Consider the following 55,485-nt stretch of genomic DNA (forward strand, 5'->3'; position numbering starts at 1 on the left):
GAATTCCTCGCGGATCTCGGCGATGATGTCGCCCAGCTGCTGCTGGTAGGCGGCGGCGCCCGCCACGCCCGGCTGGATCTGCTCGGCCGCCAGCTTGATCGCGGCCTTGGGATCCTGCGTCTGGCTGATTTCCTTGCCGGTGGCCAGGTTGTCTTCCAGTTGCGATTTGGCGGTTTGCAGGTTGAGGGCAATCACTTGTTCCACACCCTGCACGGTTTTGCTGGTCAGGGTGTTGAACGTTTCTAGTTGAAACTCAAACAGCGCTTTGGTGGCGTTGGCAAATTGCTCGGGATTCGTAAACATACAGTCTCCTCATGAAAAATGTAGGGATGCAGCTTGCAGCGACTCCGGTTCAACCGTGTTCTTATGATTTGATTATCTAGTAACAATTAACTTTTCGCAACGGGCATCGCGGAACGGGCCGTAAGCCTTCTCCCAGCCTGGTCCCAGCGGCGTTTGCGAGCAGATCAGCGCACCGTCGATCTTGCTGCGCCACTTCCACCACGGCGCCGGCTCGGCGGCCAGGCCGGCGCAGCCCAGCATCAGCGCCAGCACCATGAAACGTTTCAGATTATTCATGCCTTACACCAGTTGTTTCGCGCAGACGCGATTGCGGCCGCTGTTTTTCGCAGCGTACAGCAAATCGTCGGCGGCGGCGATCATGTTGAGGTGGGCTTCGTGGGTGGAGCTGGCAAAATCCACGCTGGCCACGCCAAAACTGGCGGTGACTTCGATGCGCTGGCCTTCGTGCTCGACCGGTGTGGCCGCCAGCGTCTGGCGCAGGCGCTCGGCCAGCAGTTCGCCGCCGGCCAGGTCGGTTTCCGGCAAAATCAGCAGGAATTCCTCGCCGCCGTAGCGCACCACGCTGTCGATGCTGTCGCGCGTCATCGATTGCATCAGCGCGGCAAAGCGTTGCAGCACGGCGTCGCCGCCGTAGTGGCCGTAGGTGTCGTTGACGGCCTTGAAGTGGTCGAGGTCGCACATGATGACGGTCAGGCTGAGCCGGTAGCGGCGGGCGCGCGAGATTTCCGTCTCCAGCAGCTGCTCGTGCAGGTAGCGTCGATTGTAGCAGCCGGTCAGCGGGTCGCGGATCGACAGGTTTTTCAGCACCATCTGGGCGCTGTACTCTTCGCGCCACAGGATTTGGTAGCGCCGCGCCCCCACGTAGCCGAACAGATTGGTCAGCGCCAGCAGCGCTGCCATGGTGGCCAGTTCCATCGCCGGCAGGCCGCCCAGCCACCAGGCCAGCAGCATGAACACGACAGTGGCCGAGGCCGCGATCGCGGCCGCGTACATCAGCCGGTTCGGGATGTAGATGTACAGCACGATGATGACGATGGACATGGAGATGGCGTGCAGCGAGAATTCGGTCGGCCGCAGCGCCGCGATCAGCAGGAAGCCGAACGCGCCCGCCACTTCAACGATATTGGCCGCCACGCGCGTGAAGGGGATGGAGTCGGGCCGCCGTTTCAGCAGCGCCAGGCAGGCCAGCACGGTGCCGGCCACCGCCATGCGCGCGCCCATCAGCAGACAGGTTTTCATCTCGTAGCCCACCCACAGCAGGTCGGTGACGGCAAAGCACAGGTAGAACAGGGCGCAGAACAGGAAGGCGACGCGCAGCTGCGACTGTGTCATGGCCAGGTGATGGCGCAGGAACTCGTTTTCGGTCGCGGCGTCACAAAACTCGCAACGCAGCTTGGCGACCTTGATTGTCCTGGGCGAAACGGGATTGGATGGCATGCCGCATCTCTCCGCTGTGGCCGGCTAATTGCCGGTCTGATAGCGGCAATTATACGACTGCAATAATTGCGGAACGGAAAAAAAAATTCACTGATGCTACAGTGGCGCAACCTTGGGCAGGCGCAACATGAAGCTGGTGCCTTGGCCGGGCGTGCTGGCGGCCTCGATCCGCCCGCCCAGCACCCCGGTGACGATGTTGTGTGTAATATACAAACCCAGCCCGGAACCGCCGGCGCCCAGGCGGGTGGTGAAGAACGGGTCGTAAATGCGCGGCAGGTGCTCGGGCGCGATGCCGGCCCCGGTGTCGCTCAGGGTGAGGGCGATTTCGCCGTCGCCGCTGTCGTGGGCGGACAGGGTGACGCTGCCGTGACCGTGCTGGCGGCCGTTAAATCCATGCACCAGGCTGTTTTCGATCAGATTGCTCAGCGCTTGCGCCAGCGGGCCGGGATAGCTGTCCATTTCCAGCCAGTGATCGACGTCCTCGATCAGCTCCAGCCCGCGCTGCCGCAGGTCGGCCTGCACCGACTGCATCAGTTCGGCCACCACATCGCCCAGCATGAAGCGGCTGCGCTGATTGCTGCCGCCATCCACGGCAATGCGCTTGAAACCGGCCACCAGCGCGGCCGCGCGGTTCAGGTTGCGGATGACCACCTCGTCGGCGGCGGCCGCCTGCTCCAGATAGGCTTGCAACGCCGAGCGGCGCAGGCCGTTTTCCAGCTCGCGGCGCAGGGCGGCGGTGCGCTCGCTCATGCTGCCGGCCATCATCAGGCTGTTGCCGATCGGCGTGTTGAGCTCGTGGGCGACGCCGGCCACCAAGGCGCCCAGCGCGGCCAGCTTGTCGCGCCGCACCAGTTCTTCCTGCGTCATGCTGAGGTTGTGCAGCGCGGTGGTGAGCTCCTCGTTGGCATGTTCCGCGTCCTCCTTGGCGCGCTGGAGCTCGGCGGTGCGGGCGGCCACCAGCTCGGCCAGATGCTCGCGGTGACGCTGCAACTCCTCCTCGCGCCGGGTGCGGGCCACCGCGATGCCGGCCAGGTGGGTGGCGACGCGGATCAGGCGCAGCTCTTCCTCGCCGGGCGTGCGTTCCTCGTAGTAGTACATCGCAAACGAGCCGAGCACCATGTCGCGGTCCAGCAGGATGGGCATCGACCAGCAGGCGCGCAGGCCGTAGTGGGCGGCCGTGTTGCGGTAGGGTGCCCACAGCGGGTCGCCGAGGATGTCGCTGACGATCACGGTTTCCTTGCGATACATGGCGGTGCCGCAGGAGCCGGCCGCCGGGCCGATCGGCAGGCCGTTGAGGGCGCTCATGTAGTCGGCCGGCATGCTGGGGCCGGCGGCGCTGTGCACGGTCACGCCGTCCGGGTTGAGCAGCATGACGGTGCAGTGGCCGCCGTCCAGCTGGGCCTCGATCAGGCGCACCAGCTTGTCCAGCGTTTCGTGCAGCGGGGCGCCGCGCGCGATCATCTCCAGCACCGCGTTCTTGCCGTCGCGCAGTTGCGTTGCCAGCTTGCGCGGCGTGACATCGGCCACACGCACATGCATCAGCCGGTGCTCCTGCGTGGACAGCGGCACCATGCGCAATTCGCAGGTCAGCGGCCGGCCGGAGCTGTGACGCATCTCCAGTTCGAACACCTGCACCTCGCCCGACATCACCTGGTCCAGATCCATGGCCAGCACATGTTCGCTGGGCTGGCCATCCGGCTGCGTGGGCGTGCACAGCGACAGCAGGTCGGTCTGTAGCAGTTCCGCCTCGGTCATGCCGAACAGCTGGCGCGTGCGGCGGTTGGCATCGAGGATGCGATTGCTGCCGCGTTGCATCAGCAGGATGGCATCGGGCGACCCGGCCAGCATGGTGTGGTAATTGACCTCCAGCGTTGCCATGGCCGGCACGCCTTCCAGCGCCGGGGCGGGCGAGATGGCTTGCAGGTAGAGCAGGATTTTCTCCGCCATGTCGTCGATGGGGAACTGCATCGGCAGATAGGCGGCGGCCCCGGCCTCATGGGCGCGGCCGCGTTCTTCCTCGCTGGGGTGGGGCGACAGCAGGAACACCGGCAGCGGCCGCGCGCTGGCTTGTCGGAGGCGCGCGCACAGTTCCAGGCTGGCGCTGCCGGCCAAGGCCACGTCCAGCAGCACCAGGGCGATATTGCCGTTGCGGGTGAAAGCCAGCGCCTCGTCGCCGCGGCTGACGGTGTGGACTGCCAGATGATGCGGCGCCAGCATGGGGCGCAGCGTGGCGGCGTCATAGCCGCTGCGGGTGGCTATCAGGATGGTGTGCGGCTGATCGGCGGGGGACGGCGGCATCGTGTCTGGGCAGGTGCGGCTCCGGCAAGGCGGCGTGAGGCCAGTGTATTACAAGATCGGCATGCGCGGCCAGTGTTATGCCGCCTGCTGTGTATGGGCTTGCTGCGCGTCGAGGATCAGCGGGAAATTGTCCTCGATCCAGTCCACCAGCACCTCCAGCCGCTCGGCGGCCTCGCGGCCCAGCGGCGTCAGGCTGTACTCGACGTGCGGCGGCACCACCTGATGCGCCACGCGCAGCACCAGGCCGTCGTGGGCGAGGGCATCCAGCGTTTGCGCCAGCATCTTTTCGCTGACGCCGCCGATGGCGCGCCGCAGCTCGCTGAAGCGGTGGGTGCGTTCCAGCAGCATCACCAGCACCAGCACGCCCCAGCGGCTGGTGATGTGGCCCAGCACGGCGCGCGAAGGGCAGTCGGCCGCCATCACCTGGGCGCGCTGGGGCGCCATCTGATTCATCTGCTGGATGGTCTTGCGCAGGGATTTGCTGGTCATGGCGGGCTCCTGGGGTACTTACTAAAATGTGCGTACTTACAATTCGTAAGTATAGCCTATATCATGGCCTCATCAACTTTTAAACGGAGGATGCCATGATTGTCGTTACCGCTGCAACCGGCCAACTGGGCCGTCTCGTGATTGCCAAACTGCTCAATACCACCCCGGCGGCGCAGATCGTCGCCGCCGTGCGCGACCCGGCCAAGGCGGCAGACCTGGCGGCGCAAGGCGTGCAAGTGCGCCGCGCCGACTATACCGATCCGGCTTCGCTGGATGCGGCGTTTGCGGGCGCCGGCAAAGTGCTGCTGATATCGTCGAACGATCTGGGCAACCGCGTGGCGCAGCACCGCAACGCCATCGATGCGGCCGCCCGCGCGAAAGTCAGTCTGCTGGCGTACACCAGCGTGCTGCACGCCGACCGTTCGACGCTGAGTCTGGCGGCGGAACATCGCGAAACCGAAGACGCCGTGCGCGCATCGGGCGTGCCGTACAGCTTGCTGCGCAATGGCTGGTACGTGGAAAACTACACCGGCAGTCTGGGCGCGGCGGTGGCGCACGGCGCGCTGGCGGGCGGCGCGGGCGAGGGCCGTATCGCGGCGGCGGCGCGGGAGGATTACGCGGAAGCGGCGGCGGCGGTGCTGACGAAGGCGGGCGCGGTGGAACAGGTGTACGAACTGGCGGGCGACACCAGCTTCACGCTGGCGGACCTGGCGGCCGAAGTGTCGCGCCAGACCGGCAAAGCCATCCCGTTCCACAATCTGTCGCAGGAAGAATATCGCGGAATGCTGGTGAACGTCGGCCTGCCAGCGCCGCTGGCCGAGCTGATCGCGGATTCGGACGCCCAGGCCGCCAAAGGCGCGCTGTTTGACGACAGCCGCACCCTGGGCAAACTGATCGGCCGCCCGACCATCTCGCTGGCGGACGCGGTCAAAGCCGCGTTGTAGTCAGAGATCGAGCTGGGCAGGCGTAACGCCCAGCGCCGTGGCGATCTTCTTGAGCGTTGCCAGGCGGAGGCCTTGGCTGGCCTCCTGTTTGGCATAGGAAGGCTGGGTGATGCCCAGCCGCCCGGCAACCTCAGCTTGAGTGAGCTTAAGATGCTCCCGCCACGCACGCACTGCCGTTGCGCCATCCACCATGGCGCTGACGACGGCGTTCGGGATCAAGTCGTGCTCATGCTCGTAAGTTCGGATGTAGTCATCGTATGGGATGACCACAAAACTCGGCTTGCCATCCGCGCCGTTGATCACCTGCACGTTAATAGGTGTTTTCATCGCGCTTTTTCACTTCCTGAATATCTACAATTTTGATCACCGTGGTCCAATCGAACAGCACCCTGTAATCTCCAACGCGTAGCTGGTAGCCATATTGATGGTTTTTCAGCGATTTGACGTTAGTGCAGTTGGGCATCGATTCCAGGGCTGTGGTGGCGTCCACGATCTGACGTTGCGCTCGCGCTTCAAGCTTGAACAGCTGCTTGACGGCCTTGGGTGACCACCTTACTTCGCTTCGTGAGTTCATAATAGCTAAAATATAGCTTTATGCAAGAAGACTTATCTGGAGAGGTAAGGAAAGTTTGCCGCTTTACTCGCTGGAATGCCTTAAGAAAAGGCTAGCGGAAACAAAAAAAGCCGCCGGACATGAAACGCGATCTCGAGAGCGTTCAGCCGGGCGGCTATTTTACGGAATTCTTGGTGCCCACGGAGGGACTCGAACCCCCACACCTTGCGGCACATGGACCTGAACCATGCGCGTCTACCAATTCCGCCACGTGGGCATTTGTAACTTACAACATCAGCGCTTGGTGCCCACGAAGGGACTCGAACCCCTACACCTTGCGGCACATGGACCTGAACCATGCGCGTCTACCAATTCCGCCACGTGGGCGCTGATGCTGTCTCGTTACTCTCCGTTGCGTTGTTCTGCAACAGAAGGCACGCATCTTAAAGGCCGCCCGCCAACTCGTCAATAGTAAATTGCTGCTTTTATGAAATTATTTCCCCGTCATCCCTTGGGCGTTGCCGGAAGTCGCTGTCGAAAATTGTTGTGCCGCGTTGGTTTTTTGTATATAGTTAGCCATATGGATAACTATAGAGTTGCGCTGGACGCGATCTTCCACGCTTTATCAGACCCAACGCGCAGAGCCGTGGTGCATCGGCTGGGCGAGGGGCCGGCGACTGTCGGCGAATTGTCGCAGCCCTTCGATATGGCACTGCCGTCGTTCATGAAGCACATGCGGGTACTGGAAGATGCCGGCCTGGTAAGCAGCAGCAAGAGCGGGCGGGTGCGCACCTGCATGCTCGAACGGGACAAGCTGGCCGCAGCCGAGCGTTGGTTCGAACAGCAGCGGGCACTCTGGAGTAGCCGATACGACAATCTGGATCAACTTTTGGAACAACTGCAAGGAGACGACAATGGTAGCCAAGCTTCAATTTGATTTCGTGGTCGACAAGGAAAAAAGCAGCCTCACGGTGACGCGCGAATTTGCCGGCCCGCGGCAACTGGTCTGGGATTGCCATACGCAGAGCGCGTTGCTCGACCGCTGGTTTGCGCACAAGCCCCTGAGTACCAAAACCAAACAGATGGAATTCAAGGAGGGCGGCTATTGGCACTACGCCATGATCACGCCTGATGGGCAGGAGTATTGGGGGCGCCTCGACTACCTGGCCATCCGCCCGATCGACAGCTATGCGGCGCTGGATGGATTCACCGATGAGACTGGTGTCGTCAATGCCGACCTGCCGCGCTCGCGCTGGGACGTGACCTTTGCGGATCTGAAGGAGCACACGCTGGTCACCACGCTGGTGCAATACAACTCGCCGGAGGATGTGCAAAAAGTCATCGACATGGGCATGAAAGAAGGCATGACCTCCACCCTCGAACGCCTTGACGAGCTGTTGCTGACGCTGCGCTGAGCGTCTCATCCTGGCGCTGAAAAGCAAAAAAGCCGCCGGACATGAGCGCGATCTTGATCGCGTTCAGCCGGGCGGCTATTTTTTTGCGGAATTCCTGGTGCCCACGGAGGGACTCGAACCCCCACACCTTGCGGCACATGGACCTGAACCATGCGCGTCTACCAATTCCGCCACGTGGGCATTTTTACTGCTGCTCTGTTGCATTGTCTGCGTCAGAGGCCAACATTTTACGGGCGCGACTTGTTTTCCGCAAGTTTTTTTCTCCTTGCATCTTGTGTAGCCGTTGCGTAAGCTTAATACTGTCATTTCAACAATCCGGAGATGGAAATGGAAATGATCAGTAACTGGTTCAACAGCGAGGGATTCATGCCTCATGGCCACTGTTTCCTGTGGATTCCTTCCATCCTGTGGACGAGTGTGATTTCCGACGCCCTGATCGCGCTCGCTTATCTGTCCATCCCGATCAGCCTGATTTACTTCATCCGCAAGCGGCGCGACATGCCGTTCGACTGGATGTTCATCGCCTTCGGTGTGTTCATCCTGGCCTGCGGCGCCACCCACATCGCCGATATCTGGGTGGTGTGGAAGCCGGACTACGTGCTGTCCGTGACCCTGAAGGCCATCACCGCCGTCGCCTCGGTGGTGACCGCCATCGCCATGATCCGCCTGGTGCCGATCGCGCTGCGCATCCCCAGTCCGGCGCAACTGGCGGCCGTCAATGCCGAGCTGCAAAGAACGAACGATGAGCTGCGTGCCGCCATGGAGCGCGCCGAAGTGGCCAACCGCGCCAAGAGCGCCTTCCTCGCCTCGATGAGTCACGAGCTGCGCACGCCGCTCAACGCCATCCTCGGCTACACGCAAATTCTCAAGCGCGACAAGACCCTGACCCTGCCGCAGCAGACCGGTATCAGCACCATCCAGCAGGGCGGCCAGCACCTGCTGGCGCTGATCAACGACGTGCTCGACCTGTCGCGGGTGGAAGCGGGCAAGATGGAGTTTCATCCCAAGCCGGTGCGGCTGGGCGAGTTGCTGATGGTGGTGGCCGACATCATGCGCGTGCGGGCCGAGCAGAAGCATCTGCATTTCGAGCTCGAGCTGAACGGCGGCCTGCCGCAGGCCGTCAGCGTCGATGAGACGCGCCTGCGACAAGTACTGCTGAACTTGCTGGGCAACGCCCTCAAGTTCACCGATCGCGGCGCGGTGCGTCTGCGCGTCTCGCCGTTGCCGGCGGCGCCTGGGCAGGGCGCCAATGTGGCGCTGCTGCGCTTCGAGGTCATTGACAACGGCATCGGCATCGCCGCCGATCAGCAGGAAGCCATCTTCCGTCCGTTCGAGCAGGTGGGCGATGTGTCGCGCCGCGCCGGTGGCACCGGCCTGGGCCTGGCGATCAGCCGCCAGCTGGTGCAGCTGATGGGTGGCGCACTGCAAGTGGAAAGCGCGCCGGGCAAGGGCAGCCGTTTCTGGTTCGACGTGCCATTGCCGGTGGCCGATCTGCCGGGCGTGACGGTGGGTGGCGAGCACGTCGCCACCGGCTATGTCGGTCCGCGCAAAACCATCCTGGTGGTGGACGACGTGGCGACCAACCGCGCACTGTTGCGTGATCTGTTGGGCTCGCTGGGCTTCCGCACGCTGGAGGCGGAAAACGGCATGTCGGCGCTGATGCAGACGCAGGCCGTGCGGCCGGACATGGTATTGCTGGATATGGTGATGCCCGGCATGGACGGCATTGAGACCCTGCGCCGGCTGCGTGCCGACACCCGCATTGCCGATACGCCGGTGCTGATTATCTCCGCCAGTTCCACGCCGGAAGAGGAGGAGCGCTCGTTGGAGGTGGGGGCCAAGGCCTTCCTGGCCAAGCCGGTCAACGAGCATGATTTGCTGCGCGAGATCGGCGCGCACTTGAATCTGGAGTGGACAGAATGAAAAAAAGCCATCGGACATGAACGCGATCTTGAGCGCGTTCAGCCGGATGGCTTTTTTTCGCGGAATTCTGTGGTGCCCACGGAGGGACTCGAACCCCCACACCTTGCGGCACATGGACCTGAACCATGCGCGTCTACCAATTCCGCCACGTGGGCACTGATGCTTCTCAACAACTCTGCTATTATATCGACCGGGAGAGTTTTGCGCCAGATGAACTTTGACATTCCTTACTGCACATCAACCCTGTCTTGCAGATCCCGCCGCTTGCGCTGCGAGAGACCAGAATTATAGAGGAATCCTTGGCGATGTCAAATGCCTCCCGTAAAAATTTTCACGCGGCGTCCGCCTCGTGGCGCGAAATGGTCAAGGCTGGCGTTTCCAAGTACACTACGCCTGTCGCCGTGCCATATATATGCTAATCACTGTAAAAATAAGAAAAACTTTTGAACCAATCTACACACACCATTCCCAGCCGTGAGGAAATTCTCGGCATCTTCCGCAGCGCCAAAGGCCCGCTAGACCTGCGCGCCCTGTCGAAATCGCTCAAAGTCGCCACCGACGCCCAGGCCATCCTGTCGCGCCGCCTGAACGCGATGCAGCGTGACGGCCAGATCATTGTCGACGACAGCGGCCACTACACGCTGGCCACGCAGACCGGCTTCATCGCCGGCCGCGTCAGCAGCCACCGCGACGGCTTCGGCTTTGTGATCCCGGACGAGCCGGGCGAAGACCTGTTCCTGCCCGAGAAGGAAATGCAGAAAGTGCTGCATGGCGACCGCGTGCTGGCCAAGATCGTCGGCGTGGACCGCCGCGGCCGTCCGGAAGGCACGATTGTCGAAGTCACGCAGCGCGCCAACACCCACATCATCGGCCGCCTGCTGAACGAAAACGGCGCCTGGATCGTGGCGCCGGAAGACCAGCGCATCTCGCAGGACGTGCTGGTGGAAGGCGCGATCGGCAAGGCCAAGGCCGGCCAGATCGTCAGCGTGGAACTGACCGAACAGCCGATGCGCTTCAAGCAGCCGGTCGGCAAGATCGTTGAAGTGCTGGGCTCGCTCGACGATCCCGGCATGGAAATCGAAATCGCCGTGCGCAAGTTCGGCGTGCCGCACATTTTCTCGGACGCCGCGCTCAGGCAGGCCAACAAACTGCCGGACCACGCGCGCGAAAGCGACTGGGGCGAGCGCGTCGACCTGCGCGACGTGCCGCTGGTCACCATCGACGGCGAAGACGCGCGCGACTTCGACGACGCGGTCTACTGCGAACGGACCAAGATCGGCCGCGCCAACGGCTACCGCCTGATCGTCGCGATCGCCGACGTCAGCCACTACGTCAAGCCGAACGACGCGCTGGACGCCGACGCCCTGCAACGCAGCACCTCGGTCTACTTCCCGCGCCGCGTGATTCCGATGCTGCCGGAGAAGCTGTCCAACGGCCTGTGCTCGCTGAACCCGGCGGTCGACCGCCTGACGCTGGTGTGCGACGCCGTGGTCACCGCCAAGGGCGAGATCAAGGCCTACCAGTTCTATCCGGCCGTGATCCACTCGGCCGCGCGCCTGACCTACACCGAAGTGGCCGACATCCTCGGCAACACCAAGGGGCCGGAGGCGGCGCGCCGTCCCGGCCTGGTGCCGCACCTGCTGAACCTGTACGAGGTGTTCCAGGCGCTGCTGAAAGCGCGCGCCCAGCGTGGCGCCATCGATTTCGAAACCACCGAAACCTACATCGTCTGCAACCCGAACGGCAAGATCGAGAAGATCATCCCGCGCACCCGCAACGATGCGCACCGCCTGATCGAAGAGTGCATGCTGACCGCCAACGTGTGCGCGGCCGATCTGCTGATCCGCCACAAGCATCCGGGCACCTACCGCATCCACGCCACGCCGACCGCTGAAAAGCTCAAGCAGGTGCGCACCTTCCTCAAGCAGGTCAATCTGCATCTGGGCGGCGGCGACAAGCCGGCCGCGGCCGACTACGCCGCGCTGATGAAGGAAATCAAGGAGCGTCCGGACGCCTCGCTGCTGCAAACCATGCTGTTGCGTTCGATGCAGCAGGCGGTGTACTCGCCCGATAACATCGGCCACTTCGGCCTGGCGTACGAGGCGTATGCCCACTTCACCAGCCCGATCCGCCGCTATCCGGACTTGCTGACCCACCGCGCCATCAAGGCCATCCTGCTGGGTAAAAAGTACGAGCCGAAGATCGCCGACAACAGCGTGTTGAACACCAACGTCTCGAACGCCACCCGCAAGCAGCAAGCCAAGGACAAGGCCGAAGGCAAAGAGAAAAAAGCCGCCGACATGACCGTGTGGGACGCGCTGGGCGTGCACTGCTCGGCCAACGAGCGCCGTGCCGACGAAGCCTCGCGCGACGTCGAGAACTGGCTCAAGTGCTACTTCATGCAGGACAAGCTGGGTGAGGAATACACCGGCATCATCACCGGCGTGACCACCTTCGGCATCTTCGTGCAGCTGGATCAGCTGTTCGTCGAAGGCCTGGTGCACATCACCGACCTGGGTCAGGATTACTTCCAGTATGATGACGCCCGCCACGAGCTGAAAGGCGAGCGCACCGGCAAGAAGTTCCAGCTGACCGATCACGTCAGCGTGCAAGTGGTGCGCGTCGACCTGGAATCGCGCAAGATCGATCTGCGGCTGGCCGGCGCCGATGCGCCCGAGCCGCGCGACGGCAAGCCGGACGCGCCATCCAAAACCAGCAAAACCAACATCAAGCCTGGCCCGGCGATCCCGGCCGCCAAGCCGGGCAAGCCGGCGCGCACGCCAGCCGCCGCCGCGCCGAAAAAGCCGGCCGCGGCCCAGCCGAAAGCCGCCGCACGCAAGACCAAGGCCGCACCCGCGGCCAAACCTCGGGCGGCCAAAGCCGCCCCAAAAAGTAAGAAGAAGCGATAAATGAGCAAGAACAAAATGATTTTCGGTTTCCACGCGGTGACCTCGCGCCTGCGTCACGAAGCCGCCACGGTGGAAGAAATTTTCGTCGACGCCACGCGCGACGACCGCCGCATGAAAGACCTGATCGCCAACGCCAAGGCGGCTGGCGTGCGCGTGATGCCGGTCGACTCGGCACGTCTGGACAAGATCGTCGGCACCCGCCGTCACCAGGGCGTGATCGCGTTCGCCTCGCAGCTGGCGCTGGCGCGCAACCTGGATGAACTGCTGGACGCCATCGACGGCCCGCCGCTGCTGCTGGTGTTGGACGGCATCACCGACCCGCACAACCTGGGTGCCTGCCTGCGCGTGGCCGACGGCGTCGGCGCGCACGCGGTGATCGTGCCGAAAGACCGCGCGGTGGGCCTGAACGCCACCGCCGCCAAAGTGGCGTCGGGCGCGGCCGAGACCGTGCCTTACATCACCGTGACCAATCTGGCGCGCACCCTGCGCGAGCTGAAGGAGCGCGACATCTGGCTGATCGGCACCTCGGACGATGGCGAGAAAGGCCTGTACGAAGCCGACTTCACCGGCCCGACCGCGCTGGTCATGGGCTCGGAAGGCGAGGGCATGCGCCGCCTGACGCGCGAAACCTGCGACGTGCTGGTCAACATTCCAATGTTCGGCTCGGTTGAGAGCCTGAACGTGTCCGTCGCATCGGGCGTCTGTCTGTACGAAGCGCGCCGCCAGCGTCTCGCCAAGGAAGCATAAGCGCGAGACGTCCCCACCGGCGGCCGACTTCGAGGGCCGCTGGTTCTCCCTCCCAAGTCAGCCGCTGTTCAGCAATCCCCAGCCGGATACGCTACCATGCAAGTACCGGTTGTCATTCTGGATAAGCCATGTTTCATCGTCTGCGCCAAGACATCAACAGCATCATCGAACGCGATCCCGCCGCCCGCAACGCCTGGGAGGTGTTGACCTGCTATCCCGGCCTGCAAGCCATTGTCATGCACCGCTGGGCGCACTGGTGCTGGACCCACAAGATGAAATGGCTGGGCCGTTTCATCTCTTATCTGGCCCGCATCATTACCGGAATTGAAATCCACCCCGGCGCCACCATCGGCCGCCGCGTGTTCATCGACCATGGCTTCGGCGTGGTGATCGGCGAGACCGCCGAGGTGGGCGACGATTGCACCATCTACCAGGGCGTGACGCTGGGCGGCACCTCGCTGCACACCGGCGCCAAGCGCCATCCGACGCTGGCGCGCGGCGTCATCGTCGGCGCCGGCGCCAAGGTGCTGGGCGGCTTTACGGTCGGCGAGTATGCCAAGGTCGGCTCCAACGCCGTGCTGCTGAAGCCGGTGCCGCCGGGCGCGACGGCGGTCGGCAATCCGGCCCACATCGTGCAGAAGGAATTGAACGCCGTGCCGAATCCGTTTGCCGCCTACGGCGTCACGCCGAACGGCGACGATCCGCTGTCCAAGGCGCTGCGCGGGCTGATCGAAAACGCGGTCAAGCAGGAGGAACGCATCGAGCGGCTGGTGGCAACCATGAAGGCGGCGGGGCTGGAGTGTCAGAGCGTACCCGAGTGTGATAAATTGAATTCCGCCCAACTGAACAAGCTTGTCGAATAAGGACCGCACATGGAAACAGAAGTACTGGACCCGTTTGAAATCCGCGTGCTGGCCGTGCTGGCCGAAAAAGAGGCGCTGACGCCGGATAACTATCCGATGTCGCTGAATGCGCTGGTGAACGGCTGCAACCAGCTGTCCAGCCGCGATCCGGTGATGGCGCTGTCGGAAGACACGGTGGCCGACGTGCTGCAACGGCTGATGCAGCGCAAATATGTGAACGGCATCACCCAGGCCGGCGCGCGCGTGACCAAGTACGAACACCGCATGCGCATCAAATGGTCGCTGGAGCAGGACAAGCTGGCCGTGCTCACCGTGCTGATGCTGCGCGGCCTGCAAACCGCCGGCGAAATCCGTACCCGCACCGGCCGCCTGCACGAATTCAAATCGGTGGGCGACGTCGAACTGGCGCTGCAATTCCTGATCGATAAATATCCGCCGCTGGTGTCGCGCCTGACGCTGGCGCCGGGCACCAAGGAGCCGCGTTACGGCCAACTGCTGGGCGGCGAAGAAGCGCTGGCGCGCGAGGAAACCGCGGCCAGCCTGGGCGGATCGGTGAGCGCCGGCGGGCAGGGTACCCGCATCGGCGCGCTGGAGCAGGAAGTCCAGCAACTGCGGCAGCAAGTGGAAGAACTCACCGCGCAGTTTGCCGAATTCCGCAAGCAGTTCGAGTAAGGCTTACACCTCTTCGCGACGGCGGCGGACGTAGACGGTGATGGCGATCATGGCCACGCCCGCCACGACGCCCGCCCACATGCTGGCGTTGCCCAGCGAGGACCACGATTCGTTGAAGATCACTTCCGGCACGGCCATCCGGTGTGCCGCCGCCTCGGCCATGGCGTTGTGCGGAGGAGCGCTCAGCCACGAGCCAGGCACCACGCTCAGCAACAGGCGACTGGTGACATTGCTGGCAAACCAGCCGGTGTCAAAGCCCAGGTGCAGCGCTTTTTCGGCCCACAGCATCAGCAGCGTGGTGATCACCGGCGTGCCGACCGCCCACAGGAACACCTTGGAGCGCGCCATGCTCGACACCATCAGCAGCCAGCCCACGGTCGGCAGCGCCCACAGCGCGTACACCGGCAGCAAGCCCACCAGCCGCAGCGGCGTCAGATAGAAATCCGGCTGCGCCAGCACCGCGCCAAACATATTCGTGCCATGCATGGCCAGCATCACGCAGGCGGCCAGCAGGATCACCAGGCCCAGCACGATGGCGATACCCATCGCGATCAGCGGCGCCACCACCACCGCCAGCAGCAGCTTGGACATCACCGTGGTGAAGTCCGACACCGGCAGCGATTTCCAGAACAGCAGGCTGCGGTCGCGGCGCTCGTCGTGCAGCGCGTTGAGGCAGTAGAAGAACACCAGCAGGCTCAGCACCATCAGCACCGGCATGCCGGCGCCGACGTAGGCTTGCGCCATCATCTCGGCAATCTGCGCGCGCATCTTGCCCTCGATGGTGACGCTGCCGATGTTATGGCCCTGCACCTCGAAGTTGCCGGACTTGCCGAGGAAGATGCTGGCCAGGGCCAGCACGGCCACCGCGACGGCGATCACCACGGGCGTCCACAGCAGCATGCCCTTGTTTTCCCACATCTCGCGCTTGATCAGCCATTTCATGGTTTTCATGCGTAGCTCCCTTTCATGGTGGCGACGAACAGATCGGCCACGCTGGGCGTGCGCAGTTCGCCAAAATTCGACAGCTGCTGGCGGTGCACGCCGTCAAACAGCATCACGGCCTTGCCGAACACGGTGCGCTGGCTCAGCGGTTGCAGCGCGTTGGCGGCGGCCACGAACTGCGGCTCCACCATCACCTCGGTAAAGCGCTCGCCCACTTCATCCATCGACGCGGCCAGCGAAATCTTGCCGTTCTCGATGAACATCAGGTCGGTGAGGATGTGCTCGACTTCCTCGATCTGATGGGTGGTGATGAGGATGGTCTTGTTCTCGTCGAAGTAGTCTTCCAGCAGGTTCTGGTAGAACTGCTTGCGGTACAGGATGTCCAGCCCGAGCGTGGGTTCGTCCAGCACCAGCAGCTTGGCGTCGATGGCCATCACCAGGGCCAGATGCAACTGCACCACCATGCCCTTGGACATGGCTTTCACCTTCATGTCCGGGGTCAGCTTGGTGTTGGCGATGTACTTCTCGGCCTTGGCGCGGTCGAAGCGCGGGTGCACGCCCTCGACGAAATCGATGGCGTCCTTGACCTTGAGCCAGCGCGGCAGGATGGCGACGTCGGCGATGAAGCAGACCTCGTTCATCAACGCCTCGCGCTGGGTGCGCGGGTCCATCCCCAGCACCGACAACTCGCCCTCGAACTGCGTCAGGCCCAGGATGGCCTTGAGGGTGGTGGTCTTGCCGGAACCGTTGGGGCCGATCAGGCCGACGATGCGGCCTGCCTCGACACTGAAACTGGTCCCATCCAACGCGGTCTGCTTGCCGTAGCGCTTGGCGAGATTGGTGGCGGTGATGATGGCGCTCATGCCGCACCTCCGGGCGCCGCCTTCATCAGGGCTTCCAGATCCAGCCCGAGGCGACGGATGCGTTCCAGCATGGCCGGCCAGTCTTCGCGCAGGAAGCGTTCGCGTTCGGTGGCCAGCAGTTTGTCGCGGGCGCCATCAGTAACGTACATACCTAAACCCCTCCGTTTTTCGACCAGGGTTTCGTCCACCAGTTCCTGGTAGGCACGCGACACCGTGATCGGATTGAGTTGATAATCGGCGGCGATCTGCCGCACCGAGGGCAGGGCATCGCCCGGTTTCAACAGGCCGTCCAGCATCATGCCGACGACCTTGTCTTTCAGCTGCCGATAAATCGGCGCGTTGTCATTCCACATACATAGGTACCCCTTACGTGTGTTGATGAAGTGGTGTTGTAGTGAACTATAACACTAGAAATCAAAAAAACAAGCGATTTAACGCGAGTGTTGCATTTTTTGCAGTTGCAGGGCGTTGAGGATGGCGGCGCCGGAGGCGGTGTTGTCGAAGATGCACCAGCCGGCGTGGTCTCGCAGCCAGTCGGCGACGCTCTGGAGATAGGCTTGGTCGTAGGCGGAGAAGTACATGCGCGGGCTGCCGTGCAGGCGGATGTAGGCCTCGTCCGTGGTGGCGACGTACGGCCCCGGCTGGCCGACCGGCGGATCGGCGATCACGCGGCTGATGCGCTGGCCACGCAGCAGGGCGCTGGCTTCGTCGCCGAACCAGCTGCCGTGGCGGGCTTCGCAGGCCAGCATGCAGTTGAAGCGCTGGCGCAGTTGCCGCATGAAGAGGTCCGCCACGGCGGTGTCCAACCGCAGGCTGGGCGGCAACTGCACCAGCACGCAGCCCAGTTTGCCGCCCAGCGCGCCGGCCTGGGCGGCAAACTGGTCGAGCAGTGCTCCGGCCTCCAGCAGGCGTTGATCGTGGGTGATGGTGCGCGGCAGCTTGACCGCGAAGCGGAAATCGTCCGGCACGCTGTCAGCCCAGCGGGCGTAGGTCTGGGGCTGGTGCGGACGGTAGAACGAGGAGTTGATCTCCACCGCGTTCAGCACGCCGGCGTAGCGCTGCAAATGGCTGCCGGCGCCGGCAAAGGAGGGCGCCGCCTCGCGGCTGATATTCCAACCGGCGCAGCCTATTCTCGTCTCGGTCATATAATGCGCGTGTTTGTGAATTTTTGAAGGAAGTCCCGATGAATCTTAAACGCTATGCCAAATTTGCCGCGCCGCTGTTGATCGCCGGCGCGCTGGCCGCTTGCGCCGGCCTGATCGGCCCGCGTCAGGTGGAGCTGCCGCAGGAGCGCCTGCAAAGCAGCCTGGAGCGCAAATTCCCCATGCACCAGCGCGCGCTGGGCGTGTTTGAAGTCGAACTGAGCCACCCACGGCTGGAAGTGCTGCCGGAGAACGACCGGGTGGCGCTGACCATCGACCTGGGCGTGACGCCGCTGCTGGCGCGCCAGTCGTGGCATGGCAGCATGCTGGTGTCGGGCCGCCTGCGGGTCGATAGCGGGCGCAACGCCGTCTACATCGCCGACGCCCACGTCGACCGCTTCACCGTCGACAACCTGGACGAAGGCAAGCAAAACCAGCTGGCCAGCGTGGCCAACCTGCTCAGCGACAAAGTGATCCGCGATGTGCCGGTGCACACCTTCCGCCCGGAAGAGCTGCGCTACGCCGGCGTCCAGTTCGTCCTGACCGGCATCGACACCCGTCCCGGCGGCCTGGTGGCGAAATTGCAGCCGGCGCAATAAACTTTTCGCGCCGGCTGGCTGCATTTCGCGCCGCGCCGGCGCATTTCGTCGCATGACGATCCGCCGTTCACGCGCAACGGGCATCATGGCTCCATCGAAACCTACTTAACGGAGCCCACCATGATCAGCCAAATCCTCTCGCATACCCCTGTCTACGTCTGGGCCTTGCTGGCCTTCCTGCTGTATCGCGGCTATCTGGCCAGTCAGGATCGCGAGCTGACCCTGCAAAAACTGGCCATCATCCCGGTGGTGATGGTGGTGCTGTCGATTACCAGCATCAACAGCCACGGCGTGCTGGGCGAGGCGGTCTGGGCGGTGTGGGTCGCCGGCGTGGCGGTCGCCGCGGCGCTGGTCTGGGTGCTGAGCAAGGGCGAGATCGCCGTCAACCGCGCCGCCGGCACCGTGCTCCAGCGCGGCAGCTGGGCGCCGCTGATGCTGATGATCGCCATCTTCATCACCAAATACACGGTTGGCGTACTTTCGGTTATCCATCCTGAACTGGTGCACAGCCTGACCGGCTCGCTGGTGGTGACCACCCTGTACGGCCTGTTCAACGGCGTGTTCATCGGCCGCCTGGTCCGCTACGCCGCAGCCTGGCTGCGTCAGCCGGCCGCCGTTGCCGCCTTGTGATGCCCGCCAATAGCTTCTACAATCATGTCATTCTTTTATTGTAGAGGCTGGGTATGTATATTTTTGGTATCGGATTGCATGTGCTGGTGGCGATCTTCTTCGCCATCCATGCCATCCGCAGCGGTAAAGAGCTGTACTGGGTGATGATTCTGTTCTTCTTCCCCGGCCTTGGCAGCGTGGTGTATTTCTTCGCGGTCTACCTGCCCGATTCGAAATTGCAGCACGGCGCCCGCAAGGCGGTGAACGTGGCGGCCAAGACGCTTGATCCGGGCCGCAGCCTGCGCGAAGCGCGCCAGGCCTACGACTTCACGCCGACCGCGCAAAACCAGATGCGCCTGGCCGCCGCCTTGCTGGCCGCCGGCGACGCCGAGGAAGCGGCCACCACCTACGAAGCCTGCCTGAACGGCCCCTTCGCCAACGATCTGGAAATCCGCTACGGCGCCGCGCAGGCGACGCTGGCCAGCGGTCGCGCGGCAGCGGCGCTGGCGCACCTGCAAACCATCCGCGGCACCGACGGCAAATACCGTCCCGAGCAAATCTCGCTGCTGCTGGCGCAAGCCTGGGCCGCCACCGGCCGCCACGACGAGGCGCGCGCCGAGTTCGAATACGCGCTGAACCACTACAACAGCTTCACGGTGCAGGCCGAGTTCGCGATCTGGGCGGCCAGCCAGGGCGACGCCGACAAGGCCCGTCAGCTGCATGCGGAATTGAAGCACACCATGGACCGCTGGGCACGCCACACGCGCGACCTGAACCAGCAACTGGTGCGCCGTTTGAACGCGGCGATGTCGTCGATCAGCCGCTAATTTATTTGCCGGGTTTGCTGTGGCCGGGGTTGTTCATGCCGCCGGTCGCGGCGATGGCCTGGTTCAGCTTGTTCATGGTGGCCGGCGACACGTCGCGGCTGCACACGATGTAACGGCGCACGCCGGGCGGCATGTCCGGCAAGTCATGGCGAAGCAGGGTCTTGCCGGACTGTTCCTTCTGGCGGAAAAACTCCCAATCCTCGCGGTCGACAAACATGTAGGAGGCGCGGCCCACAGTCAGCATGCGCATCATCTGCGTGGTTTCCACCGTGCGGCTCATGACCTTGTTCTTGCTGGCCTTGATCATCGGGTCCAGCAGCGGTCCGTAGGACACGCCTTCAATCACGCCCAGCGTCAGCGTCGGATCGGTCAGCAGCGAGGCCAGCGTGGCATGCGCCTTGACCCGCTCCACCATGCCGGGCGCGATCAGTATCGTGTGCGGCAAGTCTTCGTGGAAGGGCTGGCTGTACTGCGCCACCGCCTCGCGCTCGGGCAGGCGATACCAGCTGATCGAGCAGTAGTTGGTGGCGCCATGCTGGAAGTTGGCCCAGATGCGTTTTTGCGGTTCGCTGATAAAGCGTGCCGGCAGCCCGGCGGTCTCGAACACGGTGCGCGCACGCGCCAGCAGAAAGCCTTTGGGCTCGCCGTTTTCAAGGTAGTGATAGGGCGGCTTGTCGCGCCAGGCGACCGTGATGGGCTCGGCGCCGGCAGCGCTGCCCAGCAGTACGCCGCATAATCCCGCCAGCAGCGCCTGGCGTTTCATGACGCGATGACCGCGCCGTCGAGGCCGTGCCGGGTGATGGCGCCATGCTCGTCGATGGCGATCCAGCCACCGCGCGGCGGTGTCGCTTCCGGTTCCCAGTCCGGCAGCACGTAGCGGCGCTTGCCGTCGACATGATGCAGGGCGGGGCGGTGCGTGTGGCCGTGGATCATGACGTCGGCGCCGGTGTCGTGGAACACGTCGAGGATGGCTTGCGGCGTCACGTCCATGATCTCGTAGGATTTGCCGCTTTGCTCCTTGCGGCTGTCGGCGCGCAGGCCGGCGATGATGGCCTTGCGCTGCGCCAGCGGCATGGCGGTGAATTGCGCCTGCCACGCGGGCTGCCGCACCATGGCGCGGAATTCCATGTACTTGGTGTCTTGCGTGCACTGGGCGTCGCCATGCAGCACCACCACTTTGTGGCCGCCGATCTCGGCCACCCAGGTCTCGGGCAGCAGGATGACGTTGGCCGCTTCGGCAAAGCCGGCGCCGACCAGGAAGTCGCGATTGCCGGCGATCCAGTAGACCGCCACCCCGGCGTCGCTGACGGCGCGCAGCGCCGCCACCACCTGCTGATGGAAAGGATCGGCGATGTCGTCATCGCCGGCCCAGTATTCAAACAGGTCGCCGAGCAGGTACAGTTGCTGCGCGTGCCGCGCGTGCCGTTCCAGGAAGTCGAAGAACGCCTCGCTGGTCGCGGGATGCGCGGGCTGCAAATGCAGATCGGAGATGAACAGCGCGCAGACTGCACTCATGGATCAAGCAGCCAGTTCGATGCTTTCGATGACCACGTCTTCGGCCGGCACGTCAGCGAACATGCCGCTGCGGGTGGTCTTGACCTTCTTGATGGCGTCCACGACGTCGGTGCCGTCCACCACTTTGCCGAACACGGCGTAGCCCCAGCCGTCCTGGCCTGGGTAGTCCAGGAAGGAGTTGTTCTTCACGTTGATGAAGAACTGTGCCGAAGCCGAGTGCGGCGCCGAGGTGCGGGCCATGGCCAGGGTGTAGGTGTCGTTCTTCAGGCCGTTCTTGGCTTCGTTTTCCACGGTGGTGTCGGCTGGCTTCTGCTTCATGCCTGGCTCGAAACCGCCGCCCTGGATCATGAAACCGTCGATCACGCGGTGGAAGATGGTGTTGTTGTAATGACCGGCTTCCATGTAGGCCAGGAAGTTGGCAACGGTTTTAGGCGCTTTTTCCGCGTCCAGTTCGGCGGTCATGGTGCCCAGGTTGGTTTTGATGATTACTTTGGTCATGTTGTTATCCTGAGTTGGTTAAGGAATGCGGCAAGGCCGCTATTTTACTGTTTTGGCTGGATTGGTGTCTTCAAAATCGTCGCCGACTTCACGGTGACCGGAATCACGGGCAGATTCTGGAAGATGCCTTTGTCATCCACCAGCACGCCCTTGATCTTGTCCACCGTCTCGAAACCTTTGACGACCTTGCCGAACACGGTGTAGCCGCCCGAGCCATCCGGGCCTGGATAATCGAGCGGGGTGTTGTCTTCCACGTTGATGAACCATTGCGAGGTGGCCGAGTTCGGATCGCCCATGCGCGCCATGGCCAGCGAGTACTTCACATTGTGCAGCCCGTTGTTGGACTCGATCGGCACCGGCTTGTTGACTGGCTTGCCCTTGAGTTTTTCATCGTAGCCGCCACCCTGGATCATGAAGCCGTCGATCACGCGGTGGAAAATCGTGCCTTTATAGAAACCAGACTTCACATAGGTGAGGAAATTGTCGACGGTTTTCGGTGCTTTGTCGCGATCGAGTTCAACGACGATATCGCCCATGGTGGTCTTGAGTTCAACCTGCGGTGCGGCCGGAGCGGCCAGCGCGGCGGCGGACAGCGTCAGGCCGGCGAGGGCGGTCATCAGTTTTTGATACATCAGTCATCCTCTTGTGAGTGTTGGATAGGCAAAATCCCGTTACAGATGAGGCCTATGCTGTTTTTATCAATGCTATACTTGTTCCATTCTACCCCTTAGAAGGTAGAAACAAGAACATTCCCAAGGTTCCCCCAGACCCACGCTGACGACAGGCGCATCCGCCGCGCCGGGCCATCGTATTGTCTGTGGACCTGAGCAAACGCAAGAGTCCGATGAGCAATTTAAAGATTTACAACACGCTGGCGCGTGACAAGCAAGTATTCGTACCGATCGAACCGGGCAAGGTCCGCATGTATGTGTGCGGCATGACCATCTACGACTACTGCCACATCGGCCACGCCCGCATGATGATGGCGTTCGACGTCATGTACCGCTGGCTGCTGGCTTCCGGCTACGACGTCACCTACGCCCGCAACATCACGGACATCGACGACAAGATCATCAAGCGCGCGGTCGAGAACGGCGAGACCATCTCGCAGCTGACCACCCGCTTCACCCGGTACATGGACGAGGACACTACCGCGCTCGGCATCCTGCCGCCAACGCTGGTGCCGCGCGCCACCGAGTACGTGCCGCAGATGCTGGCGCTGATCGAGAAACTGGAAGCCAGGGACCTGGCCTACCAGGGCGAGGATGGCGACGTCAACTACGCGGTGCGCAATTTCGAAGGTTACGGCAAGCTGTCCGGCAAGTCGCTGGACGACCTGCGCGCCGGCGAGCGGGTGGACGTCAACACCGGCAAGCGCGATCCACTCGACTTCGTGCTGTGGAAGGCCTCGAAAGAGTCCGAGCCGGACGAAGTCAAGTGGGACTCGAAGTGGGGCAAGGGCCGTCCGGGCTGGCACATCGAGTGCTCGGCCATGTGCTCGGCGCTGCTGGGCGAACATTTCGACATCCACGGCGGCGGCGCCGACCTGCAATTCCCGCACCACGAAAACGAGATCGCGCAATCGGAAGGCGCGTTCGGCCACACCATGGTCAACTACTGGGTGCACAACGGCTTCGTGCGGGTGGATAACGAGAAGATGTCCAAATCGCTGGGCAACTTCTTCACCATCCGCGACGTGCTGAAAAAGTACGATGCCGAGGTGGTGCGCTTCTTCATCCTGCGCGCCCACTACCGCAGCCCGCTGAACTACTCGGACGCCCACCTCGACGACGCCCGTGGCGCACTGACCCGCCTGTACACCGCGCTGGACGGCGTGGAGGGCGACGGCCAGCCGCTGGACTGGAAGGAAGAGCATGCGGCGCGCTTCGCCGAAGCCATGGACGACGACTTCAACACGCCGCTGGCGGTAGCCGCGCTGTTTGAACTGGCGACCGAGGTAAACAAGACCAAGGCGCCGGCCGCCGCGCGCCAGTTGAAAGGCCTGGCTGCCGTGATCGGCCTGCTGGACCGCACGCCGCAGCAATTCCTGCAGGCGTCGGTGGGCGGCGAGGGCGGCGACGATGCGGCCATCACGGACGCCATCACGCGCCGTGCCGAGGCCAAGAAAGCCCGCAACTTCGCCGAATCGGACAAGATCCGCGCCGAGCTGCTGGCCCAGGGCGTCATCCTCGAAGACAAGCCTGACGGCACCACCAACTGGCGCCGCGCATAACATGGTGATCGCCAAGGATAACGAGATCGCGGGCGGCGTGCCGTCTTACTGGGAGGAAGCCAAGGCTGAGCTCATGAAGCGGGACCGCATCATGAACAAGCTCATCCCGCAATTTGGCGACCTGCACCTGCGCGGTCACCACGATCCGTTTACCACCTTGGCGCGTTCCATCGTCGGCCAGCAGGTGACCGCCAAGGTTGCCGACGTGGCCTGGAAAAAGCTGCTGGACATCAGCCCCAAGTGCACGCCGGCGCAGATCATCAAGGCCGGCAACGAGCAGCTGGCCGCCTGCGGCCTGTCCAAGCGCAAGACCGAATACATCCTCGACCTGGCCGACCACTTCAAGAACAAGCGCGTCCACACGGCCCAATGGGACCAGATGGACGACGAGGCGGTGATCGCCGAGCTGACGCGGATTCGCGGCATCGGCCGCTGGACCGCCGAGATGTTCCTGATCTTTAACCTGCTGCGCCCCAATGTCCTGCCGTTGGACGACCCCGGCCTGATCCAGGGCATCAGCCAGAATTACTTCTCGGGCGAACCGGTCTCGCGCAGCGATGCGCGCGAGGTGTCGGCCAACTGGGAACCCTACCGCACGGTCGCCACATGGTATTTATGGCGTAGCCTGGACCCAGTTGCTGTAGAATAGATACTCTAATCGCTGTGCGAGGACTTTTTGTGCCCGTCACGAACGGGCATAAGAGCGCCGCAGCTGAGAATAAACACGGAGGTACAATGACCAAAACGACTTTCCTCAATTTTGAGCAACCCATTGCTGAACTCGACGGCAAAATCGAAGAACTACGCTTCGTTCAGGACGATTCCGCTGTCGACATCTCTGAGGAGATCGACCGTCTGGCCAAAAAAAGCCAGCAGCTGACCAAAGACATCTACGCCAAACTGACGCCATGGCAGGTATCGCAAATCGCGCGTCACCCGCAACGTCCATACACCATGGACTATGTGAATGAAATCTTCACCGACTTCCACGAACTGCACGGCGACCGCACCTATGCGGACGACCTGTCGGTGGTGGGCGGCCTGGCCCGCTTCAACGGCCAGGCTTGCATGGTGATCGGCCACCAGAAAGGCCGCGACACCAAAGAACGCGCCATGCGCAACTTCGGCATGCCGAAGCCTGAGGGCTACCGCAAGGCCATGCGCCTGATGAAGCTGGCCGAGAAGTTTGGCATTCCAGTGTTCACCTTTGTGGATACGCCGGGCGCCTTCCCGGGTATCGACGCGGAAGAGCGCGGCCAGTCGGAAGCGATCGGCCACAACCTGTACGTGATGGCGGAACTGAAAGTGCCGCTGATCGCCACCATCATTGGTGAAGGCGGCTCCGGCGGCGCGCTGGCGATCGCCGTGGCCGACCAGGTGCTGATGCTGCAATACGCGACCTACTCGGTGATCTCGCCGGAAGGCTGCGCATCGATCCTGTGGAAAACCTCCGAGCGCGCGGCCGATGCGGCCGAAGCGTTGGGCCTGACCGCGCATCGCCTGAAAGCCATCGGCCTGATCGACAAGATCGTCAGCGAACCGCTGGGTGGCGCGCACCGCGATCCGAAGCAGATGGCCACGTTGCTGAAACGCGCCCTGGCCGACTCGCTGCGCCAGTTCCACGGCATGAAGACCAAAGACCTGCTGGAAGCGCGTCACGAGAAGCTGATGAGTTACGGTAAGTTCAAAGAGACCACGCCGCAGGAATAAAAAATCGGGCACCGGCCTGCGCCGGTACCCAATCAAACCACCGGGAGCCCGCGCACGCGCCGCTCCCGGTTTGCATTTCGGAGCCACCATTGAAGCAGCAAAAGCCAACCATCACGTCCACCTTTGATCACGCCGTCAGCGCCGCCCGTGGCGATGCTGCGCGCATCGCCGTCGCCCTGAGCGGCGGCCTGGACTCCTCGGCCCTGCTGCACCTGGCGCACGCCTACGCGCAGCGCCACGAGCTGACCCTGTGCGCCTTCCACATCCACCATGGCCTCAGCCCCAACGCCGACGCCTGGCTGGCCCACTGCGAACGCGAATGCGCAGCCCTCAACGTCTCCTTCGAAGCCCGCCGCATCCAGCTGCAAGACGCCAAAAAATCCGGCACCGAGGCCGCCGCCCGCAAAGCCCGCTACGCCGCCCTCGGCGCGCTGTGCCGCGAGCATGACGTGCAACTGCTCCTGACTGCCCACCACCTCGACGACCAGGCCGAAACCGTCCTGCTGCAACTGCTGCGCGGCTCCGGCCCGGCCGGCCTGTCCGGCATGGACGCCGCCAACACCGCCGCCAGCCTGCTGCAAAACGACAACCTCGTGATGGCCCGCCCGCTGCTGCAAGCCTCGCGCAAGCAGCTGGAAAGCTACGTCAGCCAGCACCACATCAGCCACGTCCACGACGAATCCAACGACGACCCGCGCTACGCCCGTAACGCCGTGCGCCACACCGTGATGCCGGCGCTGGAGCAGCATTTCCCCGGCTTCCAGGAACGCTTCGCCCGCAGCGCCCAGCACGCCCAATCGGCCACCCGCCTGCTGACCGAACTGGCCGAACAAGACCTGACCGCCACCCAGGATGGCGACCAGCTCGACATCGGCAAACTGCGCACCCTGAGCCAGGACCGCGCCTACAACCTGCTGCGCCATTGGTTCGCCACGCGCGGATACAGCATGCCCAGCACCGCCTGGCTGTCGGAAATGCTCACGCAACTGCTGGAAGCCAAATACGACGCCCAGTTGCTGGTCACCCATCCCGACTGCCACGTGCGCCGCTACCGCGACCGCCTGCACCTGACGCCCAAGCTGGAAGACCTGGAAGGCACGCGCGAAGACCAGTTCGACGACAAGCCCGGCACCGGTTTCACCTGGAACGGCGAGACCGAAATGGCGTTCCCGGCCTACGGCGGCGTGCTGCACTTCGAGCCATCGGAACAGGGCTTCGATCCGGCATGGCTGCGCGCGCAACAACTGCTGATCGAGTTCCGCCGTGGCGGCGAAAAACTCAAGCCGGCGCTCAACCGTTCCACGCGGCTGCTCAAATACCACTATCAGGCCCTCAACATCCCGGCCTGGGAGCGCGGCCGCCTGCCGGTGGTCAAGAACGCCAGCCACCTGCTGTTCGCGGCCGGCATCGGCATGGACTGCCTGCACGTCGGCGCGGGGGCAGGGCGGGTGCGCCTGCGCTGGCAAGCTGTCTAGACATCAGGCGCTTTCTGCCGAATTTTGTATGTAGATATGTCTATTCAGTATGAGTTTATGAGCTTTTTGACTTGTTATTTTGCATTGCGACATGTAGAGTTAAGGGTTCCATTTACCTTTATTTGAGCGGAAAACTCACTGTTATGGCTTTAATCGTGCACAAATATGGCGGTACGTCGATGGGTTCGACGGACCGTATCAAGAACGTCGCGCGGCGTGTCGCCAAGTGGCATGACGCCGGGCACCGCATTGTGGTGGTCCCGTCGGCAATGTCGGGCGAGACCAACCGCCTGATCGCCCTGGCCAAGGAAATTCAAGCCCAGCCAGATCCACGCGAACTGGACATGATCGCCTCGACTGGCGAACAAGTGTCCGTCGGCCTGCTGTCGATGGCGCTGCAAGCGATTGGCAAGAAAGCCGTGGCCTACGCCGGCTGGCAAGTCGCGATTAAAACCGATTCCGCCTACACCAAAGCCCGTATTCAGTCGATCGACAACGAAAAAGTCAACCGCGACCTGGACGATGGCAAAATCGTCATCATCACCGGCTTCCAGGGCGTGGATGACGAAGACAACATCACCACGCTGGGCCGTGGCGGTTCGGACACTTCGGCCGTGGCGATCGCCGCCGCCATGAAGGCCGACGAATGCCTGATCTTCACCGACGTCGACGGCGTCTACACCACCGACCCGCGCGTGGTGTCGGAAGCGCGCCGCCTGAAAGCCATCACCTTTGAAGAAATGCTGGAACTGGCCTCGCTGGGTTCCAAGGTCTTGCAGACCCGTTCGGTGGAATTCGCCGGCAACTACCGCGTGCCGACCCGCGTTCTGTCGTCGCTGACCGACCCGATGCTGGACATCGAAGAAGAAGCCAACTCCGGCACCCTGATCTCGTTTGAGGAAGATACACACATGGAACAAGCAGTCATCTCCGGTATCGCGTTCAACCGCGATGAAGCCAAAATCACCGTGCTGGGCGTGCCGGACCGTCCGGGCGTGGCCTACCACATCCTGGGCCCGGTGGCCGATGCCAACATCGAAGTCGACATGATCATCCAGAACCAGTCGGTGGATGGCAAGACCGACTTCACCTTCACCGTGTCGCGCAACGACTACCAGCGCGCCGTGGACGTGCTGAACAGCACCAAGGAACAACTGGGCGCGGCCAGCATCACCGGCGACGCCAAAGTGTCGAAAATCTCGGTGGTGGGCGTGGGCATGCGTTCGCACGTGGGCGTGGCGTCGCAAATGTTCCGCACCCTGTCGGAAGAGGGCATCAACATCATGATGATCTCGACCTCGGAAATCAAAATTTCCGTGTTGATCGACGAGAAATACATGGAACTGGCCGTACGCGCGCTGCACAAAGCGTTCGAACTGGAAAAGGCGTAAATTTTCCGAAAAAAACCGCCGTGTTGCCTTGACCAAACGGGTCGCGGTCTATACTATGGCGGTCGTCTGCTTCACGGCGGACATAGTTGAGCAATCGACTAGGAGACGTGGCCGAGTGGCCGAAGGCACTTCCCTGCTAAGGAAGCATACGGGCAAAACCTGTATCGTGGGTTCGAATCCCACCGTCTCCGCCAGAACAAAACAAAAAAGCCTCCCCTGCGGGAGGCTTTTTTGTTTCTCCCTGCGGTCGTCGCATTACGCCCCATTGGGGCGTAATGCTTGTTTGTTCGGACGGAAACGGTGGGATTCGAAGGGTTGGGCCGTGCCGGCCCAACCCTCTCCGAATCGCCCAGCCCCGCGCGCCGAGGGCGCGCGACGTCAGCAAACCTCCAGCACATGCAATCCCCCCCCCCAGCGATCACATCCCATAGCCATCAGGCAGGAATATTAACAACCTGAATAAATCATGAACATGATCACTCCAAATTCATTAACATGTTAATCTTTTATCCGAGGGCAACCAAAGCGCGCCCCTGAGACGGCACCGGCGACTCGCCTCGACCGGGTGTCCAAAACTATAAATGGAGAAGACTGGATGAAGAATTCGTGGATGGGCTCGGCACCTTTGCTGATGCTGAACGTGATGTGCGTGACGGCCGCCATGGCCGCCGACCAACCGGCCGCCGCGCCAGGCGAGACGCAGCCGGATCAACCCGCCGCAACGGCCAAGGATCAAGGTATGCAGGAGGTGGTCGTCACCAGCCAGCGGCGCGCCACCAAGGTGCAGGACATTCCCATCGCGGAAACGGTGCTGACGGGCGACCAGTTGCGCGGCAAGGCGGTGGTCAGCATGGCCGACCTGGTGGGTGCTGCACCCGCCACCAGCCGGACCGACACCGGCCTGGTATCGTCCTTCAATATTCGCGGCATTGGCCTGTCGAGCGGCTCGGCGCAGGCCACCAACGGCGTGGCGACCTATATCGACGGCCTGTTCCAGCCGGCCGTGTCCAACTCGGCGAGCTTTTATGACATCGCCAATATCGAGATCCTGCGCGGTCCCCAAGGGACGCTGGTGGGCTCGAATTCGACCGGCGGCGCGGTGCTGATCACCACCGAGAATCCTTCGCTGTCCAAGGTGGAAGGCTATGCGACCGTGGGCGTGGGCAACTACCGCGCCAATAACTTCCAGGGCGCCCTCAATGTGCCGCTGTCGGACACCCTGGCGTTCCGCATCGCCGGCATCCACCAGCAGCACGACAGCTACTACACCGACAACGGCCCTTACCACAACAAGCCTGGCCGGCTGGACGAAAACGGCGGACGCCTGGGCGTGTTGCTCAAGACCGGCCAGTTCCAGGCGTTGCTCAAGATCGACAATCTGGACCGGAAAACCGGCGGCGCGCCCTACAAGCCGCTGCCGGGCAGTTCCAACGACGTTGGCGTGACCGGCGGGATTTTCGATCTGTACTACAACACCCCGAGCAAGTTCGACGAGAAATCCCTGATGACCGGGCTCGAACTGAAATACCAGACCGACAGCGGCATCGTGCTGCGCTCGCTGAGCGGCGTGCAGACCAAGAAAGTGAACGCGCTATGGGACGTCAACCCGTCCGCGGCGCTGGCGCCCAACCTGTGGGACATGCGTGTGCGCAACCGCGAATGGTCGCAGGAATTCAACATCATTTCGCCGGCCACCGGCCGTTTCAACTGGATACTCGGCGCCTACTACCAGCAAAACAAGATCGATGTGACCATCATCCAGCCGCCTATCGTCACGGTCGGCCTTGAGAACAATTTGCGCACCACCGGCGTGTTTGCCCAGACCGGCTACAAGCTGGCCGACGATCTGGAGCTGCAACTCGGCGCGCGCAAATCCGGTTACCGCGGGGTGGGCACGGGCGGCGTGTTCCTGGACGTGCCCGGCGCGCCGCCGGGCGGGATGCAGGTGGCGGATCTGGCGGGGCGCTATTCCGATGGCACGCCGACCGGCAAACTATCGCTGAACTGGAAGGCCACCAAGACCGACCTGCTGTACGCGTTTGTCGCGCGCGGCTACAAGAACGGCAACTACAATTCGGCCACCTCCCAGTTCAAGCCTGAAACGGTGTTGAACTATGAGGCGGGCTGGAAGTCGACCCTGGCCGATGGCGCCGTCAGGACCCAGTTCGATGTTTTCTATAACAACTACAAGAACTTCCAGATCGACATGTTCGATCCGACCAGCGGCCAGACCGGGGTGACGAACCTGCCGCCATCGACCATCAAGGGCGCGGAGGGGCAGATACAGGCCAAGTTGCGCGGCTTCAAAGTCGACGCGGCCTTCGCCTACGTCGCCTCCAAGCTGGCGCCGACCTCGCTGATCGACACGCTGTCGCTGCCCAGCCAGCCGCTGGGGCCGCAATGCGCGCCGGGCGTGCCATCCAACCCGCCGGCATGCTTTGACTTCGTGCCTTATACCTTCACCAGCTCGGGCGGCCCCAACCTGATGTCGCCCAAGCTGACCTACAACTTCGGCGTCGACTACAAGATGGAACTGCCGAACGAGATGAGCCTGACGCCGCGCCTGAATGTGTCGTACGCCAGCGGCAGCTATTTCTTCGCGACCTATCAGCGCAACGCCTACATCCCGAAACATACGACCGTGTCGGCCCTGGTCACCTTGCAGCGTGACGACTGGTCGGCCGACCTGTACGTCAACAACCTGACCAACCAGGCGTTCGTGACCGGACAGGCCTTCAACAACATGATTTACAACGCACCGCGTGAATTCGGTGTCCACCTCACGCGATCGTTCTGATGATCCGCTGACGCAGCGCGCGGCCTGCTCCGGCAGGCCCGCACCCTCTGTTTTTTCCACGCTCCATAGGACGCAACAATGAAACACTTAGTGATGCCCTTGTCTTCCGTCGCATTTGCCATCGCCGGCCTGGTTTCCCCAACGGCCTACGCCGCCTGGGAGATCGATCCCGCCCACACCCACGTCAGCTTCCAGGTGGCCCACCTGGGGCTGACGCAAACGCCCGGCCTGTTCCGCAAAGTGGCGGGGCAGGTGAGCTTCGATGACAAAAACATCGAGGCGTCGAAGGTCACGATCACCATCGACACCGCCTCGATCGACACCGTGCACGAGGCGCGCGACGCCGAGCTGCGTGGCGCCGCCTGGTTCGACGCCGAGAAGAATCCGAAAATCACCTTCGCCTCGACCTCGGTGCGCCGCGTCGACGACAAGAATTTCGTCATCGCCGGCAATCTGACCATCCGTGGCAAGACCCTGCCGGTCAATTTCAACACCGTGCTGACCAATCGCACCACGAATCCTTTCATGAAGGTGCCGCAAATTGGTTTTGTGGGCGGCGCCACCATCAAGCGCAGCGACTTCGGCATGATGCAGTTCGGCGCGATGATCGGCGATGAGGTTGAGCTGAAGATCGCCCTTGAGATGCTCCAGAAACCCTAGGAGCCGGAAGGAGTACAAGCATATGCGGCTTAGCTACGAGAACAAATTGCTCGCCATCCTGTCACTGAGTTTTGGCTTTGTGTTTTTTGACCGCCTGGCGCTGTCGTTCCTGTTTCCATTCGTCTCGGCGGAACTGCACTTGGACAATGCGCACCTGGGCATGCTGTCGTCCTGCCTGGCGCTGACGTGGGCCATTTCCGGCGCCGTGCTGGGCGCCTACTCGGACCGGCTGCCCAGCAAGAAACCGATGCTGGTGTTAGCGGTGCTGGGATTTTCCTTGTGCTCCGCCCTGTCCGGGGCGGTCACCGGCTTTGTCTCGCTGCTGCTTTTCCGCGCGCTGATGGGCATAGCGGAAGGACCCGTGCTGCCGCTGTCGCAGTCGATGATCGCGGCCAGCTCGACGCCGGCCCGTCGCGGCCTGAACATGGGGATCGTCAATGGCGCCGCGCCCGGCTTTCTGGGCGCCGTGCTCGGCCCGCCGGTGATTATCTGGCTCGGCACGCATTATGGATGGCGCCATGCGTTTTATCTGTCCTGCGTTCCCGGCCTGATCATCGCCTGCCTGATCTGGAAATACGTGGAGGCACAGCCGGCGACGGCTCCGCCACGGACCAGGGCGGGCGGGACCCAGCGGGTCGGCATCCGGGATCTCCTCAAAGACCGGAACATTTTTCTTTGCATGCTGATCGCCTGCTTTTACCTGACCTGGTTCGTCATCATCATTTCCTTCACGCCGACCTTCCTCATGCAGGTCAAGAAATATCGTCCTGAAACGATGGGCTATGTCATGAGCTGCCTCGGTTTCGCCTGGGTCCTGTGGGGATTTCTGGTGCCGGCGATTTCCGACCGCATCGGCCGCAAGCCGGCGATGTTCGGGTTTTCGCTGGTGGCCGCTTGCTGCCCGTTGTGCCTGCTCTATGTGGAGAGCGCCGCGACGATGATGCCGGTGGTGTTTCTGACTTACACCGGACTCGGCTGCTTCACCTTGTTCATGGCCATCATTCCGTCCGAGAGCATCGCGGCCGGTTCGATCGCCACCGCACTCGGCTTGATCATGAGCGTGGGCGAGCTGGTGGGGGGCTTCCTGTCGCCGACGATCGCCGGCCTCGCGGCCGATCGTTTCGGGCTGTCCATCGTGATGTGGATCGCGGCCGTCGGCGCCTTCGTGCCGGCCATCCTGGCCCTGTTTTTGAAGGAAACGGCGCCGCTGGTGGTGCAGGCCGGAACACGCGGTGCGGCGCCAGGCGTGCCCGTCGAGGGCTGAGTCAAAACAGGCAATTCAACTGACAAGGAAGACTGATGACAAGCGAGTTCTCGGGCAAAGTGGCATTCATCACCGGCGGCGGCACCGGCATCGGCGCGGCCGTTGCCAGGCAAGTGGTCGAGCGTGGCGGGCGGATCGTGTTGATGGGGCGCCGACGCGCGCCGTTGCAGGAGGTGGCCGGCCCCTTGGGCGGCCTGGTGGTGGAGGGCGACGCCGCCAGCGCCGATGACGTCAAGGCCGCGGTGGCGCAGGCGGCCGCGCATTTCGGCGGCATCGACATCCTGGTCGCGAACGCCGGCGGGCATGGCATCGGCGAGCTGACACAGACCAGCGACCAATCCTGGCGCATGGCAACGCACCTGAATCTGGACACCGCGTTTGTCTGTGCCCGTGAGCTCATGCCGAGCCTCATTGCGCGCAAGGGCAACATCGTGATGTTGTCCTCGCTGGCCGGCCATTTCGCCGGACCGGCGGTGGTCGGCTACGTCACCATGAAGCACGCGCTGATCGGCCTGACGCGCTCGCTGGCCCGCGACTATGGGCGCCACGGCGTGAGAACCAACGCCGTGTGCCCCGGCTGGGTCCGCACCGCCATGGCCGATGAACAGATGCGGATGCTCGCCGATCAGTATGCCATGCCATCGATCGACAGCGCCTACGCGCTGGCGACCCGGAATGTGCCGCTGGGGCGCGCCGCCGAGGCGGAGGAGGTGGCCGACGCCGTGCTGTTCCTGGCGTCCCGCCGTGCCAGCATGATCAACGGCACGTATCTCATGGTGGATGGGGGCGCATCGGCGGTCGACCTCCCCACCATCGCATTTGCGGACCCGTTCCCGCTCCCATAACGACAAGGCAGCCCATGAGCGACGACAAAAAACCGGCGGACTGGAAGACCTACGACGAATTTGCCGCAGGCATTGCCACCAATCGCCTGGCCCCAACCGCCAGCCTGGTCGGCACCACGCAGATGATTCAGTTGGACGCGCGGTCGATCACGCTGGCGTTCGAGGATGCGCACCGGGTGCGTGTCACCGACGCGGCGTCAGGCGATGGGACCGAATGGTGCGAGGTGATCGAAGTGGCGCCGTCGACCTATTTTGTCGACATCACTTTCCAGCACCGACCCTTGCAATCGATGACGGCGATTGTCAACACGCTGTCCCGCCGTGCGCTCGTGATCGAGTGCGAAGTACGTTCCCCCCAAGAGGCCGGGGCCGAGCCGCGCGTGGCCCAAACCTTCCTGGTGGGGCGGCTGGCGGGCGGCGAGGCCAGTGGCCTGGTGCCGCATGAATCGCGCGATCTGATCGGATTGCGCACCTGGCAAACGTACAGCCCCAACCATACATACGAGCACACCTATCTGAGTTCGCAACGGTATTGCTGGCAATGCCTGGTCGGGGTGCAGCGCGGCCATGGGGACGTGGACATGGCCACCTACTACAAATTCGCCGAGGATCAGTACCTGTTTACCTTCCGTGAATTCCTGATTCCGGTGGCGTCCGTGTTCTTTTTTAATTTTGCTTCCGGGCGCTCGACCGGCAAGTTCCTTGGGCTGACCGGCGCCGGCGCCATCGCCAACAGTCCGGCGGGCGCCTTGATGCAAAAGGCCTCCCAGACTCTATACTCTTCACAAATCGAACCTGTTTAGGATTTATATGAGCAGCAACTACGACATCATCGCCGCCCATTACGCGGCCTCCGATCGCCTAGACCTCGCCGGAATGATGGCCAACGTGTCGGCCACCGTCGAATGGACGGAAATGGCGGGTTTCCCCTGCGCCGGGACATGGATCGGCCCGCAGGCCGTGATCGACAATGTATTCAAGGTGCTGGGGACCGCCTGGGAAGACTATCGCTTTGAGCTGGAGCGGCTGGTGGACGGCAACGATGTGATCATCGGCATCGGCGCCTACTCGGGCACCTACCGGGCCACCGGCAAGGCCATGCGGGCCAGGGTCGCGCACGTGTGGCGCCTCGAAGGCGGCAAGGTGGTCAAGTTCGAGCAGTTTACCGACACGCTGCTGGTCGCCAACGCGATGCGTTGACTCGCCATCACAGGACCGGCGACATGGCGACCGCATTTGGCGATGTCAGCATTTCGACCAGCAGCGCCGGTTATCGCGACCGCACCGCTTTCTGGCTCACCAGCGTCGAGCGGCTGCTGATCCGGCTCGAATCCGGCGGCGACGGCGAACAACTCGACGCGACCTTGCAGGGCAGGGACTTCGGCTTGTTCCGCGCGGCGTCGATCGCGGCCAACCGGCATGCGGTCGAGCGCACGGCGGACAGCATCCGTCACGACGGCCGGGACGCCTTGTTCGTCTGCCTGATGCAGAAAGGGCGCGGCTTCACCCATCAGGGCGTCGAATGCGTGATGCACGGACCGGGCGATATCGTCATCTACGATACGACGCGGCCGTACGGGCACGGTTTTCCCGAGGACATGGCCATGACCGTGCTCGCCATCCCGCGCGGTGTCTTCGAACCGGAGCTCGGCCCCTGGCCGCCGGGGAAGCTGCTCAAGATCGACCATGGCGACGGCCCGGCCGGCTGGTGCGCGCAGGCGATCCTGCGAATCTTCGAGAGCGAACAAGTGCCGCGCCCGGAACGCGCGGCGCAAATCCTGACTCTGCTGGGCGCCGCGCTGCGCGTCAGCCGCGATGAATTGCGGGTCAGCCGCTCCACGCTCGGCAGCCTGTGGCGCGCCAAGGAATACATCCGCCAGAACCTGAGCGCCGACGACCTGAGCGCCGAATCGGTCGGCCGGGCGATCGGCCTCTCGGCGCGCCAGCTGTCGCGCATTTTCGAACTCGACGGGACCTCCGTCGCCCGCCATGTCTGGCAGATGCGCCTGGCGCGCTGCCGTGACGACTTGCTCAGCGACCAGTTGCGGCACGTCGCGGTCGGCGACATCGCTTTTCGCTGGGGCTTCAATCATCTGGCCCATTTCAGCCGCAGCTACAAGCGCCGCTTTGGCGAAGCGCCCAGCGTCACGCGCCAGCGCAAGCTTGCCGTGACGCTGTAGCGGGGCCTGTCCGGCCCGGTCAAGCGGGGCGTCCGGCCGGGTCAAGCGCGGTGGCGCGCGGACGCTATCCTGTCCGGACAGAATAGCGAGGCTTGCTCGCAAACCGCTTAACGCTGGGAGACGCAGGTGGAAAATCGATTTGACTACATCATTGTTGGCGCCGGTTCCGCAGGATGCACGCTGGCCCACCGGCTGGTCAAGGCCGGCAAGACCGTGTTGCTGCTGGAGGACGGGCCCAGGGACAACAGTCTGTTTATCCATATGCCAGCCACCTTTGTGCGCGTCATCGGCACCGAGCGCACCGTCATTTACCAGAGCGAGCCGCAAGCGGAGGCGGCCGGCCGCCCGAGCTATATTCCACAAGGCCGCACCCTCGGTGGCGGCAGCTCGGTCAACGCCATGCTGTACATCCGTGGCACGCCGCAGGATTACGATGACTGGGCCAGGCAAGGCTGCACCGGCTGGGAGTGGGGGCGGGTGCTGCCCGCCTTCAAGGCTTCGGAGGGGCATATGCGACTGGCCGGCGCGCTGCATGGCAGCGACGGCCCGCTGAAAGTCAGCGATACGCGCTTCCGTCATCCATTGAGCCTGGGATTCGTCCAGGCCGCGCAGGAAACCGGCATCGCCTACAACGATGACTTCAACGGCGAGCAGCAAGCCGGGATCGGCTTCTATCACACCACCACCTTCAACGGCCAGCGCGGCAGCACCGCCGCCACCTATCTGGCCGCGGTTCGGGAACGTCCGGAACTGACGGTGCGCACCGGCTGCCTGGTCACCCGCGTCCTGTTCGAGGCCAGGCGCGCCACAGGCGTCGAATGGCGCGACGCCAAAGGCGCGATCGCGCGCGCCACCGCCGACGCCGAAGTGATCCTGGCGGCCGGCGCGCTGGCCACGCCCAAGCTGTTGATGTTGTCCGGCATCGGTCCCGGCGGCCATTTGCGGGCGCTGGGGATCGCGCCGCTGGTCGATGCGAAACAGGTCGGACAAAATTTCCAGGACCATCTGGAAGTGTCGCTCTATGGGCGGGCGCGCGGGCCGATCAGCTTGCTGGGCAACGATCGCGGCCTCGCCGCGCTCAAGCATGGATTGCAGTGGACGCTGTTCCGGACCGGCCTGTTGACCTCGAACGTGGTCGAATCCGGCGGCTTCGTCGATACCGGCGCTACCGGCCGTCCCGACATCCAGTTTCACGTGTTGCCCACCCTGATAGGCGATGTCGGGCGCGCGCCGCTGCCCGGCCACGGCATCTCGATCAACCCCTGCATCCTGCGCCCGGCCTCGCGCGGATCGGTGCGCCTGCGCAGCGCCGACCCGGCGGCGCCCATCCTGTTCGACAGCGGCGCCTTGCGTCAGCAGGCCGACGTCGACACCCTGGTGCGCGGCCTCAAGCTGGCGCGCCGGATCATGCGCGCGCCGGCGCTGCGGAAACTGATCAGTGAAGAGTTGCTGCTGGACGCGGCGGCGCCGGACCAGGACGCGATGCTGGAGCGCTATGTGCGCGAGATGGCGAAAACCGTGTACCACCCGGTTGGCACCTGCCGCATGGGGAGCGACGCCGATGCCGTGGTCAATCCCCGGCTACAGGTCAATGGCGTGACCGGCCTGCGCATCTGCGACGCCTCGGTGATGCCCAGCATCGTTTCCGGCAACACCAACGCGCCGGTCGTCATGACCGCGGAACGGTGCGCGGAATTCATTCTGGCGGACCAAAATCCGGCGCCTTGACCAAACGTAGCGCAATCTATACTATGGCGGTCGTCTGCTTCACGGCGGACATAGTTGAGCGATCGACCAGGAGACGTGGCCGAGTGGCCGAAGGCACTTCCCTGCTAAGGAAGCATACGGGCAAAACCTGTATCGTGGGTTCGAATCCCACCGTCTCCGCCAGAAACACCTAAAACCCGTCTTGCGCGGGTTTTTTTATTTCCTTCGCCTTTCTCTACGGCTGATCATGCGCTAAAGTGGCACACGAGCGCCACCCGGGAGGTGAGGTCGGCCATGCCGTCGTTTGGGATGCTCCACTGGATGAGTGCCACCCCAGTTGCCGAGCGGCGCGCGATCGCTGGCGTGCTATCGGATGGAGATGTACTGCTTCGGCTCATTGCAAGAACATCCACGCTATCAAGCAGGGCATGATGCGAGAGCTGCTGACCGGAAGGACATGCTTGGTATGAAAGAGGGCCAGAACATCGAATGGAAGCAGTCCTGGCGGGATGAATACCTGAGATGGATCTGCGGCTTTGCCAATGCCGAGGGTGGCACGCTTTCTATCGGCAAGAACGACCGCGGCGATGTGGTGGGCGTTGCCAACGCGGCCAAGCTGCTCGAAGACATACCAAACAAGGTGCGCGACATTCTGGGCATTGTAGTGGTGGTTAATCTGCATACCCAGGCCGGTCGCGACTGGCTGGAAATCGTGGTCGACGCCTATCCGAGCCCGATCAGCTATAAGGGTGAATACCATCTGCGTAGCGGTAGCACCAAGCAGGAATTGCGCGGCGCCGCGTTGGACCATTTCCTGTTGCGCAAACTGGGCAGGCATTGGGATGGCGTGCCAGTTCCCCATGTGGGGAGTGCTGACCTGGAGCCGCGTGCCATGCTGTCGTTTCGAAAGTTGGCAGTGAAAAGCGGCCGCCTCAGCGCGAATTCTTTGGCCGAGAACGATGCTGCGCTGCTTGACAAGCTGCACCTGACCGAAGGGCAATATCTCAAGCGGGCAGCCACGCTGCTATTTCATGCAGACCCTGAACGATTCACCACCGGTGCTTGCGTGAAGATCGGCTTCTTCCGTACCGACTCCGACTTGCTCTACCACGATGTGATCTCCGGCGATCTGTTCACACAGGCAGAGAAGACGCTGGACCTGCTGCTGACCAAGTACCTGCGTGCAGGAATTTCTTATCACGGCGCGCAGCGGCTGGAGCGCTTGCCTGTGCCCGAGATGGCCTTGCGCGAGGCGGTGATTAATGCCATCGCGCACAAGGACTACGGCGCGGCGGTTCCCACGCAGATCAGCGTGTACGATCACAAGCTGATCATCTGGAACACTGGGCAGTTGCCGCCCGACTGGTCGCTGGCACGTTTGATGGATAAGCATCCGTCGCAGCCAGCTAATCCTGATATCGCTCGCACCTTGTTTTTAGCCGGACTGATCGAATCGTGGGGACGTGGCATCGACCTCATTCGCCGGGCATGTGTAGCCGCTGCTTGTCCCGAACCGAAATTCGCTTGTGACAGCACGGGATTCTGGGTGGAGTTTACGTTCGGGTTAGATGAAGCCGGAGAGACGCCGGTGAAAACGCCGGTGAAAACGCCGGTGAAAACGCCGGCCGCAATTCTCCAATGCCTTGCGGATAACCCCACCATGACGTTGGCCGAAGTCGCAGTCGTGATCGGCAAATCGCTGAGTGCTGTCGAGCGGGCCAGTGCTAAACTCGTCAAGGACGGCAAGCTTAAATATGTGGGGCCTCAAAAAGGCGGACACTGGCAAGTTCTGGCATAAAATCCATGAGTTGTTGTCATGAGCTTACGCTATGCTTGTGTGCTCCCAACAATGATCTTGCAACCTCGATGAAACCGGATACCGTATTTTCCAGTGATGCGCCGGCGAACTGGCTGAGGTGATGGTGCTGAACGGTGCGTGTATCGTGGGTTCGAATCCCACCGTCTCCGCCAGAATATTGTCCAGTGTGTCAAATGGACATCAAGAAACCGCCGCTCCTTTATGGGGCGGCGGTTTTTCTTTGTGCGCCCAGCATGGGCGCACTCCTGTGGGTGAAAGTCCCGCCGCGAGCTGACCACAGCGAGCGAAGTGAAGCGCAACTGCGGAAGAGTAATCGACCGTGGGAAGGAAGCGTGGATCGTAAATCACGAGCCGAGGGACACGAACCGCATAGAAGGCGCTACCGAGCAGGGCGAGCAGGCAAAGAACTGCAAAGCTCTTGTGGTCAAGGCGAAGTGGCGTAGATGCGGCGGTTGTGTGATGAAGGAGTGTGGCCTTACCTGGGGACACCCTGCCTCACGTCTGAAAGGACGGTGGCGCTGCCGTAGCAGGGTCTCAGCAGAGGTCATAGTAGTGGGTGGTAGCGCCGGGAAGGCTCGACCCCGCCGACGAAGGACCGAACGAGTAGGAGTGTTATCCGGTATGTCGATGCAACAGGCAATGCGTCAGATGCCCGCGCAAGCGGGGCGGGAGGCCGTAGGTCAGGGTGAGGCCTTGGCTGCCACTTCCAGCGACGAAGCTTGGTGCCCGCGACATGTGTCAGGAGACACAGGATCAATGCTGCTGCGTGCAGCGTTGAGAAGGGAAAACCTGCAACAAGCGTTCAAACGTGTGCGCGCCAACAAGGGTGCGGCCGGGGTAGATGGTCGGGACATCGACGAGACCTCGCGTCATCTGGCCGTGGCTTGGCCGGGAATACGTGAACAATTATTGGCAGGAACGTACCGGCCCAGCCCGGTACGCAGGGTGACGATTCCCAAGCCGGACGGCGGCGAGCGAGAGCTTGGCATCCCGACGGTGACGGATCGGCTGATCCAGCAGGCGCTACTTCAAGTGCTGCAACCGATACTGGACCCGACTTTCAGTGACCACAGCTACGGCTTCCGTCCGGGCCGGCGAGCGCAGGACGCGGTACTTGCCGCCAGAGCGTACGTCCAGTCGGGATGCAGGGTCGTGGTGGACGTGGACTTGTCGAAGTTCTTCGACCGGGTCAACCATGACATCCTGATCGACCGTCTGCGGCAGCGCATCGACGATGTCGGAGTAATCCGGCTGGTCCGGGCTTATCTGAGCAGTGGCATCATGGACCATGGCGTGGTGCAGTCGCGACAGGCGGGCACGCCGCAAGGCGGTCCGCTGTCGCCGCTGCTTGCCAACGTCCTGCTCGATGAAGTGGACAAGGAACTGGAACGACGCGGCCATTGCTTTACACGCTATGCCGATGACGCGAACGTCTACGTTCGCAGCAAACGTGCTGGCGAGCGGGTGATGGCATTGCTGCGCCGTCTTTATGCCAAGTTGCACCTCGTGGTCAACGAAAGCAAGAGCGCGGTCGGCAGTGCCTTTGGACGCAAGTTCCTCGGCTACAGCCTTTGGGGGGAACGTGGGAAGGTGGTGAAACTGAAGGTGGCGGACAAGCCGCTGGCGGCATTCAAGCAGCGAATCCGTGAACTGACACGGCGTTCTGGCGGCAGTAGCATGCCTCAGATCGTTGAAAAGCTGCGCACCTACATGCTTGGCTGGAAAGGGTATTTCAATCTCGCTCAAACTCCGGGCATCTGGAGGGGACTCGATGAATGGCTGCGCCACAGGCTACGGGCAATTCAGCTTAAGCGCTGGAAGCGTGGGAAGACCATGCACCGGGAACTCACCCAGCTCGGGGCCGCGCCCTCGGTTGCGCGGCAGGTGGCGGCTAACAACCGCCGCTGGTGGCGCAACTCTGATCGCTTGCTGAAAACGGTCCTCACGATCGCATACTTTGACCGACTTGGCGTACCACGCCTGTCCTGACCTCAACTACTTGAACCGCCCGGTGCGGACCCGCATGCCGGGTGGTGTGGGAGGGGACCGGCCAGTTATACTGGCTGCCCTATCCCGATATACGCCCGCCGAGGACTTACGGCGTGTTGAGCGGCGCCGGCAGGCGGATCAGGATGAACTCGTTATTGTCCGGTTTTTTCGGATTACGCGAGGTCGAGCCGCCAGGGTAGTTGTTGTCGTTGGTGAGCATCAGCGTGCGGCTGTCGACGATGCGCACCGATTCCACGCACTCCATCGGGAAGGTAAACACGCCATTGATGGTGGCGGCGCCGCCGAGTTGTTTGGGATCGGCGATATTCATCAGATCGACCAGCGACTCCTTGACCAGGTAGCCGCTGGCGTCCACCTTGTTCAAATCGATCTTGTACACGCGCTTGCCCCTGGCGGCCACGTCGAACACGTTCATGATACGGCGCTGGCTATCGGTGTCGGTGCTCAGCTCGCGTTCGAACAGCGTGTAGATGCGGGTGCGCGAAGTGTTGATGGTCATGCTTTCCAGCCAGCGGGAGCTGGGCAGGTTGGCCGTGCCTGCCACCAGATACGGGGTTGTTCGATGTCTGCACCAGCCGGTTGCCGCCCAGCGCCAGTGTGTTCGGCACCGGGATTTCCCTGGTCAGCACCTTGCCGGTGCGGTCGGTCTTGATGAGGAATGGGCCGAACTCGTCGCCAAACCAGAAATTGCCGTCGGCATCGATCAGCATCGACTCGGGATCGATGTCGCCGCCGGTCAGCAGGCGATTGTTTTTGATCAGCGGGTCGACCGCGATGGTCTGGCCGCCGGCGGTGCTGGTGCCCGGGTAGTTGCCGCCATCGGCGACCAGCGTGTAGCCTGCGGCGCGGCGGCAAACGCGGAAAAGCCCTGGACCGGCTGCTTGCCGGCAAACGGCAAGTCATAGCCGTAGGTGCTGGTGGCGGTGGTGTAATCCCCGCCGCTGATGAATTGGCCCGAGGTGGGGCCGGCCACAAAGGTGTCGGAAGAGGGGAGCGACGCCGCCGGTTCCACCGGTGCCGAATAGTCGACAATATACGTTCCCGCATCGGGCATGGGCAACTCGTATTGGCCAGCCCGCGTCTCGCGTATCTCGCCGGCGGTGCTGCGCGGTTTGGTCGTGCTGTCAAGGCGCAGCACTCCCTGGCCACCGGGGCTGACAACTTGTATTCGTTTGGGCGTGACGGCGATGGCGACATCGCCGTACGGTGTCGGCACTTTTCCCTCGATCCAGGCCAGGCCGCCGAGATGGGGCTCGACGCTGTACCGCTTATAACCAGGCGCGGTCGGCGCGACACCGAGATAGTACCGGCCCAGCAAATACACCGGGCTGGCGCCCCATGCGTGACACAGGCTCATGCCGAACCGCTTGCCGTACATCGCATAGCGTTCGACACCTTTTTGGTTCGGGTCGTATTGCTCCCAGAAGCAGGTTGCGCCTTCGCGCAGCATGCCTCCCCAGTAATCCTTCATTTGGCGGGTGACATACGCGTGCTGGCCGTTTTCCGCCAGCGCCGCCAGTTCGTAGAAGCGCATGTAGGGCGTGGTGATCTTTGTGACCTTGTCGTTGAGCAGAACATGCCGCATCACCATCTGCGCCTGGTCCGGCTCCAGATAACCGAGCAGCAACGCGAACATATTCGGATGCCGTGTCACCAAGGTGTTGAGCTTGCCGTTCTCGCGGCTGTGGACGAGGGCCTGCCGCTGCGGGTCCCAGAAGGTGTGCATGATTTTGGCTTTGAGCTCGGCAGACAAGGCGCGGTAATCGGCCGCTCTGGTGTCGTCTCCCGCGATTGCCGCCGCTTCCGCCATCGCCTGCAAGCTGCGCGCGAACAGCAGCTGGATGACGCTCAGCTCACCATCTTTCGGCATCTCGGCCCAGTCGACAAATACCCAGTCGCCTTGCATGCCTTCCAGCATGCCGTTGGCGTTGCGGCGTTTTAAGACGAAATCCATCAAGGTGACCATGCGCGGATAGACGCTCTTCACAAACGCGGCATCGCCCGTGTAGCGGTAATAATCGGCGACGCCGATAAACCAGTACAGCGAGTAATCGAGGATGGTGTTGATGTGCATGTCGACCGGGTCGGCGCCACGCAAGGCCCAGGTGGTACGCTGCACCGCCTCGCGGTCGAAGAACGTGTAGTAGTTCATCAGGTAGGTCTGGACAGCATCCCCCGCCCACACCCAATGGTCACGTTTGACCCCGTCCAGGAAGAATTCCCGGGTGTTGAGTTGCAGCGACCGCAAGGAGACGTCCCATATGCGATTCAGCTCGTCATCGGAACTTTTGAAGCTGCCATGCTGGGTGAGCGGCAGATATTCGTACATCAACGCCACATCGTCCACGCGCATGCCTTCGCTCAGCTGGATGTTGACGTAGCGCAGGGCACGGGAATTTGGCGACAGGAAGTCGCCCTGATGTTGGCTGACGTCGAATTTATCGAGGGTCTCGCAGGCTTCGGGAGACATTGCCTCTTCCATCGTCTCGCCGTAATAAAGCGCGACGCCGCCACTGCCACGCAAGTTGCGCAATTTGATAAAGCCTATCGTCTCTTCACCGAAATCGACCAGCAGGTCATGCGGCCCGCTTGAGGTCTTCACCGGCCGGATCTCCCGGGTGGGGAGCTTGAAAGCGGAAGGGCGCGTGTCGGGCCGGTCGAAATTCCAGTGCGCCGCCTGCGTGGCGCCATAGTGCGGCGGCATGGCGTTAGGCCTTGGGCCGACAGACCAGCTTTCGTCCGAATGGATGGTGGCGCCCTCGACGTAAGTGGACGGCGGTGCCGCTGCATTGAACACTTGGATATTGAGCGTGTGCTTGCCTGCGGGGATGCGAATGCGGTGCTGATCCCCTTGTACCAGTTTGCCATCAATGGCGACGGCGTGGATGCCATCCGCCACCACATTGATATCCTCCGCCTGGGCCAGATCGACCTCGCGGGTAAAGTTAAGTTGTGGCTGATGGTTGTACAGGCGCCAGAACGGCATGAACAGCGCATCCCGCTCGGAGCGCTTGACCTGCATCTGATTGCCAAGCCAGATTTCGAAGTCGCCCGGAAACCATATCCACGTTGGTCCCGACGTTGAAGCGGTTGAAGTGGCGGAGCAAAGCAGGGCGCAAATTGCCAGGGACAAGACATGAGGTCGCATAGTGATCGTTCAGCGGACGAAATCGGGGAGCGGGGCGCGGCGGATACGCCGCCATCGGCCGACTATACAATATAGATGCTTAATAACAACGCCTGGCGACAGCCCATTGTGAAATAATCATCGGAATGACTGATGACTGATGCCTGGGGGCAGTGTGTCCGTCATCCTGGCGACAAATAAGGACAATATGGTAATCGAGGGCATTTGTTCAGATGCTGCCCATAAATGGTGGGGAGGCCGTTCTGCCGCGTGGTTCCTGCATGTTCAGCTGCTGTTCCTGGCCCTGGCGTTCATATGGCCGGCCTATGGCCAGCAGATTCCGCCGCGCCAGTTTGGCCAGCACGAAGGGCTCGGCAATATGGGGGTGACTTCCCTGGTCCAGGATGGCGATGGTTATCTTTGGGCCGGCACGGAAAACGGCCTGTACCGGTATGACGGCGAGCGCTTTCATCGCTTTCGGACCGGCGTGCCCGGCAGCGTGGTGGCGGCCTTGCATGCCGATCAGGCCGGCCAAATCTGGGTCGGCACCACAGAGGGCCTGTGCCGGATCGTGCGCCACGCCTGTCGACAGGTCCTGACCCGGGAGGGCCGCGCTTTGCCGATGGCGCTGGGGCAGCATCTCGCTGTGTTCGGGCCGGACCAAATGGTGGTGGTCAGCGGCGAGCGTTTATGGCGCCTCACGGCGCGCCCGGCGGCCGACACCTGGGAGGCGCGGCCGTTCTTTGACAATCAGGCCGGGGCGCCGCCGCCGGCAATCGACGCGCTGCTGGCCGGCGGCGCCGGCGAGCTGTGGATGGGGTGTGGTGCGCGGATTTGTCATTACCACCATGGCCGTGTCGAGGAATACGGTGTCGCGCACGGCCTGCCGGAGGCGCCGCTGGCGTGGAGCGTCATGCTGCTCGACCAGCGCGGCGAATTGTGGTGCCGCAGCCGCGGCGGACATCTGCTGTCGCTGCCTGCGGGCGGCGCGCGATTCGTCGAGCGCCGCCCTGCGGCGATCAGGCTGGAGGCGCTGCTGGACCCGGTGCTGGCGCAGGATCGCGATGGACGTCTGCTCGTGAGTAATAATTTTGGCCTGACGCGCGGCGGTCCCGGGCGTTGGGAGACGCTCGGCAGCAAGCAGGGCCTGGCCGCCGACGACGAAATCAGTGCCTTGCTGGTGGACCGGGAAGGGGATTTATGGATCGGCATTGCCGGTCGCGGCCTGCGGCACTGGCAAGGCTACCGGCGATGGGAAAACTGGACCGAGCGGCAAGGATTGCCAAGCGCGACCGTCTGGTCGTTCCTGCGCGACCGGGACGGCACGCTATTGGTTGGGACAGGCCGGGGCCTGGCCGCCATGCCCGCGCATGCCGCCGGCTTCGTCACGCACGCCAGGAGCGCCGCCGTCGGCGACGTCCAGCTTGGCAACCTGGCCATGGACCATGCCGGCGGCCTCTGGGCTGGTTCGTTCGCCGGCGCGTTGCAGCGCCGCCGGCCTGGCGGCGCGCGCTTTGAACAGGTGGCGAAATTGCCGAGGATACTGGCGCTGCTGGTGGATCGCAGCGGCCAATTGTGGATCTGCTGCGACGGCGGGTTGTACGTCATCGCCGACCCGGAGCATGATCCGCGGCCGCGGCGGGTTCCGTTGGACGTGGCCGGCACGGGTGGCGGCGTAGTCCGCACCGCGTGCCAGACCGCGCAAGGGGCGCTTTGGTTCCTCGTCAACCGTGAGGTGCTGAGGCTGTACGACGGCCGCTGGACGACGGTCCGGCATGGCTTGCCGGGGGACGTCAGGCTGAGCTTCATGACCTGCGCGGAACAAACGCTCTGGCTCGCCGCGCAAGGCGAGGCGGCGGTCTGGCAGGCCCGCGCCGACGCCGACGTGGCGCGTCTGAGTCCGCTGGCGATGGCGATGGGGCCGCTCAAGGGACAACCGCTCAGCGGCATGCTGATCGACCGGCGCCACTGGCTGTGGCTGGGAACGGACAGCGGCGTCGGCGTCTGGAATGGCAGCGCCTGGCGTTTGCTGAACCAGGACAGCGGCCTAGTCTGGAATGACACCAACCAAGGCGCGCTGTACGAGGATCAAGACGGCTCCGTCTGGATCGGTACGGCCAACGGCGCCTCGCATCTGCTGCATCCGCAATCCCTGTTTGAGCAGCAACCGCTGCGCTTGCTGCTGGACAGGGTCAGCCTGGATGGCGTCACGCTGCCGGCCGCGCGTTTCAGCGTGCCGTGGACGCCGGGCGCGCTGGAGGTGCGGCTGGCGGCATTGTCTTTTCATAACCACGATGCCCTGCGTTACCACTACCGGCTGGATGGATTGGAGCAGCGCTGGAACACCACCGAGGTGCCGCAGTTGCGCTATGCGGCTCTGCCGCCAGGCAAATACGAGCTCCAGATGGTGGCGGAGAACGGCGCGACGGGCATGCGCTCCGCGCTCGTGACCTTGCCGTTCACCTTGGCGCCGCCGTGGTGGCGCACCGTCTGGTTTTACCTGGCCATGGCGGTGCTCGCCCTGGCCTTGCTGGCGCTGGCCTGGCGATGGCGCCTGAACAAGGCGCTGCGGCGGGCGCTGGAGCTGGAGGTCCTGGTCCGCGAGCGCACGCGCGAGCTGGAAGCCTCGCGCGAGCAGCACCGGCTGCGCGCGCTGACCGACAGCCTGACGCAGGCATGGAATCGCGCCGCCATCACCGACCTGATCTCCCGGCAGATCGCGGCGGCGGCTGGCGGCCAGCCGTTCCTGGTGGTGCTGCTGGACCTGGATCATTTCAAGCGCATCAATGACACCCACGGCCACCTGGCCGGCGATGCCGTGCTGAAGGAATTCGTCGCGCGGACGCGCCAGAATCTGCGCGACGCCGACGCGCTGGGCCGCTATGGCGGCGAGGAATTCCTGCTGCTGTTGCCCGGGCTCGACGCCGTCACCGGACACAAGCGCCTGAGCCAGCTTCATCTGGCGGTATGCGCGGCGCCGTTCCCGATCGAGGCGGGCCTGTCGATCGCTGTCACTTGCAGCTTCGGCGTCACCGCCGGGCGCGCCGGCGCCAGCGCCGAGGAACTGATCGGCCAGGCCGACGTGGCGCTCTACCGCGCCAAGGAGAAGGGCCGCAATCGCATCGAATACAATTAATCACACGCCCTGCGCCCACCGACCGTAAGGCGTCGAAATCGAATGGACGGTCGAGCTGGCCAACCACAAGGCGGCCTGGTACAACTTCGAGCTGGCGCTGGACATCCCCGAGGCGGCGACGGCGACACCGTCCACGCGCCGCAATGCCAAGGTGCCGCTGCCCGAGCGCAAGAGTTTATCCATCACGCCGGGCCCCCGCAGCATCCGCGTGCCGGATGGCTCCGGCGAGCGCTACCGGTTCGACGGTGGCGGCTTCATGGGCATCGAGGTGCCGCTGGGCGAGTTGCGCACCGATGCGCGCGGCCGCCTGTGGGTGTTTGGCGGCCATGGCAAGTCGGCGTCGTTCGACGGCGGCGCGCCCACCACGTTTGCCAACAACGATGGATGGTATGACGACACCAGCGATGGCCCGGTGACCGCGCGCGTGCGGCGGGTTTCGGCTATGGCATGCCGCAGCATTTCCTGGCGCCGGAGTATCTGCGCAAGCTGTCGCAGGAGGGCGACACGTACGCGCAACTGCGACGGACGGTCGCTAACGCCTTCCGCAATCCGCAGTACCAGGATGCCGGCTACGAGCAGCAATTGCTGGCCATGGTGAATCATTTTGACCGGCAAGGCATTGTCGAGGTGCGCAAGGGGATTCCGAACGACCCGGAGCTGCCGCCGCTGATGCAGGTTGAGGATCGCGGTGGCCAGCCCTTGTCCGAGGCCGAGCGCAAGGCCACCGACAGCCGCATGCGTCAGGTGGCGCGCCGTGGCACGCCGAAGCCCGCAGAGTGAGCTCCGGCCGGTCCGACCACCCGCTCCAGGAGTAGGATGTGATCATCGTGGGCGCCGGGCCGGCCGGCTCGGCGTTGGCCCGGCGCCTGCGGCCCGGATGCCGGGTGCTGCTGTTGGAGCGGCCGCAAGCGGAAGCGGCCGGGGGGGCAACGCATAGGCGAGTCCTTGCCGGGCGCGGCGCGCGTGCGTTGCGGCGCTTGGGGATGTACGATCGTTTTCTTGCGCAAGGACATGTGGAGCGCGGGGCGCTGGTGTCGCAGTGGGACTTGGACACGCCAACCTGGTTCGATCCCGTTCGCGATCCCCATGAGACGGATGGCACCTGGATCGCGCGCGTTTCGATGCAGGCCTGAAGGCGGCCGCGATTGAGGCGGGGGCTTCCCAGTATCACCAGCGTCTTGGCGAGACCTACGCGGCGGTGAGCCGCTATTCCCATGAGGGGTTCTGGCGACGGCGTACCGCCAGCCGCGCCGATCAGGTTGGCGTTTGATGCCGTGGCAGGGCGATGGCTAGGGTGTAGGGAGCATGTACACTGTCGCGTACCGTGAGCGTCGCTTGATGCTCAAGCAAGAGCCGGCGCGCCAATAAAAGGCTGGCATCGCCCTCCTGTAGTTTTGCGCCGTGTACCGGGAAGATGATGTCGATCAGAATACTGCTTCCACGGGCGTAGCCGTGCAGGGCGATCTCATCGTCCTCGATCGTGCGCTCAAGACAAGCTTGCAACAGGCCTATGAGGGCGGCCGCCAGCAGATCCAGGGGGCCTTGCAGCGCCAAGGCGGGGTTCACCGGCGCCAGCGTCACGCTGCGCTTCAAGACTGATGCGCAGGGCGCGACGGCCGCGACAATCCCTGTCAGGAACGTCGTCAGCGGCACCAGGTGCAGTGCCGTGTCGGCGACCTGGTTCGCGTTATTTTCTTCTCCCATCTCGCTGACGATCTCGTTCAGGTGCAACAAACTGCGTTCGAGGATCTTGCCCGTCATGCCACCTAAGGTCAGTTCGCGCAACTTCAAGGCGGCGATGGCCGTGGTCGCCGTCCCCAAGTGCTTGCGAATGCGTTCCCCCGTGGCGGCCCTGCTCTGCATCTCACCCTGGCGGGACTGGGCCGCCTGCATGCGATGATGATGGAACTCGTATTCGCTCACCGCGCTGGCGATCGCGTTGTCCAGACAATGGTTCAGCAATCGATACTCGCCGATTTCAAGCCGCAAATCCTTGATCTCCGCCAGTTCGACGATGGCCTGGCACATGTCGCCGTAGCTGTGTACCAGCTGATCGATGGGCAACCCCAACGCATACACCTCGCTACCCAGCGAAAAGGCCGCCATCCCGACCTCGGATTGTGATGGGGCTCCGGACACTGGGCCGGATATCGCGCCGCTGCTGTAGGCGCCTTCAGACTCTTCTTGCTGAAGGCTTGCAATTAATTGATCAAGAAAGAGTGCGAAGCCCTTGTCCAGTTCGTGGTCAATCGGCACTTGGCCGCGGTCCTTTCGCAATTGTGCGCCACGGTCCAGTAACCAAGCGTGGTTTTGACTGATAAATTCGTAGAGCATGACGCCTCTCCACTCGTTTTGTTTGCTCGTCGTTGATAAGACGCGCGCGCGAGCTAAAAGTTCCCACCAGCGCCATGCTCCAAGCTTGGGTAAACGACGTCGATCAAGCGGCGCTTTGTCGGGCCAATCCGCCGTGATCCTCAGGCCTGACCGCCGGCGAAGGTGCTGGCCACGCGCTGCAAGTGCGCGCGCATGGCCTTGCGCGCGCCTGCGGCGTCCTGCGCGGCGATGGCGTTGAAGATGGCGCGGTGGTCGGCCAGTGTGGCCTGGCGCAGTTCCTCGGTGCGGTAGTGCTGTTTCATCCGGTGCCACAGGGCGCTGCGCTGGCGCCACAGATAGTCGATCACGCCGACCAGCGCCGCGTTGCCGCTGGCGCGCGCGATCGCCAGGTGGAAGTTGCGGTCGGCCTGTTCGTTGCTGGCGCGGTCTTCGTGGCTGCGCTCCATCTCCAGCAAGGCAGCCAGGATGGCGTCCAGCGCGGCGGCGGTGGCGTTGCGCGCCGCCGTGGCGGCCACTTCGGTCTCGATCACATTGCGGGCCGACAGCACTTCAAACGGTCCCGGTCCGGCTTCCGGCACCGGCGTGGCGGCAGTCTCGCGGACGTACACGCCCGAACCGCCGCACACCTCGACCACGCCGCCCAGTTCCAGCGCGATCAAGCCCTCGCGCAACGACGCCCGGCTGACACCCAGCGATGCCGCCAGTTCCCGCTCGGCGGGCAGGCGCGCGCCGGGGCCCATGTTGTGTTGCCGGATCAGGTCTTGAATCCGCTCGGCCACCACACGGTACATGCGCGGTTCGGGCGGGCGAGCGGCTTGGGCTTCGGTGGTGGAGGGTGATTGCATGATGTCGGAGGTGGCCAGCTTCGGCCCTTAGTCGATACGGTAAAAGCGTTTGGCGTTCAGGCCGAACACCGCCGCCCGCTGAGGCGGGGTCAGGTCTTGCAGCAGGGCTTCGCTGGCCGCCAGCCAGGCGGTATAGTCGGACGCCAGGTTCAGCACCGGCCAGTCGCTGCCCCACATCACCCGTTCCGGGCCGAAGATGTCGAGCACATGGCGCGCATACGGCCGCAAGCGCTCGACGCTCCAGCCGGGACCGGCCTCGGTGACCATGCCGGACAGCTTGCATGCCACTTGCGGCAGGGCCGCCAGGCGGCGCATGCCGTCCAGCCAGTGCGCGTCGGGCATGTCGCCCATGGCCGGCTTGGCCAGATGGTCGATGACGATCGGCAGCTCCGGATGGCGGCGCGCAAAAGTCAGCAGCGCCGGCAGATGGCGCGGCAGCACCAGCGCGTCCAGACGCAGGCCATGACGCAGCATGGCGTCCACCGCCGGCGCCAGGGCGGGATCGTCGATCCAGCAGTCGTCGTCCAGGTCTTGCAGCATAGGGCGCAGGCCGCGCAGCTTGCCGTGGGCGGCGAGGGCGGCGATCCGTTGCGGCGCGTCGGCCGCCTTCAGATCGGTCCAGCCCACCACGGCGCCAATGAAATCGTGGCGCTCCGCCAGCGCCAGCATGTAGCGGGTGTCTGCCTCGCTGGGCAGGGATTGCACCAGCACGGTCGCGGCCACGCCGTGTTGCCGCAGCAGGCCGCTCAGGTCGTCCGGAGCGAAGTCGCGGTGGATGGCGGCCAGCGATGGCGGCGGCCAGGCGCCGCCGCGCGCGGCCAGTTGCCAGAAATGCTGATGGGCGTCGATGCGCATCATGGCTCCTTGCTCAGAGGGGAGGGCTGGAGCGCCGCGCGCAGGCGCGGTTGTGCCAGCGACAGGCCCAGTTGTTCGGCCAGCGCCACCACCGGCAGCAGGCGGCGTTGCTTCTTCTGCTCATGATTCTGGGCGATGTCGGCCAGGCGGTGCGCCAGGAAGGGGTTGCTGAAACGGTCGCGCACCTGCGCCAGGTAGTCGCGGCTGATGCCGGCCTCGCCCAGCGCGTCGAACACCGGCAGCACTTCTTCCTGCCACAATGCTTCCAGCTCCGCGCGCAGGCGCGGATCGGCCATCGCTTGCAGTACCGTCTCGTCGGCCGGACGCCGGCCTTGCAGCCAGCGCTCGGCCAGGAAGGTGTGGCCCAGGTTCAGCAGGAACAGCTTGCGCCGTTCGTACGGCTGCAAGCGGTCGGTGACGACGATTTGCGGATGGACGCAGGGCAGCACCATGCCCGCTTGCGCTTCGATGACCCAGATGGCGTACGGTTCCGCCACCGCGCCGGCCGGTTCGATCGCCTCGGACACAATGCGGTCCACCAGCGAATTGATCCACACGCAGCGCTCGCGCAGGTAGGACAGGAAACCGCTGTCCAGCCGCCAGTCGACGGCCAGCCGGCACACCAGGTCGCGCAGCACGCTGCCGTTATCGGCCACCAGTTCGCACGGATACAGGGTGATGGGGGCGGCGCCGCCGCGGTAACGGCGGTGCAGCAGCACCAGCAGCTTGGCCGGGAAGCTGCGCGGCGCCGTGGCCGCGTCCAGCAGCGCCGGGCCGTCGCCCTCCGCCAGCTCATAACCGCGGTCGCCGGTGTTGGAGACGATCACCTGCACCGGGCCGGTGGCCAGCGCGCAGACCGCCGGCCAGTCGTGGTCGGCCTGTAGCGCCGCCTCGATGGCGGTCACGCGATGGGTCTGGTCGACCACCGCGCCATCCTCGCGGCCCCGCACGCGCACCGGATAGCCACCCGGCGTATTGAAGGCGGCCACCCGGCGCGTGCTGGCGGCGCTGGCGGTGCTTTGCACCACGGTGATGCCGCCCAGCACCTGTTGCTGTTCCTGCGCCTGGTGGACGAACAGATCCACATGCGCTTGCAGGAAGCGGCTGGTGCCGAATTGCAGAATGGGCGTGCTCAATTACACCTCGACAATGGCTTTGATGACGCCGGCGGCCGGGTCCATCCATGACGGCAGCACCGTCACGAATTCGGACAGGGTGGTGCGGTGCGTGTTCATCAGGCCGGTGGGGATCAGGCCCGCCTTCATGGCCGTCAGCACCTCGCGGAAGTCGTCGGCGGTGGCGTTGCGGCTGCCCAGCAGGCTGGTTTCGCGCTTGTGGAATTCCGGATCGGCGAAGGAAATGCGGTCCAGCACGATCGACACCAGCACATAGGTGCCGCCGTGCGCCACGAACTCCAGCCCGCGTTCCATGGCCTTGACGTTGCCGGTGGCGTCGAACACCACGTCGTAGAACTCGCCGCCGGTCAGCGCCGACAGATGGGTCTTGTCCTGCTCGCCCACCGTCACCGTGCGCTCGATGCCCAGCGCCGTGCGGCAGAACGCCAGCCGGTCCTCGCGCGCGTCCAGCACCGTCACCTTGCCGCCCTTGATGCGGGCGAACAGCGCGACGGCGATGCCGATCGGGCCGGCGCCCACCACCAGCACGTTCTGTCCGGGCTGGACCTTGCCGCGCCGCACCGCGTGGGCGCCGATGGCGAGGAATTCCAGCATGGCGGCCTCGTCGAGCGAGATGCCCTCGGTCTTGAACACGAAGCGCTCGGGCAGCGCCAGATATTCGGCCATGCCGCCATCGCGGTGCACGCCCAGCACCTGGATGCGGGTGCAGCAATTGGTCTTGCCCTGGCGGCAAGCCACGCAGTCGCCGCAGGACAGATAAGGCATCACATACACCTGGTCGCCGGGCGCCAGCTCGCTGCCGGCGGGCGCGCTGACCACCTCGCCCGACAGCTCGTGCCCCATCACGCGCGGATATTGCAGGAAGGGCTGGGTGCCGCGGAAGATGTGCATGTCGGTGCCGCACAGGCCGATGCGGCGCACGCGCAGCAGCACTTCGCCGGGTTGCGCCTGCGGCAACGGGCGCTCCGTCAGTCGCAGATCGCCGGGGGACTGGCAGACAACAGTTTTCATCATGGATTTTCCATTGGAGGAGTTGGACGGTGCTTGCATTGTACTGGATATATCGAATACACTGCATGCGCCGCTACGATTTTTATCCTGATCCTGAAGGAAGCATCCATGTCCCAAACCCCGGCGCCCGCCGCGCCGCGCCTGCTGCTGATGGCGCCCGAAGACAACTGCCTGATCGCCCGCCTGCCGCTGGCGGCCGGCGAAACGCTGGAGATCGACGGTGCCTCCGTCACTCTGCCGGAAGATATCCCGCTGGGCTACAAGGTGGCGCGCACCGCGCTGCAAGCGGGCGACAAGGTGTTGCGCTATGGCGCCATCATCGGCACCGTCACGGCCGGTGTGGCGCCCGGCGCCATGCTGCACACGCATAATCTGGTCAGCGACTATATTCCCACCTATACCCTGGCGTCCGACGCCCATTCCTTTATCGGGAGCACCCACTGATGACCAACACCGCTTTACCCGCATTGTCCGGCTACCTGCGCGCCGATGGCCGCAAAGGCATCCGCAACGTCGTGGTGGTGGCTTACACCGTGGAATGCGCGCACCATGTGTCGCGCATGATCGTCAACGCCTTCCCGGGGCAGGAGGTGCACCTGATCGGCTTCCCCGGCTGCTATCCGAACGACTACGCCGACCGCATGATGAAGCGCCTGGCCACCCATCCCAACGTCGGCGCCGCGCTGATCGTCGCCTTGGGTTGCGAGAGCTTCAACCGCCGCGGCCTGGAGGAAGTGGTGGCGGCCAGCGGCCGGCCGGTGCATACCATCACCATCCAGCAGAACAGCGGCACCCGCACCAGCGTGGCCGACGGCATTGAGTGGGTGCGCTGGGCGCGTGAGGCGCTCGATGCGCAGGAGCGCGTGCCGATGGGCCTGGACGAACTGGTGGTGGCCACCATCTGCGGCGGTTCCGACAGCACCAGCGGCATCACCGCCAATCCCGCCGTCGGCGTGGCCTTCGACCAGCTGGTCGCGGCCGGCGCCGCCTGCATCTTCGAGGAGACCGGGGAACTGGTGGGCTGCGAATTCCACATGAAACGGCGCGCCGCCACGCCGGAGCTGGGCGACGCCATCGTCGCCTGCGTCAACAAGGCGGCCCACTACTACACCGTGCTGGGGCATGGCAGCTTCGCGCCCGGCAACGCCGACGGCGGCCTCACCACGCAGGAGGAGAAATCGCTGGGCGCCTACGCCAAGAGCGGCGCCTCGCCGATCAGCGGCATCCTCAAGCCGGGCGACCAGCCCGACGGCGGCGGCCTGTATCTGCTGGACGTGGTGCCGGACGGCGAGGTGCGCTTCGGCTTCCCGAATATTTCCGACAACGCCGAGATCGTGGAGCTGATCGCCTGCGGCGCCCACATCACCCTGTTCACCACCGGGCGCGGCTCGGTGGTCGGCTC

At 63.6% G+C, this 55,485-nt stretch carries 54 protein-coding genes, 6 tRNA genes and 1 pseudogene (2 of these 61 running past the window's edge); 34 read left to right on the forward strand and 27 right to left on the reverse strand.

From position 1 onward, the window contains the following. From GM676_RS04900 to GM676_RS04920, 5 genes are all read right to left on the reverse strand, one after another. On the reverse strand, positions 1 to 303 hold the 5' portion of the coding sequence (locus GM676_RS04900) for a phasin family protein (RefSeq protein ID WP_155462278.1). It extends 261 nt beyond the left edge of the window; only the first 303 of its 564 coding nucleotides appear in the window; its start codon is at positions 301 to 303; its stop codon lies beyond the left edge, outside the window. A gap of 72 nt (positions 304 to 375) precedes the next feature. Continuing rightward, entirely contained in the window at positions 376 to 579 is a 204-nt protein-coding gene (locus tag GM676_RS04905; protein ID WP_155462279.1) for a hypothetical protein, read from the reverse strand. A 3-nt stretch (positions 580 to 582) separates the two neighbouring features. After that, positions 583 to 1,740 carry a GGDEF domain-containing protein gene (locus GM676_RS04910; protein ID WP_155462280.1) on the reverse strand — a complete coding sequence of 386 codons (1,158 nt, stop codon included), beginning with the start codon at positions 1,738 to 1,740 and terminating at the stop codon, positions 583 to 585. A gap of 96 nt (positions 1,741 to 1,836) precedes the next feature. Next, entirely contained in the window at positions 1,837 to 4,038 is a 2,202-nt protein-coding gene (locus GM676_RS04915; protein WP_155462281.1) for an ATP-binding protein, read from the reverse strand. 75 nt (positions 4,039 to 4,113) lie between these two features. Beyond that, positions 4,114 to 4,527 (reverse strand): winged helix-turn-helix transcriptional regulator, encoded by a 414-nt coding sequence (locus GM676_RS04920; protein WP_155462282.1) that lies wholly within the window; start codon positions 4,525 to 4,527, stop codon positions 4,114 to 4,116. Positions 4,528 to 4,622: 95 nt separating this feature from the next. Here GM676_RS04920 and GM676_RS04925 point away from each other — a divergent pair, with 95 nt between their 5' ends. Beyond that, entirely contained in the window at positions 4,623 to 5,471 is an 849-nt protein-coding gene (locus tag GM676_RS04925) for an SDR family oxidoreductase (RefSeq protein ID WP_155462283.1), read from the forward strand. Here the strand turns inward: GM676_RS04925 and GM676_RS04930 are convergent, their stop codons facing one another. The 4 genes from GM676_RS04930 to GM676_RS04945 form a co-directional block, all read right to left on the reverse strand. Beyond that, positions 5,472 to 5,798: a helix-turn-helix domain-containing protein gene (locus tag GM676_RS04930; RefSeq protein ID WP_155462284.1), complete on the reverse strand. Its 327-nt coding sequence runs from the start codon at positions 5,796 to 5,798 to the stop codon at positions 5,472 to 5,474. It lies immediately after the preceding gene. Further along, a complete protein-coding gene (locus GM676_RS04935) occupies positions 5,782 to 6,045 on the reverse strand; it encodes a type II toxin-antitoxin system RelE family toxin (RefSeq protein WP_155462285.1) in 264 nt (87 codons plus the stop codon). The genes GM676_RS04930 and GM676_RS04935 overlap by 17 nt, the downstream gene beginning before the upstream one ends. 171 nt (positions 6,046 to 6,216) lie before the next feature. Continuing rightward, positions 6,217 to 6,301, reverse strand: a tRNA-Leu gene (locus tag GM676_RS04940). Positions 6,302 to 6,326: 25 nt separating this feature from the next. Further along, positions 6,327 to 6,411 (reverse strand) — tRNA-Leu (locus GM676_RS04945). A gap of 193 nt (positions 6,412 to 6,604) precedes the next feature. On the opposite strand from GM676_RS04945, the gene GM676_RS04950 reads away from it, so the two are divergent. Further along, the gene (locus tag GM676_RS04950; protein ID WP_155462286.1) at positions 6,605 to 6,961 is read left to right on the forward strand and encodes an ArsR/SmtB family transcription factor; all 357 of its coding nucleotides are present in this window, start codon (positions 6,605 to 6,607) and stop codon (positions 6,959 to 6,961) included. Beyond that, positions 6,939 to 7,439, forward strand: coding sequence for an SRPBCC family protein (locus GM676_RS04955; protein ID WP_155462287.1), 501 nt, complete (start codon positions 6,939 to 6,941; stop codon positions 7,437 to 7,439). Before GM676_RS04950 ends, GM676_RS04955 begins: the two co-directional genes overlap by 23 nt. A 95-nt stretch (positions 7,440 to 7,534) precedes the next feature. Here GM676_RS04955 and GM676_RS04960 read toward each other — a convergent pair. Beyond that, a tRNA-Leu gene (locus tag GM676_RS04960) sits at positions 7,535 to 7,619 on the reverse strand. Positions 7,620 to 7,766: 147 nt separating this feature from the next. On the opposite strand from GM676_RS04960, the gene GM676_RS04965 reads away from it, so the two are divergent. Next, positions 7,767 to 9,362 (forward strand): ATP-binding protein, encoded by a 1,596-nt coding sequence (locus tag GM676_RS04965; protein WP_170304222.1) that lies wholly within the window; start codon positions 7,767 to 7,769, stop codon positions 9,360 to 9,362. Between the two features lie 70 nt (positions 9,363 to 9,432). Here the strand turns inward: GM676_RS04965 and GM676_RS04970 are convergent. After that, positions 9,433 to 9,517: transfer RNA gene (locus GM676_RS04970), tRNA-Leu, on the reverse strand. Positions 9,518 to 9,805: 288 nt separating this feature from the next. Between GM676_RS04970 and rnr the strand changes: the two genes are divergently transcribed. The 4 genes from rnr to GM676_RS04990 all read left to right on the forward strand — a co-directional run bounded on the left by rnr (position 9,806) and on the right by GM676_RS04990 (position 14,553). Then, the gene (gene rnr, locus GM676_RS04975) at positions 9,806 to 12,271 is read left to right on the forward strand and encodes a ribonuclease R (RefSeq protein WP_155462289.1); all 2,466 of its coding nucleotides are present in this window, start codon (positions 9,806 to 9,808) and stop codon (positions 12,269 to 12,271) included. Then, on the forward strand, positions 12,272 to 13,018 hold the full coding sequence (gene rlmB, locus GM676_RS04980; RefSeq protein ID WP_155462290.1) for a 23S rRNA (guanosine(2251)-2'-O)-methyltransferase RlmB: 747 nt from the start codon (positions 12,272 to 12,274) through the stop codon (positions 13,016 to 13,018). It begins immediately after the preceding gene. Between the two features lie 128 nt (positions 13,019 to 13,146). Continuing rightward, the gene (gene cysE / locus GM676_RS04985) at positions 13,147 to 13,881 is read left to right on the forward strand and encodes a serine O-acetyltransferase (RefSeq protein ID WP_155462291.1); all 735 of its coding nucleotides are present in this window, start codon (positions 13,147 to 13,149) and stop codon (positions 13,879 to 13,881) included. A 9-nt stretch (positions 13,882 to 13,890) separates the two neighbouring features. Next, complete coding sequence (locus tag GM676_RS04990; protein WP_155462292.1) at positions 13,891 to 14,553, forward strand: YceH family protein; 663 nt, start codon at positions 13,891 to 13,893, stop codon at positions 14,551 to 14,553. A 3-nt stretch (positions 14,554 to 14,556) separates the two neighbouring features. Here GM676_RS04990 and GM676_RS04995 read toward each other — a convergent pair whose 3' ends face one another. The 4 genes from GM676_RS04995 to GM676_RS05010 all read right to left on the reverse strand — a co-directional run bounded on the left by GM676_RS04995 (position 14,557) and on the right by GM676_RS05010 (position 17,503). After that, on the reverse strand, positions 14,557 to 15,504 hold the full coding sequence (locus GM676_RS04995; RefSeq protein WP_155462293.1) for a hypothetical protein: 948 nt from the start codon (positions 15,502 to 15,504) through the stop codon (positions 14,557 to 14,559). Further along, positions 15,501 to 16,358 (reverse strand): ABC transporter ATP-binding protein, encoded by an 858-nt coding sequence (locus GM676_RS05000; RefSeq protein WP_155462294.1) that lies wholly within the window; start codon positions 16,356 to 16,358, stop codon positions 15,501 to 15,503. Before GM676_RS05000 ends, GM676_RS04995 begins: the two co-directional genes overlap by 4 nt. Then, positions 16,355 to 16,711, reverse strand: coding sequence for a GntR family transcriptional regulator (locus tag GM676_RS05005; protein ID WP_155462295.1), 357 nt, complete (start codon positions 16,709 to 16,711; stop codon positions 16,355 to 16,357). The genes GM676_RS05000 and GM676_RS05005 overlap by 4 nt, the downstream gene beginning before the upstream one ends. 78 nt (positions 16,712 to 16,789) lie before the next feature. After that, the gene (locus GM676_RS05010; protein WP_155462296.1) at positions 16,790 to 17,503 is read right to left on the reverse strand and encodes a DUF72 domain-containing protein; all 714 of its coding nucleotides are present in this window, start codon (positions 17,501 to 17,503) and stop codon (positions 16,790 to 16,792) included. A 38-nt stretch (positions 17,504 to 17,541) separates the two neighbouring features. Here GM676_RS05010 and GM676_RS05015 point away from each other — a divergent pair, with 38 nt between their 5' ends. The 3 genes from GM676_RS05015 to GM676_RS05025 all read left to right on the forward strand — a co-directional run bounded on the left by GM676_RS05015 (position 17,542) and on the right by GM676_RS05025 (position 19,535). Then, the gene (locus GM676_RS05015; protein ID WP_155462297.1) at positions 17,542 to 18,099 is read left to right on the forward strand and encodes a DUF1439 domain-containing protein; all 558 of its coding nucleotides are present in this window, start codon (positions 17,542 to 17,544) and stop codon (positions 18,097 to 18,099) included. Between the two features lie 120 nt (positions 18,100 to 18,219). Beyond that, complete coding sequence (locus GM676_RS05020; RefSeq protein WP_170304223.1) at positions 18,220 to 18,729, forward strand: DUF6622 family protein; 510 nt, start codon at positions 18,220 to 18,222, stop codon at positions 18,727 to 18,729. 53 nt (positions 18,730 to 18,782) lie between these two features. Next, positions 18,783 to 19,535: a tetratricopeptide repeat protein gene (locus GM676_RS05025; RefSeq protein WP_155462298.1), complete on the forward strand. Its 753-nt coding sequence runs from the start codon at positions 18,783 to 18,785 to the stop codon at positions 19,533 to 19,535. A 1-nt stretch (position 19,536) separates the two neighbouring features. On the opposite strand, the gene GM676_RS05030 is transcribed toward GM676_RS05025, so the two are convergent. From GM676_RS05030 to GM676_RS05045, 4 genes are read right to left on the reverse strand one after another with little or no spacing between them, the layout of a single operon-like run. Next, on the reverse strand, positions 19,537 to 20,298 hold the full coding sequence (locus GM676_RS05030) for a substrate-binding periplasmic protein (RefSeq protein ID WP_155462299.1): 762 nt from the start codon (positions 20,296 to 20,298) through the stop codon (positions 19,537 to 19,539). Further along, positions 20,295 to 21,050 carry a UDP-2,3-diacylglucosamine diphosphatase gene (locus GM676_RS05035; protein WP_155462300.1) on the reverse strand — a complete coding sequence of 252 codons (756 nt, stop codon included), beginning with the start codon at positions 21,048 to 21,050 and terminating at the stop codon, positions 20,295 to 20,297. Before GM676_RS05035 ends, GM676_RS05030 begins: the two co-directional genes overlap by 4 nt. Before the next feature lie 3 nt (positions 21,051 to 21,053). Next, a complete protein-coding gene (locus GM676_RS05040; protein WP_155462301.1) occupies positions 21,054 to 21,548 on the reverse strand; it encodes a peptidylprolyl isomerase in 495 nt (164 codons plus the stop codon). A 44-nt stretch (positions 21,549 to 21,592) separates the two neighbouring features. Next, complete coding sequence (locus tag GM676_RS05045) at positions 21,593 to 22,180, reverse strand: peptidylprolyl isomerase (protein WP_155462302.1); 588 nt, start codon at positions 22,178 to 22,180, stop codon at positions 21,593 to 21,595. A 212-nt stretch (positions 22,181 to 22,392) separates the two neighbouring features. Between GM676_RS05045 and cysS the strand changes: the two genes are divergently transcribed. The 17 genes from cysS to ltrA all read left to right on the forward strand — a co-directional run bounded on the left by cysS (position 22,393) and on the right by ltrA (position 41,618). Further along, positions 22,393 to 23,781: a cysteine--tRNA ligase gene (gene cysS / locus GM676_RS05050; RefSeq protein WP_155462303.1), complete on the forward strand. Its 1,389-nt coding sequence runs from the start codon at positions 22,393 to 22,395 to the stop codon at positions 23,779 to 23,781. Position 23,782: 1 nt separating this feature from the next. Continuing rightward, the gene (locus GM676_RS05055; protein ID WP_155462304.1) at positions 23,783 to 24,430 is read left to right on the forward strand and encodes a DNA-3-methyladenine glycosylase family protein; all 648 of its coding nucleotides are present in this window, start codon (positions 23,783 to 23,785) and stop codon (positions 24,428 to 24,430) included. A gap of 86 nt (positions 24,431 to 24,516) precedes the next feature. Further along, positions 24,517 to 25,491: an acetyl-CoA carboxylase carboxyltransferase subunit alpha gene (locus GM676_RS05060; RefSeq protein ID WP_154357951.1), complete on the forward strand. Its 975-nt coding sequence runs from the start codon at positions 24,517 to 24,519 to the stop codon at positions 25,489 to 25,491. Between the two features lie 89 nt (positions 25,492 to 25,580). Next, positions 25,581 to 26,966: a tRNA lysidine(34) synthetase TilS gene (gene tilS / locus GM676_RS05065; protein ID WP_155462305.1), complete on the forward strand. Its 1,386-nt coding sequence runs from the start codon at positions 25,581 to 25,583 to the stop codon at positions 26,964 to 26,966. A gap of 143 nt (positions 26,967 to 27,109) precedes the next feature. Then, the gene (locus GM676_RS05070) at positions 27,110 to 28,357 is read left to right on the forward strand and encodes an aspartate kinase (RefSeq protein WP_155462306.1); all 1,248 of its coding nucleotides are present in this window, start codon (positions 27,110 to 27,112) and stop codon (positions 28,355 to 28,357) included. A 101-nt stretch (positions 28,358 to 28,458) separates the two neighbouring features. Then, positions 28,459 to 28,551 (forward strand) — tRNA-Ser (locus GM676_RS05075). A gap of 401 nt (positions 28,552 to 28,952) precedes the next feature. Then, complete coding sequence (locus tag GM676_RS05080) at positions 28,953 to 31,154, forward strand: TonB-dependent receptor (protein ID WP_155462307.1); 2,202 nt, start codon at positions 28,953 to 28,955, stop codon at positions 31,152 to 31,154. Positions 31,155 to 31,232: 78 nt separating this feature from the next. Then, entirely contained in the window at positions 31,233 to 31,814 is a 582-nt protein-coding gene (locus GM676_RS05085; protein ID WP_155462308.1) for a YceI family protein, read from the forward strand. A 22-nt stretch (positions 31,815 to 31,836) separates the two neighbouring features. Then, positions 31,837 to 33,078: an MFS transporter gene (locus GM676_RS05090; RefSeq protein WP_155462309.1), complete on the forward strand. Its 1,242-nt coding sequence runs from the start codon at positions 31,837 to 31,839 to the stop codon at positions 33,076 to 33,078. Positions 33,079 to 33,113: 35 nt separating this feature from the next. Continuing rightward, positions 33,114 to 33,923: an SDR family NAD(P)-dependent oxidoreductase gene (locus GM676_RS05095; protein WP_155462310.1), complete on the forward strand. Its 810-nt coding sequence runs from the start codon at positions 33,114 to 33,116 to the stop codon at positions 33,921 to 33,923. Positions 33,924 to 33,937: 14 nt separating this feature from the next. Continuing rightward, positions 33,938 to 34,726: a MoaF C-terminal domain-containing protein gene (locus GM676_RS05100; RefSeq protein WP_155462311.1), complete on the forward strand. Its 789-nt coding sequence runs from the start codon at positions 33,938 to 33,940 to the stop codon at positions 34,724 to 34,726. Between the two features lie 7 nt (positions 34,727 to 34,733). Then, a complete protein-coding gene (locus GM676_RS05105; RefSeq protein ID WP_155462312.1) occupies positions 34,734 to 35,123 on the forward strand; it encodes a nuclear transport factor 2 family protein in 390 nt (129 codons plus the stop codon). A 23-nt stretch (positions 35,124 to 35,146) separates the two neighbouring features. Continuing rightward, positions 35,147 to 36,103: a helix-turn-helix domain-containing protein gene (locus GM676_RS05110; protein ID WP_155462313.1), complete on the forward strand. Its 957-nt coding sequence runs from the start codon at positions 35,147 to 35,149 to the stop codon at positions 36,101 to 36,103. 126 nt (positions 36,104 to 36,229) lie between these two features. Continuing rightward, positions 36,230 to 37,831: a GMC family oxidoreductase gene (locus GM676_RS05115; RefSeq protein ID WP_371866119.1), complete on the forward strand. Its 1,602-nt coding sequence runs from the start codon at positions 36,230 to 36,232 to the stop codon at positions 37,829 to 37,831. A gap of 69 nt (positions 37,832 to 37,900) precedes the next feature. Then, positions 37,901 to 37,993 (forward strand) — tRNA-Ser (locus tag GM676_RS05120). 283 nt (positions 37,994 to 38,276) lie between these two features. Next, positions 38,277 to 39,608, forward strand: a complete 1,332-nt coding sequence (locus tag GM676_RS05125; RefSeq protein WP_155462314.1) for an ATP-binding protein — start codon at positions 38,277 to 38,279, stop codon at positions 39,606 to 39,608. A gap of 642 nt (positions 39,609 to 40,250) precedes the next feature. Beyond that, positions 40,251 to 41,618 (forward strand): group II intron reverse transcriptase/maturase, encoded by a 1,368-nt coding sequence (ltrA, locus tag GM676_RS05130; RefSeq protein WP_155462315.1) that lies wholly within the window; start codon positions 40,251 to 40,253, stop codon positions 41,616 to 41,618. 106 nt (positions 41,619 to 41,724) lie between these two features. On the opposite strand, the gene GM676_RS05135 is transcribed toward ltrA, so the two are convergent. From GM676_RS05135 to GM676_RS05145, 3 genes are read right to left on the reverse strand one after another with little or no spacing between them, the layout of a single operon-like run. Further along, entirely contained in the window at positions 41,725 to 42,138 is a 414-nt protein-coding gene (locus GM676_RS05135; protein ID WP_155462316.1) for an esterase-like activity of phytase family protein, read from the reverse strand. Then, entirely contained in the window at positions 42,068 to 42,469 is a 402-nt protein-coding gene (locus GM676_RS05140; RefSeq protein ID WP_308936677.1) for an esterase-like activity of phytase family protein, read from the reverse strand. Before GM676_RS05140 ends, GM676_RS05135 begins: the two co-directional genes overlap by 71 nt. Then, a complete protein-coding gene (locus GM676_RS05145; RefSeq protein WP_170304224.1) occupies positions 42,397 to 44,661 on the reverse strand; it encodes an alpha-L-rhamnosidase-related protein in 2,265 nt (754 codons plus the stop codon). The genes GM676_RS05140 and GM676_RS05145 overlap by 73 nt, the downstream gene beginning before the upstream one ends. 313 nt (positions 44,662 to 44,974) lie before the next feature. On the opposite strand from GM676_RS05145, the gene GM676_RS05150 reads away from it, so the two are divergent. The 4 genes and pseudogenes from GM676_RS05150 (at position 44,975) to GM676_RS32560 (ending at position 49,035) form a co-directional block, all read left to right on the forward strand. Next, entirely contained in the window at positions 44,975 to 47,902 is a 2,928-nt protein-coding gene (locus GM676_RS05150) for a ligand-binding sensor domain-containing diguanylate cyclase (protein ID WP_267875566.1), read from the forward strand. A gap of 91 nt (positions 47,903 to 47,993) precedes the next feature. Then, a pseudogene (locus GM676_RS32045) lies at positions 47,994 to 48,272 on the forward strand (LodA/GoxA family CTQ-dependent oxidase); the annotation flags it as partial. Between the two features lie 77 nt (positions 48,273 to 48,349). After that, positions 48,350 to 48,682, forward strand: a complete 333-nt coding sequence (locus GM676_RS32050) for a hypothetical protein (RefSeq protein WP_229262544.1) — start codon at positions 48,350 to 48,352, stop codon at positions 48,680 to 48,682. Positions 48,683 to 48,729: 47 nt separating this feature from the next. Then, positions 48,730 to 49,035 carry an FAD-dependent oxidoreductase gene (locus GM676_RS32560; protein WP_371866129.1) on the forward strand — a complete coding sequence of 102 codons (306 nt, stop codon included), beginning with the start codon at positions 48,730 to 48,732 and terminating at the stop codon, positions 49,033 to 49,035. A gap of 121 nt (positions 49,036 to 49,156) precedes the next feature. Here the strand turns inward: GM676_RS32560 and GM676_RS05165 are convergent, their stop codons facing one another. The 5 genes from GM676_RS05165 to GM676_RS05185 all read right to left on the reverse strand — a co-directional run bounded on the left by GM676_RS05165 (position 49,157) and on the right by GM676_RS05185 (position 54,083). Beyond that, a complete protein-coding gene (locus GM676_RS05165) occupies positions 49,157 to 50,236 on the reverse strand; it encodes a hypothetical protein (protein WP_155462321.1) in 1,080 nt (359 codons plus the stop codon). Between the two features lie 140 nt (positions 50,237 to 50,376). Continuing rightward, positions 50,377 to 51,081, reverse strand: a complete 705-nt coding sequence (locus GM676_RS05170; RefSeq protein ID WP_155462322.1) for a FadR/GntR family transcriptional regulator — start codon at positions 51,079 to 51,081, stop codon at positions 50,377 to 50,379. Positions 51,082 to 51,108: 27 nt separating this feature from the next. Then, positions 51,109 to 51,939, reverse strand: a complete 831-nt coding sequence (locus GM676_RS05175; protein ID WP_211923156.1) for an amidohydrolase family protein — start codon at positions 51,937 to 51,939, stop codon at positions 51,109 to 51,111. Further along, on the reverse strand, positions 51,936 to 53,072 hold the full coding sequence (locus tag GM676_RS05180) for a mannitol dehydrogenase family protein (RefSeq protein ID WP_155462323.1): 1,137 nt from the start codon (positions 53,070 to 53,072) through the stop codon (positions 51,936 to 51,938). The genes GM676_RS05175 and GM676_RS05180 overlap by 4 nt, the downstream gene beginning before the upstream one ends. Next, positions 53,073 to 54,083: a zinc-binding alcohol dehydrogenase family protein gene (locus tag GM676_RS05185; RefSeq protein ID WP_155462528.1), complete on the reverse strand. Its 1,011-nt coding sequence runs from the start codon at positions 54,081 to 54,083 to the stop codon at positions 53,073 to 53,075. It abuts the gene before it with no gap. Positions 54,084 to 54,191: 108 nt separating this feature from the next. On the opposite strand from GM676_RS05185, the gene GM676_RS05190 reads away from it, so the two are divergent. Together GM676_RS05190 and GM676_RS05195 are read left to right on the forward strand one after the other, a co-directional pair. Further along, complete coding sequence (locus GM676_RS05190; RefSeq protein ID WP_155462324.1) at positions 54,192 to 54,527, forward strand: UxaA family hydrolase; 336 nt, start codon at positions 54,192 to 54,194, stop codon at positions 54,525 to 54,527. Further along, positions 54,527 to 55,485, forward strand: the 5' portion of a protein-coding gene (locus GM676_RS05195) for a UxaA family hydrolase (RefSeq protein ID WP_155462325.1). The gene runs 262 nt beyond the window's last position; the window shows 959 of its 1,221 coding nt (coding positions 1–959); it begins with the start codon at positions 54,527 to 54,529; its stop codon lies beyond the right edge, outside the window. Before GM676_RS05190 ends, GM676_RS05195 begins: the two co-directional genes overlap by 1 nt.

Origin of the sequence: Duganella radicis (assembly GCF_009720825.1) — a bacterium.
In the GTDB taxonomy this organism is placed as follows: domain Bacteria; phylum Pseudomonadota; class Gammaproteobacteria; order Burkholderiales; family Burkholderiaceae_D; genus Rugamonas; species Rugamonas radicis.

What these genes read in the sequence shown, in the direction of transcription:
- GM676_RS04905 (WP_155462279.1), bottom strand. Translation starts at nt 579, where the DNA reads ATGAATAATCTGAAACGTTTCATGGTGCTGGCGCTGATGCTGGGCTGC.
- GM676_RS04910 (WP_155462280.1), bottom strand. Translation starts at nt 1,740, where the DNA reads ATGCCATCCAATCCCGTTTCGCCCAGGACAATCAAGGTCGCCAAGCTG.
- GM676_RS04915 (WP_155462281.1), bottom strand. Translation starts at nt 4,038, where the DNA reads ATGCCGCCGTCCCCCGCCGATCAGCCGCACACCATCCTGATAGCCACC.
- GM676_RS04920 (WP_155462282.1), bottom strand. Translation starts at nt 4,527, where the DNA reads ATGACCAGCAAATCCCTGCGCAAGACCATCCAGCAGATGAATCAGATG.
- GM676_RS04925 (WP_155462283.1), top strand. Translation starts at nt 4,623, where the DNA reads ATGATTGTCGTTACCGCTGCAACCGGCCAACTGGGCCGTCTCGTGATT.
- GM676_RS04930 (WP_155462284.1), bottom strand. Translation starts at nt 5,798, where the DNA reads ATGAAAACACCTATTAACGTGCAGGTGATCAACGGCGCGGATGGCAAG.
- GM676_RS04935 (WP_155462285.1), bottom strand. Translation starts at nt 6,045, where the DNA reads ATGAACTCACGAAGCGAAGTAAGGTGGTCACCCAAGGCCGTCAAGCAG.
- GM676_RS04950 (WP_155462286.1), top strand. Translation starts at nt 6,605, where the DNA reads ATGGATAACTATAGAGTTGCGCTGGACGCGATCTTCCACGCTTTATCA.
- GM676_RS04955 (WP_155462287.1), top strand. Translation starts at nt 6,939, where the DNA reads ATGGTAGCCAAGCTTCAATTTGATTTCGTGGTCGACAAGGAAAAAAGC.
- GM676_RS04965 (WP_170304222.1), top strand. Translation starts at nt 7,767, where the DNA reads ATGGAAATGATCAGTAACTGGTTCAACAGCGAGGGATTCATGCCTCAT.
- rlmB (WP_155462290.1), top strand. Translation starts at nt 12,272, where the DNA reads ATGAGCAAGAACAAAATGATTTTCGGTTTCCACGCGGTGACCTCGCGC.
- cysE (WP_155462291.1), top strand. Translation starts at nt 13,147, where the DNA reads ATGTTTCATCGTCTGCGCCAAGACATCAACAGCATCATCGAACGCGAT.
- GM676_RS04990 (WP_155462292.1), top strand. Translation starts at nt 13,891, where the DNA reads ATGGAAACAGAAGTACTGGACCCGTTTGAAATCCGCGTGCTGGCCGTG.
- GM676_RS04995 (WP_155462293.1), bottom strand. Translation starts at nt 15,504, where the DNA reads ATGAAAACCATGAAATGGCTGATCAAGCGCGAGATGTGGGAAAACAAG.
- GM676_RS05000 (WP_155462294.1), bottom strand. Translation starts at nt 16,358, where the DNA reads ATGAGCGCCATCATCACCGCCACCAATCTCGCCAAGCGCTACGGCAAG.
- GM676_RS05005 (WP_155462295.1), bottom strand. Translation starts at nt 16,711, where the DNA reads ATGTGGAATGACAACGCGCCGATTTATCGGCAGCTGAAAGACAAGGTC.
- GM676_RS05010 (WP_155462296.1), bottom strand. Translation starts at nt 17,503, where the DNA reads ATGACCGAGACGAGAATAGGCTGCGCCGGTTGGAATATCAGCCGCGAG.
- GM676_RS05015 (WP_155462297.1), top strand. Translation starts at nt 17,542, where the DNA reads ATGAATCTTAAACGCTATGCCAAATTTGCCGCGCCGCTGTTGATCGCC.
- GM676_RS05020 (WP_170304223.1), top strand. Translation starts at nt 18,220, where the DNA reads ATGATCAGCCAAATCCTCTCGCATACCCCTGTCTACGTCTGGGCCTTG.
- GM676_RS05025 (WP_155462298.1), top strand. Translation starts at nt 18,783, where the DNA reads ATGTATATTTTTGGTATCGGATTGCATGTGCTGGTGGCGATCTTCTTC.
- GM676_RS05030 (WP_155462299.1), bottom strand. Translation starts at nt 20,298, where the DNA reads ATGAAACGCCAGGCGCTGCTGGCGGGATTATGCGGCGTACTGCTGGGC.
- GM676_RS05035 (WP_155462300.1), bottom strand. Translation starts at nt 21,050, where the DNA reads ATGAGTGCAGTCTGCGCGCTGTTCATCTCCGATCTGCATTTGCAGCCC.
- GM676_RS05040 (WP_155462301.1), bottom strand. Translation starts at nt 21,548, where the DNA reads ATGACCAAAGTAATCATCAAAACCAACCTGGGCACCATGACCGCCGAA.
- GM676_RS05045 (WP_155462302.1), bottom strand. Translation starts at nt 22,180, where the DNA reads ATGTATCAAAAACTGATGACCGCCCTCGCCGGCCTGACGCTGTCCGCC.
- cysS (WP_155462303.1), top strand. Translation starts at nt 22,393, where the DNA reads ATGAGCAATTTAAAGATTTACAACACGCTGGCGCGTGACAAGCAAGTA.
- GM676_RS05055 (WP_155462304.1), top strand. Translation starts at nt 23,783, where the DNA reads ATGGTGATCGCCAAGGATAACGAGATCGCGGGCGGCGTGCCGTCTTAC.
- GM676_RS05060 (WP_154357951.1), top strand. Translation starts at nt 24,517, where the DNA reads ATGACCAAAACGACTTTCCTCAATTTTGAGCAACCCATTGCTGAACTC.
- GM676_RS05070 (WP_155462306.1), top strand. Translation starts at nt 27,110, where the DNA reads ATGGCTTTAATCGTGCACAAATATGGCGGTACGTCGATGGGTTCGACG.
- GM676_RS05080 (WP_155462307.1), top strand. Translation starts at nt 28,953, where the DNA reads ATGAAGAATTCGTGGATGGGCTCGGCACCTTTGCTGATGCTGAACGTG.
- GM676_RS05085 (WP_155462308.1), top strand. Translation starts at nt 31,233, where the DNA reads ATGAAACACTTAGTGATGCCCTTGTCTTCCGTCGCATTTGCCATCGCC.
- GM676_RS05090 (WP_155462309.1), top strand. Translation starts at nt 31,837, where the DNA reads ATGCGGCTTAGCTACGAGAACAAATTGCTCGCCATCCTGTCACTGAGT.
- GM676_RS05095 (WP_155462310.1), top strand. Translation starts at nt 33,114, where the DNA reads ATGACAAGCGAGTTCTCGGGCAAAGTGGCATTCATCACCGGCGGCGGC.
- GM676_RS05100 (WP_155462311.1), top strand. Translation starts at nt 33,938, where the DNA reads ATGAGCGACGACAAAAAACCGGCGGACTGGAAGACCTACGACGAATTT.
- GM676_RS05105 (WP_155462312.1), top strand. Translation starts at nt 34,734, where the DNA reads ATGAGCAGCAACTACGACATCATCGCCGCCCATTACGCGGCCTCCGAT.
- GM676_RS05110 (WP_155462313.1), top strand. Translation starts at nt 35,147, where the DNA reads ATGGCGACCGCATTTGGCGATGTCAGCATTTCGACCAGCAGCGCCGGT.
- GM676_RS05125 (WP_155462314.1), top strand. Translation starts at nt 38,277, where the DNA reads ATGAAAGAGGGCCAGAACATCGAATGGAAGCAGTCCTGGCGGGATGAA.
- ltrA (WP_155462315.1), top strand. Translation starts at nt 40,251, where the DNA reads ATGTCGATGCAACAGGCAATGCGTCAGATGCCCGCGCAAGCGGGGCGG.
- GM676_RS05135 (WP_155462316.1), bottom strand. Translation starts at nt 42,138, where the DNA reads ATGACCATCAACACTTCGCGCACCCGCATCTACACGCTGTTCGAACGC.
- GM676_RS05145 (WP_170304224.1), bottom strand. Translation starts at nt 44,661, where the DNA reads ATGCAGGTCAAGCGCTCCGAGCGGGATGCGCTGTTCATGCCGTTCTGG.
- GM676_RS05150 (WP_267875566.1), top strand. Translation starts at nt 44,975, where the DNA reads ATGGTAATCGAGGGCATTTGTTCAGATGCTGCCCATAAATGGTGGGGA.
- GM676_RS32050 (WP_229262544.1), top strand. Translation starts at nt 48,350, where the DNA reads ATGCCGCAGCATTTCCTGGCGCCGGAGTATCTGCGCAAGCTGTCGCAG.
- GM676_RS05165 (WP_155462321.1), bottom strand. Translation starts at nt 50,236, where the DNA reads ATGCTCTACGAATTTATCAGTCAAAACCACGCTTGGTTACTGGACCGT.
- GM676_RS05170 (WP_155462322.1), bottom strand. Translation starts at nt 51,081, where the DNA reads ATGCAATCACCCTCCACCACCGAAGCCCAAGCCGCTCGCCCGCCCGAA.
- GM676_RS05175 (WP_211923156.1), bottom strand. Translation starts at nt 51,939, where the DNA reads ATGATGCGCATCGACGCCCATCAGCATTTCTGGCAACTGGCCGCGCGC.
- GM676_RS05185 (WP_155462528.1), bottom strand. Translation starts at nt 54,083, where the DNA reads ATGAAAACTGTTGTCTGCCAGTCCCCCGGCGATCTGCGACTGACGGAG.
- GM676_RS05190 (WP_155462324.1), top strand. Translation starts at nt 54,192, where the DNA reads ATGTCCCAAACCCCGGCGCCCGCCGCGCCGCGCCTGCTGCTGATGGCG.